A 56,951-nucleotide genomic window follows, 5' to 3' on the forward strand; every position below is an offset into this window, starting at 1 on the left:
GCGGTGTCGCGGACGTCTTGGCGGATGGTATTGGCGATCAGCTTGTCGATCGCAGTGACGCTCGATGTCATGCGGTTTCCTCGTTCAGGGGGGCGTTCTTCGCGCTCTTGCGTTTTTTACCTGCAACCGGCACCTCGGGCGCGGCCAGGCGCGCGTGGATGATGTCGCAGTAGGCGGGATTCAGTTCGAAGCCGGTGAAATGGCGCCCGGTCTGGCGCGCGGCGATCGCCGTGGTGCCGCTGCCCATGAAGGGGTCGAGCACGATGCCGCCGGGCGGGCAGGACGCTTTCACCATGCGCTCGATGATCTCGAGCGGTTTCTGGGTCGGGTGGTCGGCGCGCTCCGGGTGCTCGCGGTGCAGGCGCGACACGCTCCACACGTCCTTCGGGTTGTAGCCGACTTCCAGCCACTTGGCGCCGATGAAGATCGAGCGCGAGCGCGCCTTCTTGGTCTCGGCGTCATAGGGAATGCGCACGGCGTCCAGGTCGAAATAATAGTCCTTGCGGTTCACGAAGAAGCCGATGGTGTCGTGCACCGAGGAGAAGCTGCGCACGCTGCCGCCCATCGAGGGCACGCGGCGGTCCCAGATGATCTCGTTCATCATCGTCATGCGTTGTTTCAGCATGACGAAGATCTCGGGCGCGAAGCGCCAGGTCAGGAAGATATACAGGCTGCCGTTGGGCTTGAGCTTGGGCAGCGCGGCATCGATCCATTGCTCGGTCCAGGCCAGGTAATCCTCGACGCTCTGCTGGTCCGAGGCGTTGCCGTAGTCCTTGCCGAGGTTGTAGGGCGGGTCGGTCAGGATCAGGTCGATGGATGCGTCCGGGATGCGCGCCATGCCGGCCAGCGCATCCTCGCAGAAGACCTGGTCGACCCAGGTGCTCATGACTTGATACGAAGCTCGGCGCTGCGGGCGTGCGCCTGCAGGCCTTCGCCATAGGCCAGCTCGGCCGCGACCTTGCCCAGGGTCTGGGCGCCCTGCTCGCTCACCTGGATCACGGACGAGCGCTTCTGGAAGTCGTACACGCCCAGCGGCGAGGAGAAACGCGCGGTGCGCGAGGTCGGCAGCACGTGGTTCGGCCCGCAGCAGTAGTCGCCCAGCGACTCGGACGAGAAGCGGCCCAGGAACATGGCGCCGGCGTGGCGGATTTTATCCGCCCACTGCAGCGGCTCCTGCGCGGAGATCTCGAGGTGCTCGGCGGCGATGGCGTTGGCGATCTCGCAGGCTTCAATCATGTCGCGCACTTTCACCAGGGCGCCGCGGTCGCTGAGCGAAGTGGTGATGGTCGCGGCGCGCGGCATGGTCGGCAGCAGCTTGTGGATGCTCGCTTCCACGCGCGCGATGTAGTCCGCGTCCGGACACAGCAGGATGGCCTGGGCCAGCTCGTCGTGCTCGGCCTGCGAGAACAGGTCCATCGCCACCCAGTCCGGGTCGGTGGTGCCGTCGCACAGCACCAGGATTTCCGACGGACCGGCGATCATGTCGATGCCCACCACGCCGAACACGCGGCGCTTGGCGGCCGCCACATAGGCGTTGCCGGGGCCGACGATCTTGTCGACGGCGGGAATGGTTTCGGTGCCGTAGGCCAGCGCGCCGACGGCCTGGGCGCCGCCGATGGTGATCACGCGGGTGACGCCGGCGATCGCCGCGGCCGCCAGCACCATCTGGTTCTTCACGCCGTCGGGGGTCGGCACCACCATGACGATTTCCTGCACGCCCGCCACCTGGGCCGGAATCGCATTCATCAGGACCGAGGACGGGTACGCAGCCTTGCCGCCCGGGACGTAGATGCCGACGCGGTCCAGCGGGGTCACGCGCTGGCCCAGCACGGTGCCGTCGGGCTCGGTGAACGTGAATCCGTTCAGCTCCTGCTTCTGGCGCTCGTGGAACACGCGGATGCGCTCGGCGGCGGTACGCAATGCCGCGCGCTGCGCTTCCGGCAGCGAGGCCAGGGCCGCGTCCAGTTCGTCCTGTCCAATGTCGAAGGCAGCCATCGACGCGGCGCCGCCGTTCGGGATGCGGTCGAAACGGTTGGTGTACTCCAGCACGGCAGCGTCACCGCGATGCTTCACGTCCGCCAGGATCGTCGCGACGCTGGACTCGATGGCGTCGTCGGTGTCGGCTTCAAAGGCCAGCAGCGCATCGAGCGTCTGCTTGAAGTCGGGTGCGGTGGAGTCGAGCTTGCGGATCCGTACTGCCATGATGCTTTAGCCTTGTGTCTGGGACGCCCGTTCGAAGGCGTCGAGGATGGGTTGCAGGCGCTCGCGCTTGAGCTTGAGCGCGGCCTGGTTGACCACCAGGCGCGAGGAGATGTCCATGATCTTTTCGACTTCGACCAGGTTGTTGGCGCGCAGGGTGCCGCCGGTCGAGACCACGTCGACGATGGCGTCGGACAGGCCGACCAGCGGCGCCAGTTCCATCGAACCGTACAGCTTGATCAGGTCGACGTGCACGCCCTTGCGGGCGAAGTGCTCGCGCGCGGTGTTGACGAACTTGGTCGCCACGCGCAGGCGCGCGCCCTGGCGCACCGCGCTCTCGTAGTCGAAGCCGGCGTTGGTCGCCACCGACATGCGGCAGCTGGCGATGTGCAGGTCGATCGGCTGGTACAGGCCCTCGCCTCCGTGCTCGAGCAGCACGTCCTTGCCGGCCACGCCGAAGTCGGCGGCGCCATGCTGGACATAGGTCGGCACGTCGCTGGCGCGCACGATCAGCACGCGCACGCCCGGGTCGTTGGTCGGCAGGATCAGCTTGCGCGAGGATTCCGGATTCTCGAGGACGGTGATGCCGGCGCTCTCCAGGAGCGGCAGGGTGTCTTCGAAAATCCGGCCCTTGGAGAGGGCGAGGATCAGTCCGCCTTCCGCGGAGTTGCCGGTTTTGGTGGTGATCGTCATTCTTTGATGCGCACGATGTCGGCGCCGACGGCCGAGAGTTTGACTTCCATGCGGTCGTAGCCACGGTCGAGGTGGTAGATGCGGTCGACCAGGGTGGTGCCCTGCGCCGCCATGCCGGCGATCACCAGCGAGGCCGAGGCGCGCAGGTCGGTCGCCATCACCGGCGCGCCGACCAGGCGGTCCACGCCCTTGATGAAGGCGGTGTTGCCTTCGGTGGAGATCTGGGCGCCGAGGCGGTTCATCTCCTGCACGTGCATGAAGCGGTTTTCGAAAATCGTCTCGGTGACGCGGCTCGGGCCGTCGGCCAGGATGTTCACGGCCATGAACTGGGCCTGCATGTCGGTCGGGAAGCCCGGGTATTCGGTGGTGCGGAACGAGACCGGGCGCGGGCGGCCATCCATGCGCGCACGAATGGTGTCGCTGCCGACGTCGAGCTGCAGGCCGATCTCGCGCAGCTTGTCGAGCGCCACGTCGAAGATGTCGGTGCGGGTGTTGCGCAGCATGATGTCGCCGCCGGTGGCCGCCACCGCGCACAGGAAAGTCGCCGCTTCGATGCGGTCCGAGATCACGGCGTGGCTGGCGCCATGCAGGCTGTCCACGCCCTGGATCACCAGGCGGTCGGTGCCGATGCCCTCGATCTTCGCGCCCATGGCCACCAGGAGGTTGGCCAGGTCGGTCACTTCCGGCTCGCGCGCGGCGTTCTCCAGCACGGTTTCGCCCTCGGCCAGGGTGGCGGCCATCAGGAGGTTCTCGGTGCCGGTCACCGTGATCATGTCGGTGTGGATGCGCGCGCCCTTGAGCTTGCCGTTCGTCCTGGCATGGATGTAGCCGCCTTCGATCGTGATCTCGGCGCCCATCTGGCGCAGGCCCTTGATGTGCTGGTCGACCGGACGCGAGCCGATCGCGCAGCCACCCGGCAGCGAGACCCTGGCTTCGCCGAAGCGCGCCAGCAGGGGCCCGAGCACCAGGATCGAGGCGCGCATGGTCTTCACCAATTCGTACGGCGCCTCGAGCGACGTGATGTTCGAACCGTTCAGGGTGACGCGTTCGTCGTCCTGGGTCACCTTCAGGCCGGTCTGGGCGAGCAGCTTGAGGATGGTGCGCACGTCGTGCAGGCGCGGCACGTTCGACAGTTCGAGGTCGCCGCCCGTCAGCAGGCCGGCGCACAGGATGGGCAGCGCGGCGTTCTTGGCGCCCGAAACGGAGATGTCGCCATGCAGGCGCTTGCCGCCGACGATCTGGAGCTTGTCCATGGTTTAGCCTTGGTACTCTTCAGGGGTGAGGGTCTTCATCGACAGCGCGTGGATCTCTTCGCGCATGCGGTCGCCGAGCGCGGCGTACACCAGCTGGTGGCGCTGGATCGGGCGCTTGCCGGCAAAGGCCGGGGACACGATGACGGCCGTGAAATGCTGGCCGTCGCCTTCGACGTGCAAATGGGTGCATTCGAGGCCGGCGCTGATGTAGCTGTGGATCAGTTCGGGTGTGGTCGCCACGGATAACTCCAGGTGAATTCTGTTAGTGGCGCAGCCGGTAGCCGCGCTTGAGAAGGTTGACCGCAATGGCCGCCAGCACCACGAAGAACACCGACACGATGGCCAGGCTGGTCCAGGGCGAGACGTCGGACTTGCCGAAGAATCCATAACGGAACCCGTCAATCATATAAAAGAACGGGTTGAAATGCGAGACTGCGAGCCAGAACGGCGGCAGTTTTTGGATGGAATAAAACACCCCGGCCAGGAAGGTGGCCGGCATGATCAGGAAGTTCTGGAAAGCGGCCAGCTGGTCGAACTTCTCGGCCCAGATGCCGGCGATCACGCCCATGGTGCCGAGGATGGCCGCGCCCAGGAAGGCGAATACCAGGATCCACAGCGGCGCCACGAACGACAGGTGGGCGAACCAGGCGGTGATGACGAACACGCCGAAGCCCACCACGACGCCGCGCAGCACGGCAGCAAGGACGTAGGCCGACAGGATCTCGGCATGCGACAGCGGCGGCAGCAGGATGAACACCAGGTTGCCGGTGATCTTGGACTGGATCAGGGACGAGGACGAGTTGGCGAAGGCGTTCTGCAGCACGCTCATCATCACCAGCCCCGGGATCAGGAAGGCGGTGTAGCTGACGCCGTCCAGCATCTCGACGCGGCCGTCCAGCACGTGGCCGAAGATCAGCAGGTACAGCATGGCCGTCACGACCGGCGCGGCGATGGTCTGGGTCGCCACTTTCCAGAAGCGCAGCGACTCCTTGTAGAACAGGGTGCGAAAACCCACCGAGAACAGGTTCATTGCGGGCCTCCCGGCTGTTTGTCGCCCACCACTTGCAGGAAGATGTCTTCCAGGTCGGCCTGCTCCAGCTGCATCTCGTCGATGACGGCGCCGTTGGTGCGCAGCGCCGCCAGGATCGGCTCGACGTCGTTGACGTCGTTGACGCGCAGGGTGTAGCGGTTGCCGCTGCCGTTGTTCTGGTCATGCTCGTCGTGCGCGACCAGGTGGCGCAGGCCTTCCGGCAGCGCGCCGCTCTTCAGATGCACCACCAGCTGCGAGCCAGACACGCGGCGCAGCAGGGCCGACATGGTATCCAGCGCCACCACTTCGCCCAGTTTGAGCATCGCCACGCGCTGGCACATGGCCTGCGCTTCTTCCAGGTAGTGGGTGGTCAGGACCACGGTATGGCCTTCGCGGTTCAGGCGCGCGATGAACTTCCACAAGGTCTGGCGCAGCTCGACGTCGACGCCGGCGGTCGGCTCGTCCAGAACGATGACCGGCGGCTTGTGCACCAGCGCCTGGGCCACCAGCACGCGGCGCTTCATGCCGCCCGACAGGGCGCGCATGTTGACGTCGGCCTTGTTGGTGAGATCGAGGTTGTGCATCACCTCGTCGATCCAGGCGTCGTTGTTTTTGATCCCGAAATAACCCGACTGCAGGCGCAGCGTCTCGCGCACCGTGAAGAAGGGATCGAAGACCAGCTCCTGCGGGACCACGCCCAGGCGCTTGCGCGCTTCGCGGAAGTCGCTCACGACGTCGTGGCCGTGGATCTTGACGCTGCCCACGTCCGGGCGGATCAGGCCGGCCACGGTGGAGATCAGGGTGGTCTTGCCGGCGCCGTTGGGGCCGAGGAGGCCGAAGAACTCGCCTTCCTCGATGTTCATCGAGACGCCCTTGAGAGCCTTGAAGCCCTTGTAGCTCTTCTCGACGTTGTTAATCTGGATCGCTGTCATTCTTGTTGGGAGGCGGCGCGAGCGCGCCAGGCCGTGCGGGGAAACGACCCATTATAGGGGAAATCGACAATACAAGAGGCTGATGGGAGAATTTGCTGCGGGAGGGTATTGTAGGGTGGACGGGTCTCCCGCCCGCGCGTTCAGCCAGACGACGCTCAGTGACAATGCATGGGAGAGTTGGACGCGCGGACGGCGTAGCCGTCCACCCTACTTACGACCGCAGAACCAGCTGGTCCACGCCGTACAGCGCGGCCAGCTTCTGCACGTTCCCGGGAACGTTGATGAAGGTGAGGCGCTGGCCGGCCTTCTGGGCGCGGCGCTGCCACGCCAGCAGCAGGGCCACGCCGGAGGAATCGGCGGCATTCACGCCGCCGAGGTCGAACACGGTTTCGCCGGCGGCGATCGCCGCGCAGCCCTGCTCCAGGGCGCCGCGGGCGGTCTGGAAGGTCAGTGCGTCGAGCGAGAGCATCGGATTGGCTTCGGCCATTACTTCGGTGCCTTCAGCGGCTTGGAAGCCAGCTGCTGGTTACGCTCGGCCAGCTTCTTGATCAGGCCATCGATGCCGCCCTTGTTGATCTCGCTGGCGAAGGTGCTGGTGTAGGTCTGGACCAGCCAGGCGCCCAGCACGTTGATGTCATAGATCTTCCAGCCCTGCGGGCCATTGGCCAGGCGGTAGTTCAGGGTGATCGGCTCGCCGCGGGCGACCTTCACCTGCGAACGCACTTCCACGTCGTTGGCGCCCGCTTCGGCACGCATCGGCTGGAATTCCACGGTCTCGTTCTTGATCTGCGACAGCGCACCCGAGTAGGTGTAGACCAGCAGGTTGGTGAATTCCTTGGTCAGCGCTTGCTGCTGCGCCGGGGTGGCCTGGCGCCAGAAGCGGCCGGCCGCCTGCTGGGTCATCTTCTGGGCGTCGACGTGCGGCAGGATCTTGGAATTGACCAGGTCCATGATCTTGTTGCGGTTGCCGGCCTGGATGTCCTTGTCCGACTTGACGGTCTCGATGACGTCGGCGCTGATGCGCTTGACCAGGGCGTCCGGGGCTTCGGCGGCGATGGCCGAGGTGGCGAAGGCGATGGTGGCGCTTGCTGCTGCGATCAGTTGGATGATGGGCTTCATGTGGTTTCCTTGTCGTTGGGATACGGCGCCGGCGTCAAGCGGCGCGGCATGTCCCGGTTAACTCTTCTTGCCGGCTTACGGATGACACCGGTGTGTAAGGACTTGTTACTTCGTCGGCTCCGCGCTTGCCTTGCCGGCCGGGTCGGCCGCCGGTTCGGCATTGCTGGTCGCCTCGTCGGCATCGTCGGTGCCGTCGGCCTGGCGCGGCACGTTGCCGTCGTAGACCTGGCTCTGGCGGCGCTGCATGTAGCCGTCGCGGATGAACTCGTAGCGGTCCAGGGCGGCGTCTTCCAGCAGGTTGCCGGCGTCGAGCAGGCTGGCGCGCTTGTCAACCACGCGGATCGCCGCGCCGATGTTGCGCCAGTTTTCCGGACGCTTGTACTTCCAGATGTCGGCGCCGATATCGGCCGGCAGCGCGGCGGTGTCACGTACCGTAGATGGGCCCAACACCGGCAACATCAAGAAGGGGCCGCTTGGTACGCCCCAGACGCCCAGAGTCTGGCCGAAATCCTCGTTATGCTTCTGGATGCCGGCTTCGGAGGCGATGTCGAGCAGGCCGAAGATGCCGAAGGTCGAATTGACGGCGACACGGGTGACGTCGCCCATGCCGGCCTCGCCCTTGCCCTGCAGCAGGTTGTTCACCGCGCTCCAGGCATCGGACAGGTTGCCGAAGAAATTGCTGACGCCGGTCTGCACGAAGCTCGGGGTGACGTTCTTGTAGGCGGTGGCGGTCGGCTTCAGGACGGCACGGTCGACCGTGTCGTTGAAGCGGAATACGGCGCGGTTATAGCCTTCCAGCGGGTCCTGCGGATTCTGCGTGGTAGCGCAGCCGGTCAGCAGCAGGGCAACGGCGATTGCTGCAAGCCCATGAATACGGCCGGTGGTACGGTGTGGTGCGTGTTTCATTCACTACCTTCCTTTCCTTCAGCGGCCTTGCTATAGATGAATTGATTGATCAGGTCTTCGAGCACCGTCGCCGACTGGGTACGGTTGATGCGGTCGCCCTCGACCAGGTTCTGGGTGTCGCCACCCGGTTCGATGCCGATGTACTGCTCGCCCAGCAGGCCGGCAGTCAGGATCTTCAGCGAACTGTCTTTCGGGAATTTATATCCTGGCTCCATATCGAGGCGCACGAGCGCCTGATAGGTCTTGTCGTCGAAGCTGATTTCGCCCACGCGGCCGACCACCACGCCGGCGCTCTTGACCGGCGCCTGCGGCTTGAGGCCGCCGATATTGTCGAACTTGGCGGTCACGGCATAGGTCTTGCTGAACGAGAACGAGCTCATGTTGCCGGCCTGCAGCGCCAGGAACAGCAGCGAGGCCGCGCCCAGCAGGACAAACAGGCCAACCCAGACGTCGATAGTTTTGCGATGCATACGAATACCCTAGTAATTCGGTGTTGTTGTTGACTTGTTACTTGTTGAACATCAGTGCGGTCATGATGAAATCCAGGCCCCAGACCATCAGCGACGCGATCACGACGGTGCGCGTGGTTGCGCGCGAGACGTCTTCCGGGGTCGGCTTGGTCTGGTAACCCTGGAACAGCGCCGTGAACGTGACCGCGATACCAAAGATAAAGCTTTTGAGAACACTATTCAGTACGTCAGCGCGCACATCCACGCCGGCCTGCATCTGCGACCAGAACGCGCCCTCGTCCACGCCGATCAGCTGCACGCCGACCAGGTAGCCGCCAAACACGCCGACCGCCGAGAAGATGGCCGCGAGGATAGGCATGGCGATCACGCCGCCCCAGAAACGCGGCGCCAGCACGCGCTGGACCGGGTTAATCGCCATCATTTCCATGGCGGAGAGCTGCTCGCCGGCTTTCATGAGGCCGATCTGCGCGGTGAGCGAGGTGCCGGCGCGGCCGGCGAACAGCAGCGCGGTCACGACCGGGCCGAGCTCGCGCACCAGGGCCAGCGCCACCACCTGTCCCAGCGCCTGCTCGGCGCCGTACTGGTTCAGCGTGTAATAGCCCTGCAGGCCGAGCACCATGCCGACGAACAGGCCGGACACGATGATGATCACCAGCGAATAATTGCCGATGAAGTGGATCTGCTCCGAGATCAGGGCCGGACGCCGGAAGGCGCCGGGCGAGACGCCGAGCAGGTTGAAGAAGGCGCGCGTGGCGAAGCCGACGCTTTCGATGGCTTCGCGTACGCTACGGCCGATATGTCCCAGGAAACGCGTGATCGTCATGGGCGCACGCCTCCCAGGCCGAGGTCATCGGCCAGCGACTTGCCCGGATAATGGAAGGGCACCGGGCCATCCGGCGCGGCATTCACGAACTGCTTCACATACGGGTCTTCCGAGACGCGCAGCTCGGCCGGCGTGCCTTCGGCAACGATTTTTCCTGCCGACATGAAGTACACGTAGTCGGCAATCGCGAAGCATTCGTGCACGTCGTGCGAGACCAGGATCGAGGTCGAGCCGAGGGCGTCGTTCAGGTTGCGGATCAGGTTGGCGGTAACGCCCATGGAAATCGGGTCGAGGCCGGCGAAGGGCTCGTCGTACATGATCAGTTCGGGGTCGAGCGCGACGGCGCGGGCGACGGCCACGCGGCGCGCCATGCCGCCCGAGATCTCGGCCGGCTTCAGGCGGTGCGCGTTACGCAGGCCGACGGCGTTGAGTTTCATCAGGACCAAGTCGCGGATCACTTCTTCCGGCAGGTCGGTATGTTCGCGCAGCGGAAAGGCGACGTTGTCGAACACCGACAGGTCGGTAAACAGCGCGCCGAACTGGAACAGCATGCCCATGCGGCGGCGCAGGCGGTACAGGCCTTCGGTATTGAGCTGGTGCACGACTTCGCCGCCCACGCGCACCTCGCCGCGCTGCGGGCGGATCTGGCCGCCGATCAGGCGCAGGACCGTGGTCTTGCCACAGCCCGAACCGCCCATGACGGCCACGAGCTTGCCGCGCGGAAAGTCCATGCGCAGGTTCGACAGGATGGAACGCTCCCCGTACGCAAAGTGCAGATCGCGGATTTCAACTAGGTTGGACACAGCGTGTTTGATATTTTGGGTAATCCGTTATTGTAGTGCAGAAAGCTTATGCCCCGCTTGAGCTGGCCCAGTCCCAGCGGTTCGGTCGCGCTGACGCTGCAAGAAAAGTAACTCGCTGGTCAGATATTTCTGCGTCTAAGCTACTGTTTTTTAAGAGATATGTATCTCTAACAAGCAACCACTTGTCGAATTATATCAATGAATACGATGGGAAATCCAAACATACATTTTCGAATGTATTTTTTCGTATGCATGTCATCTGGCTGTCGTGTGATGCGCTGCAATAAGCCTTAGCGTAAGGACGCCAGCCGCCCTCTTGTCGTGCGGACGCGCACATAAGTGTGCAGGTCGAATGTAAATACCTGGAAGCTGTTGGACCTTGTCCACAGTATTGCGGAGACGACGAAAAAAAAGGCGGCCGAAGCCGCCTTTGTCCCGGTGTCGCGTCCCCGAGGAAGCTAGCGCGGCAACACCGAACTGCCCATCAGGAATTCGTCGACCGCGCGGGCGCACTGCCGTCCCTCGCGGATCGCCCACACCACCAGCGACTGGCCGCGGCGCATGTCGCCGGCGGCGAACACCTTCGGCACCGAGGTCTGGTAGGAACGCTCGCCCTCGACCGCGGCGCGGGCATTGCCGCGCGCATCCTTCTGCACGCCGAAGGCGTCCAGCACGTTCTGCACCGGCGACACGAAGCCCATCGCCAGGAACACCAGGTCGGCCTTCATCTCGAATTCCGAATCCGGCACCTCGGCCATCTTGCCGTCTTTCCACTCGACGCGGCAGGCCACCAGTTTTTCCACCTTGCCGCCCTTGCCTTCCAGGCGCTTGGTCGCCACCGCCCAGTCGCGCTGGCAGCCTTCCTCGTGCGAGGACGAGGTGCGCAGGCGGGTCGGCCAGTAGGGCCAGACCAGCGGCTTGTTTTCCTGCTCGGGCGGCATCGGCATCAGTTCGAACTGGGTGACCGAGGCCGCGCCGTGGCGGTTCGAGGTGCCGACGCAGTCGGAACCGGTGTCGCCGCCACCGATCACGACTACGTGCTTGCCCGTCGCCTTGATCTGGTCCTTCAGCTTGTCGCCGGCATTGACCCGGTTCTGCTGCGGCAGGAAGTCCATCGCGAAGTGCACGCCCTTGAGCTCGCGGCCCGGCACGGGCAGGTCGCGCGGCTGCTCGGCGCCGCCGGCCAGGACCACGGCGTCGAAGTCTTGCGCCAGGTCTTCCGGGAAGATGGTGTCGCGCGCCATGTTGCTGACCGTGGCCGGGAAGTCCTTGCCGATCAGGACGCTGGTGCGGAAGACCACGCCTTCCGCCTTCATCTGCTCTACCCGGCGGTCGATCAGGTCCTTCTCCATCTTGAAGTCGGGAATGCCGTAGCGCAGCAGGCCGCCGATGCGGTCGCTCTTCTCGAACACGGTCACGTCGTGGCCGACGCGCGCCAGCTGCTGGGCGGCGGCCAGGCCGGCCGGGCCGGAGCCGACCACGGCGACCTTCTTGCCGGTCTTGACGCTTGCGGGCTGCGGCACGATCCAGCCGTGCTCCCAGCCGCTGTCGGCGATCTTGCGCTCGATCGACTTGATGCCGACCGGGTCGTCGTTGATGCCGAGCGTGCAGGCCGACTCGCACGGGGCCGGACAGATGCGGCCGGTGAACTCGGGGAAGTTGTTGGTCGAATGCAGGTTCTCGACGGCCGCACGGTAGTTGCCGTGGTAGACCAGGTCGTTCCAGTCCGGGATCTGGTTGTTGACCGGGCAGCCCGTATTGCAGAAGGGGATGCCGCAGTCCATGCAGCGTGCGCCCTGCACCTTGGCCTGGCCATCGGTCAGGGTCAGCACGAATTCCTTGTAGTTCTTGACGCGATCGCTAGGTTCGAGGTGGCCCTCTTCCTGCCGTTCGAATTCCATGAAGCCGGTAATTTTGCCCACGTTGTTTTCCTTATCTCGCTATTTCTGATCAGGCCGCCAGCTCGATCTTGTCGTTCGCTTCTTCCATGCTCGAGTTATGCATCTCTTCGAGCGCGCGCTTGTAGTCGGTCGGGAAGACCTTCACGAACTTGCCGCGGCTGTTGGCCCAGTCGTCCAGCAGGTTGCGCGCGCGGGTCGAACCCGTGTGCTTGAAGTGGCGCTCGATCAGGCGGCGCAGGATGACCTCGTCCGACTCGCGCTCGCCGCCGCGGGTCTGGCTGTGCCAGCCGGCCTGGCCAGCCTGGCCCTGCTGCTTGGTGGTGAGCACCGGTTCCAGGTTCACCATCGTGGTATTGCACTTGCCTTCGAACTCGCCCTTCGGGTCGTACACGTAGGCGACGCCGCCCGACATGCCGGCCGCGAAGTTGCGGCCGGTCTCGCCCAGCACCACGACGGTACCGCCGGTCATGTATTCGCAGCCGTGGTCGCCGCAGCCCTCGACCACCGCTGTGGCACCCGAGTTACGCACCGCGAAGCGCTCGCCGGCCACTCCGTTGAAGAAGGCCTCGCCCGAGATCGCGCCGTACAGCACGGTGTTGCCGACGATGATGTTGTCCACCGCCCAGCCGCGGAACTCGGTGTTCGGACGCACGATGATGCGGCCGCCCGACAGGCCCTTGCCGACGTAGTCGTTGCCCTCGCCCACCAGGTCGATCGTGATGCCGGCTGCCAGGAAGGCCGCGGCCGACTGGCCAGCGGTGCCCTGCAGCTGGATGTGGATGGTGTCGTCCGGCAGGCCGGCGTGGCCGTAGCGCTTGGCCACTTCGCCCGACAGCATGGTGCCCACGGTGCGGTTCAGGTTCTTCACCGGCGAGATGAAGGACACGCGTTCGCCCTTCTCCAGCGCGGCCTTGGCCTGGGCGATCAGCTTGTGGTCCAGGGCACGGTCGAGGCCATGGTCCTGGCCGTCGGTGTGGAACAGGGCGCGCGGCGAATCGACCTTCGGCTGGTAGAAGATGTTCGAGAAGTCCAGGCCCTGCGCCTTCCAGTGCTGGACAGCGCGTGCCTTGTCGAGCAGGTCGGTTCGCCCGATCAGCTCGTCGTAGCTGCGGATGCCCAGCTGCGCCATGATCTGGCGCGCTTCCTCGGCAACGAAGAAGAAGTAGTTCACCACGTGCTCTGGTTTACCCTGGAACTTGGCGCGCAGGACCGGGTCCTGGGTCGCGACGCCGACCGGGCAGGTATTCAGGTGGCACTTGCGCATCATGATGCAGCCTTCGACCACCAGCGGCGCGGTCGCAAAGCCGATTTCGTCGGCGCCCAACATGGCGGCGACCACGACGTCGCGGCCGGTGCGCATCTGGCCGTCCGCCTGGACGCGGATGCGGCTGCGCAGGCCGTTGAGCACCAGCGTCTGCTGGGTCTCGGCCAGGCCCAGCTCCCATGGGGTGCCGGCGTGCTTGACCGAGGACAGCGGCGAAGCGCCGGTGCCGCCGTCGTGGCCGGCCACCACCACATGGTCGGCCTTGGCCTTCGAGACGCCCGCGGCGACGGTGCCGATGCCCACTTCCGAGACCAGCTTGACCGAGATCGAGGCGTTCGGGTTGACGTTCTTGAGGTCGTGGATCAGCTGCGCCAGGTCTTCGATCGAATAGATGTCGTGGTGCGGCGGCGGCGAGATCAGGCCCACGCCCGGCACCGACACGCGCAGGGACGCGATGTATTCGGACACCTTGTGGCCCGGCAGTTGGCCGCCTTCGCCCGGTTTTGCGCCTTGCGCCATCTTGATCTGGATCTGGTCGGCCGAGGCCAGGTACTCGGCGGAGACGCCGAAGCGGCCCGACGCCACCTGCTTGATCTTCGAGCGCAGCGAATCGCCCTCTTCCAGCGGGATGTCGGCCACCACGCGGTCCGCGCCCAGGATCGAGGCCAGGCTCTCGCCCTTGGCGATTCGGATGCCCTTGAACTCCCCCATGTAGCGGCGCGGATCCTCGCCGCCTTCGCCGGTGTTCGACTTGCCGCCGATGCGGTTCATGGCAATCGCCAGGGTGGCGTGCGCTTCGGTACTGATCGAGCCGAGCGACATCGCGCCGGTGGCAAAACGCTTGACGATTTCCTTGGCCGGCTCGACTTCTTCCAGCGGGATGGCTTTCGACGGATCGATCCTGAACTCGAACAGGCCGCGCAGGGTCAGGTGGCGGCGGCTCTGGTCGTTGATGATCTGCGCGTATTCCTTGTAGGTGCTGAAGTTGTTGGCGCGGGTCGAGTGCTGCAGCTTGGCGATCGCGTCCGGGGTCCACAGGTGGTCTTCGCCGCGCACGCGGAAGGCGTACTCGCCGCCGGTGTCGAGCGCGTTGGCCAGCACCGGGTCGTTGCCGAAGGCCAGCGCGTGCAGGCGCAGCGCTTCCTCCGCCACTTCGAACAGGCCGATGCCTTCCACGGTGGACGAGGTGCCGCGGAAGTACTTGTCGACCAGCGACTTGTTCAGGCCCACGGCTTCGAAGATCTGGGCGCCGCAGTAGGACATGTAGGTGGAGATGCCCATCTTGGACATCACCTTCATCAAGCCCTTGCCCACCGCCTTGGTGTAGTTATAGATCGCCTTGTCGGCATCCATCTCGTGCGGCAGGTTGTGCGCCAGGTCGGCCAGGGTTTCCAGTGCGAGATAGGGGTGCACGGCTTCCGCGCCGTAGCCGGCCAGCAGCGCGAAGTGGTGGGTCTCGCGGGCCGAGCCGGTTTCGACCACCAGGCCGGTGGAGGCGCGCAGGCCGCGGCCCACCAGGTGCTGGTGGATGGTCGAGGTGGCCAGCAGCGCGGGAATCGCGACCTGTTCGGCGGAGAGGTTGCGGTCCGAGACGATCAGGATGTTGTGGCCCGACTTGACCGCATCCACGGCTTCGGCGCACAGCGAGGCGAGACAGGCTTCGATGCCTTCCTTGCCCCAGGCGACCGGATAGCAGATGTTCAGCTCATAGGACTTGAACTTGCCTCCGGTGTGCAGGCTGATGGCGCGCAGGCGCGCCATGTCGTCGAAGCCGAGGATCGGCTGCGCCACTTCAAGGCGCATCGGCGGGTTGACGTTGTTGGTGTCCAGCAGGTTCGGCTTCGGGCCGATGAAGGAGACCAGCGACATGACCATGCTTTCGCGGATCGGGTCGATCGGCGGATTGGTCACTTGCGCAAACAATTGTTTAAAGTAGTTATACAAAGGTTTGAGCTTGTTCGACATGACCGCCAGCGGCGAGTCGTTGCCCATCGAACCGGTGGCTTCCTCGCCCAGCACCGCCATCGGCGCCATCAGGAACTTCAGGTCTTCCTGGGTGTAGCCGAAGGCCTGCTGGCGGTCCAGCAGCGGCACCGCCGCTTTTTCACCTTGCGCATCCTTGACGCGGTGCTGGGGGAGCTGCGATTCGGACAGCTTGATCTCGTTGAGCTTGATGCGCACCGACTTGATCCAGGCTTTATACGGCTTGGCGTTCGAGTAGGTGTCCTTCAGCTCCTTGTCGTCGATGATGCGGCCGGCTTCCAGGTCGATCAGGAACATCTTGCCCGGCTGGAGGCGCCATTTCTTGACGATGCGCGATTCGGGAATCGGCAGCACGCCCGATTCCGAGGCCATGACGACCAGGTCGTCCTCGGTGATGACGTAGCGCGCCGGGCGCAGGCCGTTGCGGTCCAGGGTGCCGCCGATGTGGCGGCCGTCGGTGAAGGCCATGGCGGCGGGGCCGTCCCACGGTTCCATCATCGCGGCGTGGTATTCGTAGAAGGCGCGGCGGTTGTCGTCCATCGAGGTGTGGTTTTCCCAGGCTTCCGGGATCATCATCATCATCGCCTGGGCGACCGGATAGCCGGCCATCACCAGGAGCTCGAGCGCATTATCGAAGCAGGCGGTGTCGGACTGGCCTTCATAGATCAGCGGGAACAGCTTGCCCAGGTCGTCGCCCAGCACGGCGGATTTCAGCACGCCTTCGCGGGCACGGGTCCAGTTGAAGTTGCCCTTGACGGTGTTGATCTCGCCGTTGTGCGCGATCAGGCGGTAAGGGTGGGCCAGCGGCCATTCCGGGAAGGTGTTGGTCGAGAAGCGCTGGTGCACCAAGGCGAGGGCCGAGATGCAGCGCGGATCCTGCAGGTCCTTGTAGTACACGCCGACCTGGTCGGCCAGCAGCAGGCCCTTGTAGACGATGGTGCGCGCCGACATCGAGGGCACGAAGAACTCCTTGCCGTGCAGGAGCTTCAGGGCCTGGATCGCGTGGCCGGACGACTTGCGGATGACGTAGAGCTTGCGCTCGAGCGCGTCGGTCACCATGATGTCCGGGCCGCGGCCGATGAAGATCTGGCGGATCACCGGCTCCTTGGCTTTCACGAAGGGCGACATCGGCATGGTCTCGTCGACCGGCACGTTGCGCCAGCCGAGCACGACCTGGCCTTCGATGCGCACGGCGCGTTCGATTTCCTGTTCGCAGGCGATGCGCGAAGCGTGTTCCTTCGGCAGGAACACCATGCCGACGCCGTATTCGCCGGGCGGCGGCAGTTCCACGCCCTGCTTGGCCATCTCGTCGCGGAAGTACTGGTCCGGGATCTGGATCAGGATACCGGCGCCGTCGCCCATCAGCGGATCGGCACCGACCGCGCCGCGGTGGTCGAGGTTCTTCAGGATCTGCAGGCCCTGCTCGATGATCGAGTGGCTCTTGTTGCCCTTGATATGGGCGATGAAACCGACGCCGCAGGCATCGTGTTCATTGGCGGGATCGTACAAACCTTGGGCAATCATGAGGCAATCTCCACAGCTTTTTCAGGGGTCGAAAATCGAGAATAGTGCAACGCAGCACAAACGTAAACAAAAACAATTAGGGTCAGAGTCGAATTGTTTGATAACTTTTTGAAGTATTTATTATATGGGGACAGAGTAGATAGAAGGCATGGAAATCTTGCCTCTTTCTGATAAGCCCTTGATTTTAATGATGAGAAGCGGCGACACCCCCTATCACCGCAAGCCCGTCCGAATGTCACAAATCGCGTTCCCAGCCCTGTCTCGACCGGTGCTGAACAAAAAAAGGGCACGAATAATCGTGCCCTTGATCAGTTGCTGATTGTTTATGCTTGCGGAGGCGGCGGGATCGGCTCCCGGAACGGCCGCCCGCGCTTGGCCGGCAGGATCTGGCGCTTGGTCCGGCGCTCGAGCTCGGCCTTGAAGGCATCCGAACCCAGGGGCTGGTTCTTCAGCACCGAGGCGGTGAGGAAATCGACTTCTTCCTGGGGAATGCCCTGCATGACTAGTTCGGTGTAGGCCGCTTCGCGCTGGAAGGGCGTGTTGCCCAGGCCCCAGTAGAGCAGGTGGTCGGTGACGAGGGCGTCGCTGCGCGCGCCGGCGTGGTGGGCGTAGCTCGACCACGGATAGTCCAGCGGCGCCGCCACCAGCCCGGCCCGCAGCGGATTGAGTTCGATGTAGCGGCTGCAGACCAGGAAATAATGCTCGGTATCGACCAGCGAGGTGCGGAAGCGCCCTTCGAACAGGCCGCCCGTGCGCGCGTACTTCTGATTGAACCAGGGGACGTAGAAGCGGCCAACCTTCTGCATCATCAGCGCCAGCCCGGACTCGTTGGAAGGCGTGGCCAGCAGGTGGAGGTGGTTCGGCATCAGCACATAGGCGTGGATCGCCACCTCGTAAAAACGCGCCGCTTCCTTCAGCCAGCCGAGGAAGCGCCGATAATCCTCCTCTTCATGGAAGATCGGCTGGCGGTTGTTGCCGCGCTGGATGACGTGGTGCGGCTGGTTCGGGATGACGAGTCGGGGAAGGCGTGCCATGATGTATGCTGAGTCGAGCATGCATTATAGTCCAGAAGCGCGACTCTGTCCCCAATTGATTGCGGGCGCGCTTAAAAAACGTCTGACTCTGTCCCCAATTACTGTCCAGCTGCCGCTGTCAAGAGCGGAAGCGGGTCCACGACGGTGAATGCGCCCGACTGTTCGGCATACTGGCGCAGCGGGAAAACATGGCCCTGGCCGTAGATCACCAAGAGCCGCTCCTGCGGACCCTCCGCCAGCCGCACCAGGTTCGCGAAAATCTTGAGGTTGCGCGCATACCAGGCGCCGACCCAGTTTGCACCTGGATAATCCTTGCCGTTATTGAACATCGCGTAATCAAAATAGGCCCGGTTCATCTTCTCCAGCTTGTCCGGCTGGTTGAAGTGCACATACCAGCGGGTCACCGGTTCGCGGCGCATCATCGCGTTCTCCTCCTGCACCCAGGCCGGATTGGCCATGGCGGCAAAGCGCGCCGGGTGCGCGCCGCCCTCGTTCATGGCCCAGGTCTTGAAGTCATACTCGGCGATCGGCCCCGGCGGCGCATATTTCCAGTCCACCGCATACAGGCGCGGATGACCGAGTCTGGCAGCGATGCGCATGCCGAGCTGGTCCGTCTCTCCGCGGGCCAGCTGGTAGCTGCCCTGGCGGTAGCCGGCGTAGCGTTCGTCCAGCGCGGCCTGCTCGGCCAGCTGCACCTCCACCGCCACCTTGGTTGGCCTGAAACGCGCCAGCGCCTCGGCCAGGGCGGCGATCTCGTTCTGGCGCTGCGGCTCCAGCACGTCCGGCACGCTGGTGTTGACCAGGTCCCTGCCATGGTTGGCCAGATGGGTGCTGGCGACGAACATGATCTGCGGACGCTGCGCCGGCGCGCGCTCGCGCAGCAGTTCGGTGGACTGGGCATGCGCGACGGCAGGACCGCCGGCCAGCAGGCAGAGCGACAATGCGGACATGGCGGAAAGGCGATAGCGCGACATGGGGCTCCTTTGCTTCGGTCGTTTCGGTACACGGGACAGGCGGAGTGTAGCGAGCGGCAGAGGCGTCGAAGGAGCGCCATGCGACAGACGGCAGGAATGCCGTCCTGGAATGAAAAATCGCGGGGAAAACGCCGCCGTCAGGCCAGCGTGAAACCGGCCGAGAGGCTGTAGCCTTCGCCGTAGGCGCTGCGCAGGGGCAGGTCTTGGCCGAGGCCGGAACGGGCTTTCTTGCGCAGGCGGTAGACCAGCATGTCGACCCGGCGGCTGGCGTCCGGGTCTTCGCCGCCCATGCCGGCGACGATCACCTGGCGCGGCACCGGACGGGTGTTGATGGTCAGGAGGTGCAGGAAATTGCACTCCTTTTCGGTCAGGTCGATCATCTTGCCGCCCAGCTCGAGCTGGCGCGCGCTCACGCGCAGGGTCCACTTGCTCGGCGCCGGCGCCGGATCGGCCGGACGCACGCGGCGGTCCAGCGCTTCGATGTGCGCCGCCAGTTCGGGGAACTTGATCGGCTTGGTCAGGTAGTGGTCGGCGCCCAGGCGCAGCCCGAGGATGCGGTGGTCGAACGCGACCCGGCCGGTCAGCACCAGCAGGCCGATCTCCGGGTACAGCTGGCGCATCCGTGGAATGACGTTGAAACCATCCTCGTCCGGCAGGCCGAGATCGAGCACGACGACCGCTGCCGGGGTGCGCGTCAGCGCCGCCCACATCTCGCTTGCGGTCTTGGCGATCGTGACGTCGTGGTCCAGCTCCCGCAGGAACTCGGCCATGTCGTCGGCGTATTCGCCATTGTCTTCAACAATCAGTATCTGCGTCATGGATTGGTCAGGTTAATGATCGGTCCGATTATCACTGTTGGGAGAGGATGAGGCAAGTTGTTGTTGGCCGTTAATATCCAGGGCGGGTAACCAAAGCCGGAATTCCTTGCCGTCTTCTCCCAGGCGCAGCATGCCGCCATGGACGTCGACGATCGAGCGCGCCATGTAGAGCCCCAGTCCACTGCCCGGCAGGCCGGCGGCATTGCTGCCGCGGTAGCCTTTGTCGAAAATGCAGGCTGCATCTTCCGGCGGCACGCCCGTGCCTTCGTCGCGCACCGTGAACTCGACCCCGTTGCCGCTGCGGCGTGCGCCCAGCGTCACCTTGCTGCCGGCCGGCGAGTACAGCAAGGCATTGTCGACCAGGACCTTGAGCGCCAGGCCCAATCCCTCCGGCTCGCCGCGCAGGCCTTGCGTCAGTGTTTCCGCGTCGAGCACCGCTTCGCGGCCCGCCTCGCGCAACTGCTTGACGCCGGCATCCAGCAGGTCGCGCGCGGCGATCGTGTTCGGCTGGCGCACCTTGCCGATCGCGGCCATGCGGTCGGGCGATAAATATTCATCCAGCATGGCAATCAGGCGGTCCGTCGCGACCGCGATCTTGCGGTAGCGCTGGCGCACCGCGTCGTCGACACCCTGGGTGGTCGCTTCCAGGCGCTGGATCGCGCCATCGATGGTCGCCAGCGGCGTGCGGAATTCGTGGTTCAGCATGCTCGCGAAACGGCGCTGGTCGGCCTGGTGGGCGCGCTGCGCCGACAGGTCGCGCAGCAGTCCCACCAGCGAGCGGCTGGCGTCCTCGTTGCGGACCACCGTGGCGATCACCTGCAGCCCGACCGGATGGCCATCCGCGTTGCGCACGTCGACTTCCTGCACGCGGCGCTCGCCCGGAACGAGGCCGTCGTGCGCGGCGAGCTGCAGGCCGAGCGCGCCCAGCGCTTCGTCCGTGCCGTCGCCCAGGAGCGCGGCCTGCAGGGCGCCGGCCGCGTGGCCCAGCAAGGCGGAGAATGCCGGGCTCAGGTAGCGCAGCGTGTGCGCGGGCAAGTCGATGCTGAAGGCGATGTCGCCCGCGAGTTCGGCGATGGTGCGGAAATGGGCATCGATACCGGCAGAGCGTTCCGGACTGGCCGGAGCATGGGGATCGGCAGCCGTGCTACGGGTCATGGGCATTTCCTGTTATCGATGGGACAATGAATGTTGTCACCCAGTATATCGTTGCTGCCGGGTCTTTGTATAGAAGCGAGCCCAGCCTTGTCCTGCGCAGGCCGGCGAGCGGCGCATGACCATGATGAAAAATGCGCCACACTGCGCGCAGTTGGTGGATAATTCGCGTCTATGAACGATACCGCTACCCTCCCCCCACTCCCGGACCGGCTCTCGATCGACCCGAGCAGCCCTTTTCATAACCGCGACGTTTTCCAGCGCGAGATCGGCATTCGCTTCAACGACAAGGATCGCCACGACGTCGAAGAGTATTGCATGAGCGAAGGCTGGATCAAGGTCGCCGCCGGCCGCACGCTCGACCGCAAGGGCAAGCCGATGCTGATCAAGCTGAAGGGCAAGGTCGAGGCTTATTACAAATAATCCGCATTGATGCAAAAAAGGGCGGCTGGTGCAAACCAGCCGCCCTTTTTATTCGCGCCTTTGGAGCGCTCTTAGTCTTCCAGCGGTGCGAAGATCGCCTGCAGATCTTCCTGCGTCAGCGCCATCTTCTGCGATTCGCCTTCGGACAGGATCGACTGCGCCAGTTCCGACTTCTTCAGCTGCAGCTGCTGGATCTTTTCTTCCAGCGTGCCCTTGGCGATCAGCTTGTACACGAACACGGGCTTGTCCTGCCCGATGCGCCAGGCGCGGTCGGTGGCCTGGTTCTCGGCGGCCGGGTTCCACCACGGGTCGTAGTGGATCACGGTGTCGGCCGCGGTGAGGTTCAGGCCCACGCCGCCGGCCTTCAGGCTGATCAGGAAGATCGGCACCGCACCCTGCTGGAAAGCGGCCACCTGGGCCGAGCGGTCGCGCGTCTCGCCGGTGAGCAGCGCGTAGTGGATGCCGCGCGCGGCGAGTTCTTCCTCGATCAGGAACAGCATGCTGGTGAACTGCGAGAACACCAGGATCTTGCGGCCTTCCTGCAGCAGGTCTTCGACCATCTGCATCAGGTCGGTCAGCTTGGCCGACACCGCGGCGGTGTTCTTCTTGCCCGGCATGGCCTTGACCAGACGCGGGTCGCAGCAGACCTGGCGCAGCTTGAGCAGCGCTTCGAGGATGACGATCTGGCTGCGCGCCACGCCCTTGCGGTCGATCTCGTCGCGCACCTTCTTGTCCATCGCCAGGCGCACGGTTTCGTACAGGTCGCGCTGTGCACCTGAGAGCTCGATGCGGCGCACCATCTCGGTCTTCTCCGGCAGTTCCTTGGCCACGTGGTCCTTGGTACGGCGCAGCAGGAAGGGCTTGATGCGGCGGCTCAGCAGGGTGCGGCGCACCGAGTCGTCCTGGCGTTCGATCGGGTGGCGGAACTGGTTGTTGAAGCTCTTCTCGTCGCCCAGCAGCCCAGGCAGCAGGAAGTGGAACTGCGACCACAGCTCGCCCAGGTGGTTCTCGAGCGGGGTGCCGGACAGGCACAGGCGGTGGCGGGCATTGAGCGAGCCGGCCGTCTGCGCCGCCTTGGAGCGGGTGTTCTTGATGTAGTGCGATTCGTCCAGGATCACCAGGTGATAGTGGTGCTCGCGCAGCTTTTCCTCGTCGCGCGGCAGCAGCGCATAGGTGGTCAGCACGATGTCGGCGTCGTCGATCTGGTCGAACAGGTCCATGCGCTCCTTGCCCTGCAGGAGCAGCACCTTCAGGCTCGGCGCGAAGCGCGCGGCTTCGTCGAACCAGTTGGTCATCAGGCTGGTCGGCGCGATCACCAGGGCCGGGCTGGTCAGGCGCCCCGCTTCCTTCTCGGTGAGGATGTGGGCCAGGGTCTGCACGGTCTTGCCGAGACCCATGTCGTCGGCCAGGATGCCGCCGAGGTCGTACTCGCGCAGGAACTGCATCCACGACAGGCCGTCGAGCTGGTAGTCGCGCAAGGTAGCTTGCAGGCCTTTCGGGGCCTCGACCTTCTTGACCGAGCCGAACTGGCTCAGCTTGCGGCCGGTCTCGCGCAGGCGCTCGCCGCCGGTCCAGCGCAGCTCGAGGCCGCGCGCCAGGTCTTCCAGGCGCGCCGCGTCCAGCGTGGACATGCGCATGCGGCCCTTGATCTTGTCGTTGAAGTACAGCTCGCCGAGGGTGGCGAGGATGGGCTTCAGGCGGCCCCAAGGCAGCGCCACGCGCGCGCCGTCCGGCAGCGTGGCCAGCATCTGGTCGGCCTCGGCATGGGCGGCCAGCACGGCCGGGTCGAAGTCGGCAGGTGCGCTGCGGATCAGCTGCACCAGCACCGGCAGCAGCGGCACGCGCTTGCGCGCCACCACGATGCCCAGTTCCAGTTCGAACCAGGCGTTGCCCGCCTCCTCGGGTTCGTCGATGTCGGCATACCAGTCTTCGACCGCCACCACGTCGTAGCGGTACTTGGCCGATTTTTGCAGGTGCCAGCCGGTGTCGGACAGCGCGTCGAGATCGTTCTCGGCGAAGCGCAGCCAGTGCGCCTGGCTGTCCAGCACCAAAGCCCCGGCCATGGCGTTGAAGGGCGCGGTGACCGGCTTGCGGAAGCCGATCTCGTTCAACTTGTTGAGGGCCGCGGCTTCGGCCTTCGGGTCGCGTTCGATGACTTCGGTGACGTCGCCGATCTGGCGCACCACGCGCTGGGCCGGATCGAAGGACACGCGCTGGCCGTCGTAGTCGAAGGCGAGCACGGCGAAGTCGTGCCAGCGCGGCGTGCCGCCGTCGGACAGCTGCACTGAATCGAGCAGCAGGTGCGGAATCGGCTTGACGTCGTTGCGCAAGCGCTGGGTGAGCGGCTGCGGCAGCGGCATCAGCTGCTGCAGGCCGTGCGCCAGCAACAGTTGCGAGACGCGCTTCTTGTCGGTGCCGGAAAGGGCCGGGGCCTGGGCCACCAGGGCCTGCAGTTCGGCCAGCGAGATGTCGATGCCGCCGCGATTCAGTTCGAGCGGGCCGATCGACAGGTTGTCGATGTACCACGGCGGGTCGGTCGGCAGCATGTAGTCGATCAGGTCGGCCCCGCTGTGGGTGGCGCCGTTGGCCGGTTCCACCGACCATCCGAGCTTGGCCACGCGGCCCTCGTCGCGCCAGGCCAGGCTGGCCAGGCGGGTCGGGCCGGCCTGCAGCGGGTAGACCAGGCCACCGGCCATGTCGGACCACGAGTTCGCCCACAGCAGCTTGCCTTGTTCAAGAAGCATCTGCAGCAGGATGGCGCCCACCTTGCCTTTCGGTTCGGTGGCGCTGGTGCCCTGGGCCGAACCGCTGCGCATGGCGATGAAGAAGCGCACCAGGTCGACGTCGTCGCCTTCGAGGTAGGCGGGTGGCGCCGACAACAGCGAGAAGATCTCGCTCACCGGGCTGGCGGCGGCAACGTCGCCGTTCGGGCGCAGGCGCGCCTTGCACAGGCAGATGGCAACGTGGCGACCGCCGCTGGTCGGGGCCATCACGTAGACGAACTTGTACTGCACGGCCTTCGGATCTACGACCTCGTCGGTCAGCTTGGGCTGCGGGTGCGCCGCCGCCTCGACCCTTTGCAGCCAGCTCACCACCGGCGCGGGCAGGGCGGGAGCGCGTGCGGGAGCGCGGGCGACGGCGGGTGCTGCTGCGGGTGCGTCGTTGGCGTTCTCGCGATGATCATCGACTGTGTGCATGGGTCTCGTGTGTCTGTATTAAAAACGACAATAAAGAGCATTATCCTTCATACGGACGCTTCCGTTTTGTTCGGAATCGCACGTAGCGGACAAAACTTGTCCGCACCATCTGCGTGCACGCTGCTCGTGCATGCGAATCACGCGTACAGCCGACTGTTCTCGCATGTTCAAGTGGCGCTGTCAAGACTGGTGTATCCCCCGCGTTTGCGTATCATTGTTTGCTTGACCTTTTAGAGACACGCGCGCATCGACGCGTGCACCAATTGGTGGCCCAGACAACAACCAGCTGCGACTTTTGAAGAGCGTCTGCACTGCCTGCGCGAGCTCGAAAAGTGACGCAGCAGTCATCGCGTCAACCACGGCGCAGAACAAGATGAGGCCGGATTTTGCTAGATATTGTTAGCCATGTCGAAGACAAGTTCTGCTCGACCACCTGTGTCTGCTTTATAAGCAGAAGCACCGCACTGGAGCACAGATCGCGATCTTAGCAAGCTTGCGCTCCGCTGCTGGCCGTCCCCACGCTCAATCGGACGAGGTGGCCGCGGGCTACCGCGCAAGGCCTTTAACAACGTGGACGCTGGGGCCAACCCGGGCATACTCAATGCGACGACAACCCTCGACGGCGTGCCGATCCTGAGTGAACGATTCGTCGAAGACGCGAACCAGCTACAATTGCTGCGCGAATTGAAGGTTGTCGCGCGCAAGGAGAGCGAGGCAAACTTCGTCGACTAGTTTGACTATGCTGAGTCTGTGCCGATCATCCGTTTGCACCACGCGGTGGCGTGGCGCTGGTGCTTTGCTGCGGCCAAGGCGCGCAGGGCATCATCCTGCACCTCGATTCGAACCGGAAAACCGAGTGGGACGCGCCTCGCGAGCTCCCTGCGAAAGCTGCATCTGCGCCGCTGTCGGCGTTAGGCGGTAGGCCATCCGGCCGACTTTTAGCCGGTCGGGTTCTATACCGGTTTTGCATATGCGTTGTGGTCCAGCCAGCATCTAAGCCGGCGCCTACCATACGCCGCGCGTCGCCGTTGCCGTTGCCGTTCCCAATTCATCTTGATTGCCTATATCATTCTGCGGCAGCAGCGGTTGTCAGCGCCGTCATTCAGTTTGCGGTTGACATTCGAGGAAAGCGACGTCTTGTTTGTCTTGAATGCCGCAGCGCTGACGATCAGGCGATTTGAGGTACGCTGATTTTTTCGGACACTCTTGTTTGGTAAAGTTCACCAACAGGAGCCTTTATGAAGACATTGAAGAAGACGTACACCCCGGAACTCAAGGAAGAAGCCGTGAAGCTGGTGCTGGCGCAGGGTTTGTCCATTGAGCAGGCAGCAGCACGAGTAAGTATCCCAAAAGGGACGCTGGCCAATTGGGTAGCAGCCGCCAAACGCGGGCCGGCCGCAACAGCAGCCCCTGGAAGCCGCTCTGTGGCCGAGCTGGAAGCGGAGAACGCGAAGCTGCGCAAGCAGCTAGCCCAGGCAGAGATGGAGCGGGACATCGTAAAAAAAGGTTCATCGCGTTTTGCCGGGAAACGCATCCTTGATTTTCAGGAAGAAGTAGGATGCATCCCGAAATCCGTAGGCCATGCGCTTGATGACTTTGATGCGGTTGTTGACGCCTTCCAGGATCGATGAGTTCATCGGATAGATGGCCGAAGCCAGAATGCCGCGCCGGTACTTGGCCAGCCGTTTGGCAAACTGGATCAGCGGTGTGATATGGCTTTCCAAGGCGAGTTTGAGCCAAGCCTTCCATCGACGAGCACCTTCCCGGACCGATGGCGCATACCAGATCTCTTTCAATTCGGTCTTGAGCAGGTAGACCGTTGCCAGCGGCTGATTGGCGGCGAGCAGTTCTTCGAGCTTGACGGCCTGTTCGGCCTTGAGGTTGTCGCGGTTGCGTAGTAACAGCCAGCGGCTACGCTTGATGACCTGGCGCGCTTTTGGTTCGGCCCGTAACGTATTGGCTTGATCGACGCGCACCCGGTCGACGACTTCGCGGCCGAAGCGGGCCACGACATGAAACAAATCGTAGACCACCTCCGCGTTTGGACATTGCTGACGCACTTCAAGGTCCATGGCCGTGTTCATATCCATGGCCACCGCCTCGATTCGCTGGCAGCCTTGCTCGCCCAGCAGCTCAAAGAATGGCCGGATCGCTTCCCGGCTGTTGCCTTCCCCAACCCACAAGACGCGCATACGCTCGGCATCCATGGCCACGGTAGCGTAGCGATGGCCCTTGTGCAGGGCAAATTCGTCCATGACCAAGCGGCGTACGCCCACCGCCGAGAAGTCGCCGTGCAGCTGCTTTAGTCGCCGATGATCAATCTCTTTGATGGTATGCCAGTGCAGCCCGGTCAACCGGGCTATATGGGCTATGGGCAGCAACTGCGCCAGCGCCTCGACCCACAGACGCACGCGGTGCGTGATGCGCGCCCGGCGGTCGAGCCAAACAATGTGCTCGGCCACTCGTGCATTGCAGTGATGGCAGTCCAGCCGCCGTACCGGCACATCGAGCCAGACGCGCTTGTCCAGAACGTCGCGATCGCGCACCTTACGCCTTCGGCGCTCATGCACCAGGGCGCAAGGCTGGTGGCACGCTCCGCACACAGCATCCCTTGCCGGGCAGGTATCGAGAACGATTAACAGTGATCCGTCTTCTTGTTCTTGGACGGTGTCGACAATATGGCCTTCCCAAAACGGGACAGACGACATAGCATTGAGCATGGCGGTGGTTTGATAGACTGATTTGTTTGGCGACTATCAATCTACCAACATCAGGCCACCGCCACCACCTCCCGATTAGATCGTCAACCCCGTCTTCCCCCATTCCCCGCGAAGAACCTAAAAAAAGCGGCGGCGTACTTTGCGCAGGAGTCGCTGCCAAGTACGCGTGGATAAAGACAATGCGACTCGATTTCCCTGGCTATCCTGTGAAGCTGATGTGCCAGGTATTGGACGTCTCGCGCAGCGGCTACTACAACTCGCTGCAGGCCAAGCCATCGACACGCGAGCAGGAAGACGCTCGGTTGAAAATCCTGATTACGGCAGTGCATCGGCAAACCCGAGAGACCTACGGGGTGCCTCGGATAAAGCACGAGCTTGCTGCACAGGGCCATGAAGTTGGTCGCGACCGTGTGCGCCGACTTCGCCAGGAGCTCAATCTGCGCTGCAAACAACGGCGCAAATTCATCGCAACGACAAACTCGAATCACAACCTTCCCATCGCTGAGAACTTGCTGGAACAGCGGTTCGCGCCGAACAGGCCTGACGAAGTGTGGGTGACCGACATCACCTATATCTCCACTGCCGAAGGCTGGCTGTATCTTGCCGGCGTAAAGGACGTTTTTACCTGCGAGATCGTCGGCTACGCGATGGGCGAGCGCATGACGCAGGAGCTGACGACGCAGGCCTTGTGGCGCGCCGTGAGCCACAAGCGGCCGGCGCCAGGGCTGATCCATCATTCGGACCGTGGAAGCCAATACTGCGCCCATGCCTACCAGGAGCTGGTGGCGCAGTTCGGCATGCGCGCGTCGATGTCGCGCCGCGGGAACTGCTATGACAACGCGCCGATGGAGAGCTTCTGGGGCACGCTGAAGAATGAGCTTGTTCATTATCGCCGCTATGCCACCCGTGCTGAGGCAAAGGCCTCGATTCAGGAATACATCGAAATTTTCTACAACCGACAGCGGCGCCATTCCCGCATCGGCTTTGTTCCGCCAGCGTTGTTCGCCGAATCCTTCAGCGAACAGCCGCAGGCGGCTTAAGACGAGCGTGTCCGTTATTGACAGTACACCTCAATTCTGGGCATCATAGGCGTAGGTGCTCATCTGGTCGGCTGCCTCCTGTAGGGGTCGATTGCCTTCGGCACCTATATGAAACTTCATCACAAAGGGTCGCCCCCTTCCGAGTCCTGCTTGATGTCGGTGGAACTATTGACCCTCCAACGGACCTTGATTCCATCGGTCGTCCAGATGAAATGCAACCAAAGCATCTTGTCGGGTAGCTGATCCGACGGCGTGGTGGCGCGCGACTTGGCGACCTCGTCTAATGCCCATGCAGGCACCTTTTCCGCCACCTTGACGCGCCCGGTCTTCATCGGCGCAGCCCGGTACACCTCTCGTACGTAGTCGCCCCAGGCCTCCTCGGTGGCGAACGACTCGCGCGGCTGCCCGGGGTATGGCAACTCCTGCCATGTGAACTCGATCCAGACTGGTAGGCCAAAAGTGCCTGGCGCGCCTCCCATCGTAGCACCGCCGTTCATAGGGTCATCAGAAGGCCCAAAGGAGCCTGCGTGAAGAAATGGCTGGCCGGCCTGGTCCACCGCGTTCCTGATCTGGATCCGGACGCCTGGCACCGTACTCGTGAAGTTCAACACGGCTCCTCCTGTTGGGGGCTCACCTCTCCACAGGCGAAAGCCCCCCAAAGCAAGGAGGAGCAGCCCGAGAATGGCGCCGACCATGAATAGCGCACGGGTGCGCGTCGAATGTTTGGTGTGGGCAGTATTCACTGGATATCTCATTCGCAGAGACGGGTTTGCGCAGGCTGCTGGAAGGCGATGCTAATACCTATTTTCTTGGTCCACTCACTGTATTTCGCCATGTCCACCATCCCGACTGCGGGAGAGCCGGGTTGACCGCACCAGCGGTTGTAGTAAAGGATGAGGGACTTTGTATCTGCAATGCTGTAGCCGCCGATTCGTGTGTTTTCCAGAGCTTGTACTTCTTTACCGTCCGTATAGACAATCTTCCGATTGTCGTAATGCGGCGCCAGCCTCGGCACTTGGATATGGTTGTTGCTGCTGTCGTGAAGGATGGGGAGTGTGACGATATCCCATCCGGAATCCTTTACAGTCTGTTCAACGAACTTAATGCCCTGCTGTCTGGCCTGGTCCAGCATCCACATCAGCGCAACATCCGACAAGTCACCCGAGGCATAACCGCCGCCAACGTCCGAATGAGCCCCAACGAAGGCCTGCTCGATCCGGTTGGCTCGCGATGGCTGCTGCGAACCCAGGATCGAGCGCAAGTGAAAGCTCACCGGGTCGCCGCGGTATTCATTCAGGGCAACGGCATGCGCTGCATGGCGCACCGCTGTAGGAATCCGGAAGTCATACTTGTCGTCGTTGCCGTGCAGGTAGCCCAGATGCGAGACGGTGTCGAACAGACCCTCGAAGCGCAGGTTGAGACAGCGGGTTTTTCGACTCTTGTTGGATGTGTACTGCCCATTACGGATTTTGCCCACCAGCTGGTTCAGCCAGACCCGTGCCTCGGCCGCGCCGCGGCTGAAGCCGACGACATCGATGTCGATCAGGTCCGATTTGGTATCGCTGTCGATAAACTCGTCGAGGAACTTGAAGCCTAGCGCGACGCGCTGGTCGAAGCCGTCGCCGTTGGCCACATTGCCTTCATAGCTCATGTTGATGTCCGTGGTACCGATGCCGGTGATGTAGAACTTTCTCCCGTTAAGCTTCTGGTCGTAGGCCTAGTATATCTTCCGCACATTCGACAACGATGCCCCCGCCCCGGGATTGGCGCTATTGCCGGTGCCGTCGAAGGCAAACAGAATGAGGCCACTCGGGTCCACGTACTTCAGCGGGTTGCCGTCCACATAGGCATAACTGTTGACGCCGCCGTGCAGCCCGATCGGATCGGGCGAGAGATAACGCCCCAGCTCGGGGTCGTAATAGCGACGATCGTTGTAGTGCAGTCCGGTTTCAGTATCGAGATACTGCCCTGGCAGACGCAGGTTAAGCTCGAAGCCGCGCTGCGCGCTCAGGCTAGAAAGCTTGCCGTAGGGATGATATGCCGCGCGCCAGAGCAGCTTTCCTTCACGGTCAGTAGCCGCCTCCACCGCACCCAGGTGATTGGTATGCAGATAGGCGGTTGCGTCCGGCCTCGAAATCCAGCCGGCGACTGCCGCCCCCAGGTCGGCCACGGCCTGGGCGAACGCCGAGCGCGGCTGCGCGACCAGGGCAGTATCATCGCAGTCGATCACCGCCACGACCTGATCGGCCAGGTACACGTACTGGCGGGCGATCGAGCCGTCGGCGGAGAGCTCCGCGCGCAGCTTGCGGTCTTCGTACAGGTAGTGGCGCAGCGTGCCGCCGCTTTCCTTGGCCACCCGCAGGCCCCGGTGGTCGTAGCGGTAACGCGCCAGGACCTTGTTCCCGGCACGCACCTCGCGTAGCTGGTACCGTGGCGCTGGCGACCAGGCGATCCTGGGCATCGTAGGCATAGCTACTGGTCCGGTCGGCGGCTTCCTGCAGGAGCAGCTTGCCTTCGGCATCCCACAGATAGCGATGATCCAGCAGGGCATCTCGATCACGCGCGTGTCCAAGCGCGCCCGGCAGTGCCGGCGCCGCCGCGAATCCATTGTTCGGGCCGGTGTGCAGACCCGCCGCGCGCGCACGCGCCGCGGCGGCCGGCCTGGCGCCCGACAGGACAGAAAGCGCCAGCGTCATGCCGGCAGCCGGCGCCACACGTGGCGGCGCGCGGTAGTCGACCCTGGCCAGCACCCCTTGCGCACTGCGCTGGTAGCGCGCACGCACCCCGTTGCCGTAGGCGGCGCTGCGCAAACCGACGATGTCGCGCTCCAGGTCCCTGACGATGACCTCGGGAGATTGCAGCCAGCGCAGCCAGGAGGTACGGATACGGTGACGCTCGAGCGACACGACCTGGCCCTGGCCGTTGCGCCGGTACTCGAGCATGCTGCCGTCGGGCAGGGACATGCCGGACAATCGACCGCTCGGGTCATAGGCATATTCGGTCAGGCTGGTGACGGCCTTGCTGCCGGGCGGCGACACCGTCACGGTCCTGGCGGTCATGTAGTCGTCAGGCCGACAATTTCATATGGGGTCTCCACCTTCGGGAGAATTGCCCCCACGCTCGCTATTGTGGATTTTCCAACGCATTTTGATTCCCTCAGTTGTCCAGATGAAATGCAGCCACAGCATCTTGTCGGGCAGCTGATCCGGCGGCGTCGTTGCGCGCGATTTGGCGACCTCTTCGAGTGCCCATGCGGGCACCTTTTCGGCCACCGTGACGCGCGCTATCTTTAGCGGCGCCGCGCAGTATCGCTCGTTGACATAGGCATTCCAAGCTTCCTCAGTGGCGAACAACTCGCGTGGTTGCGCAGGGTACAGCAACTCCTGCCATTTGAACTCGATCCAAGTTGGCAATCCAAAAGTGTCCGGCGCGCTTCCCATTGTTGCTCCACCCTTCATTGGCTTGTCAGAGTGATGAAAGGAACCTGCATGTGCGAAGGGACGTCCGGCCTGGTCTCGAGCGCTACTGATTTCGATCCTCTTAGCCGGTATTGTGCTCGTGAAGTTCAGCACGGCCCCGCCTGTGGCGGGCTCGCCCTGCCACAGGCGGACGCCCCCCAAAACAAGGAGAGCTAACCCCAGAATGGCGCCGACTTTAAAAAGCGCGCGGGTGCGCGTTGAACGTTTAACGTGGCGATTCTCCATTGGGTCCTCATTCGCAGATACGGGTTTGGACGGGTTGCTGGAAGGCGATGCTAATACCTATTTTCTTGGACCTGTCAGAAATTCTGTGTGCGGGGCCAGAATTCGTAGTTAGGTAATTGCGTTCGTGAAGCGCTCGCCGAACATAATGGCGAACTGATTGGCAGCCTGTTTCCAGGTACGCTGCGGCATCTTCCAATCTTTCTCGATATTGCGCAAGGCCAGAAACAACAATTTGGTTGCTGCTTCGTCGCTGGGGAAGTGGCCGCGGTTCTTGACGATCTTTCGCAGGCGCATATGCAAGCTCTCGATGGCATTGGTCGTGTAGATGATGGTGCGCACTTCCGGCGGATAGGCGAAGAAGGGAATTACCTGCTGCCACTGGCGGCGCCACATCGCTGCCACCGTCGGAAATCTGGTGCCCCATGGCCCGGCCGCGAACGCGTCAAGCGCCGCTTCAGCCAAGTCAGCATTGGCAGCCTGGTAGACGGGCTTCAGGGCCGCCGCCAGCTCCTTGCGGTCCTTCCACGCTGCCAGCGTTGTCGAGTTGCGAATCAGGTGTACGATGCAGGTCTGAATCTGCGCTTGCGGGTATACCGCCTCGATGGCCTCAGGGAAGCCGCGCAGGCCGTCGACGACGGCGATCAGGATGTCCTCCAGTCCTCGGTTCTTCAGTTCGTTGAAAACCTTCAGCCAAAACTTGGCTCCTTCCGTTTGCTCGATCCACAGGCCCAGCACCTCCTTGCGGCCATCGGCACGAATGCCCAAGGCCAGGTAGACGGCCTTGTTCTTGACGGTGCCTTCGTCCCGGATTTTCAGGCGCAGCGCGTCGAAATAGACGATCGGGTACATCGCTTCGAGTGGCCGCTGCTGCCATTGATTGACCTCTTCGAGAACCTCGTCGGTGATGGTCGAGATCAGGTCTGGCGAGACGTCGGTACCGTACAGCTCCAACAAATGCCCCTGGATTTCGCGCACGCTCATGCCGCGCGCGTACATGCTGATGACGTGATCGTCAAAGCCCGTCATCCGGCGCTGGTGCTTGGCCACCAGCTTGGGCTCGAAGCTCGACAGGCGATCACGTGGAATGTCCAGATGGAGTTCGCCGCCCGGTGTCAGCACCTTCTTCGGACTGCTGCCGTTACGGTGATTCTTGCTGCCTTCGCCCTCGCTGGCCAGGTGATGGCTCAGCTCGGCCGACAGCATGCGCTCGGCCAGCATCTTCTTGAGCTGTCCGGCCAGGCCAGCTTCACCGAGGATCGATTCGGCGTCCTTGTTCTCGACCTGGGCGAGCAACTGGTCGATCAGCTCGACCGGGAATGGGTATGCGGCTTTCTGTTTCTTGGGCTTTTTGGTGGTCATCACTTCGGTCATGGAACAGTCCTTTCGAGATTATTTCATGACCCCGTTCCACACAGAAATACTGACAGGCTCATTTTCTTGGTCCACTCACTGTATTTCGCCATGTCCACCAGCCCAACTGCGGGCGAGCCGGGTTGACCGCACCAGCGGTTGTAGTAACGGATGAGGGACTTTGTATCTGCAATGCTGTATCCGCCGACTCGTGTGTTCTCCAAGGCTTGCACTTCTTTACCATCCGTGTAAATAATCTTTCGATTGTCGTAATGCGGTGCCAGCCTCGGCACGTTGAGATGGTTGTTGCTGCTGTCGTGAAGGATGGGGAGGGTGACGGTCTTCCATCCCGCCTTCGTAATCAGGTCTTCATCGAACTTGATCCCCTGTTGCCGGGCTTGGTTCAGCATCCACATCAGCGCCACATCCGCCAGGTCGCCCGACTCATAGCCACCGCCAACGTCCGAATGGGCGCCAACGAAGGCTTGTTCGATCCGGTTGGCTCGCAATGGCTGCTGCGAACCCAGGATCGAGCGCAGGTGAAAGCTCACCGGGTCGCCGCGGTATTCATTCAGGGCAACGGCATGCGCTGTATGGCGCACCGCTGTAGGAATCCCGAAGTCATACTTGTCGTCGTTGCCGTGCAGGTAGCCTAGATGCGAGACGGTGTCGAACAGACCCTCGAAGCGCAGGTTGAGACAGCGGGTTTTTCGACTGTTGACGGATGTGTACTGGCCATTGCGCATTTTTCCCACCAGCTGGTTTAGCCAGACCCGTGCCTCGGCCGCGCCCCGGCTGAAAGCGACTACATCAATGTCGATCAGGTCCGATTTGGTATCGCTGTCGATAAACTCGTCGAGGAACTTGAAGCCTAGCGCGACGCGCTGGTCGAAGCCGTCGCCGTTGGCCACATTGCCTTCATAGCTCATGTTGATGTCCGTGGTACCGATGCCAGTAATGTAGAACTTACTTCCATTCAGCTTCTCATCGTAGGCCTGGTATATCTTCCGCACATTCGACAAAGACGCTCCCGACCCAGGATTAGCGCTATTGCCGGTGCCGTCGAAGGCAAACAGAATCAGCCCGCTCGGGTCCACGTACTTCAGCGGGTTGCCGTCCACGTAGGCATAACTGTTGACGCCGCCGTGCAGCCCGATCGGATCGGGCGAGAGATAACGCCCCAGCTCGGGGTCGTAATAGCGACGATCGTTGTAGTGCAGTCCGGTTTCAGTATCGAGATACTGCCCTGGCAGACGCAGGTTAAGCTCGAAGCCGCGCTGCGCGCTCAGGCTAGAAAGCTTGCCGTAGGGATGATATGCCGCGCGCCAGAGCAGCTTTCCTTCACGGTCAGTAGCCGCCTCCACCGCACCCAGGTGATTGGTATGCAGATAGGCGGTTGTGTCCGGCCTTGAAAACCAGCCGGCGACTGCCGCCCCCAGGTCGGCCACGGCTTGGGCGAACGCCGAGCGCGGCTGCGCGACCAGGGTAGTGTCATCGCAGTCGATCACCGCCACGACCTGATCGGCCAGGTACACGTATTGGCGGGCGATCGAGCCGTCGGCGGAGAGCTCCGCGCGCAGCTTGCGGTCTTCGTACAGGTAGTGGCGCAGCGTGCCGCCGCTTTCCTTGGCCACCCGCAGGCCCCGGTGGTCGTAGCGGTAACGCGCCAGGACCTTGTTCCCGGCACGCACCTCGCGTAGCTGGCCGGCGGCGTCCCAGCGGTAGGTCCTCGTCCCGGCAGTAACAGGCTGGCCGGTCGGGTCGTACACGGGTGCCGTGGTCGCGGTATCGCCGAGCCAGCGCTGGCTGCCGGGCGCGTAGCGTGCCGCACGCGTGCCGGCCGTGAGTTCATCCTGGCTGTCGATGTCCTGCTGCGACAGCACGCGATTGCCAGCGCCATCATACAGGTAGCGGCTGACACTCATAGCCGGCAGCGTCTTGCCTACCTTGAGCACCGTGGCGCTGGCGACCAGGCGATCCTGGGCATCGTAGGCATAGCTACTGGTCCGGTCGGCGGCTTCCTGCAGGAGCAGGTTACCTTCGGCGTCCCACAGATAGCGATGATCCAGCAAGGCATCCCGATCACGCGGGTGTCCAAGCGCGCCCGGCAGTGTCGGCACCGCCGCGAATCCATTGTTCGGGCCGGTGTGCAGACCCGCCGCGCGCGCACGCGCCGCGGCGGCCGGCCTGGCGCCCGACAGGACAGAAAGCGCCAGTGTCATGCCGGCAGCCGGCGCCACACGTGGCGGCGCGCGGTAGTCGACCCTGGCCAGCACCCCTTGCGCACTGCGCTGGTAGCGCGCACGCACCCCGTTGCCGTAGGCGGCGCTGCGCAAACCGACGATGTCGCGCTCCAGGTCCCTGACGATGACCTCGGGAGATTGCAGCCAGCGCAGCCAGGAGGTACGGATACGGTGACGCTCGAGCGACACGACCTGGCCCTGGCCATTGCGCCGGTACTCGAGCATGCTGCCGTCGGGCAGGGACATGCCGGACAAGCGACCATTCGGGTCATAGGCATATTCGGTCAGGCTGGTGACGGCCTTGCCACCGGGCGACGACAGCGTCACGGTCCTGGTAGTAATACGCCCGGCGGCATCGTGGGTGTACTGTTCCTGCTGACCAGGATGGTCGATCCTGGTCAACCGGGAGCCCTTGTAAGTCCAGGTCGTCACGCTTTCCCGCTGACCTTTTGGCGCGCGCGGATCAGTCAGGGTCTGCCGGACGATACGCCCGGCCACGTCATACTCGTAGTTGGCCCAGTTGCCGTTCGCATCGGCGCTCTTCACCAACCGGTCGGCTTCGTCGTAGCGCCGCATAAGCATGCCGCGGTCGGCATTACCGGTGGCGACGATGCGCCCGAAATCGTCGATAAGCTGGTGTGTCGTCAAACCACCAGGCGTGGCGATGCGCGCGATCCGGCCCAGTGGATCACGTCCCAGGCGCAGCGTCGTGTCGTACAGGCCAGCTTGCGTCGTGTTGGCGGCTTCGGTTACCTGCGACAGCTGGCCTCTTTCGTCGTAGCGGAAATGCCGTTGGCGGCCCAGGGCATCGGTGACAACGCCGGGTAAGCCCATTGCATTCCAGTCGATGCGGCGCGTCCCGCTAGCGTCATCGGTCAGCGCAGTCAGGCGTCCGGTAGCGTCGTACTGGAAGCGCCGGCCTTGACGAAAACTCGCCGACATCACGCTCTCCGCCAGCAGCTTGCCCTCGGTATCGTAATGACGAATCGCCGCGATGCCGATGTGCGAGGCCACCGATGTCTGGCGCCCGGCGTTGTCATGGTCGAAGCGCAGGACAGGTCGGTAGCCATTTCCAGCGTCTTCCCCAGTTTCGATCATGTTGCCCATTCCATCGTAGCGAAAGCCCAGCCCTATTCCGCCACGATCAATTGCAACGACTTGGTGACGGGCGTTGTACGCATAGGTGGATGCCTGGCCATTCGGTCCGACGACTCCAGCGATGCGGCCAGCCGCGTCGTAGCGCACCTGGCTGCGCATTCCACCGGGTAGGGTCATGGCCGTCACTGCGTTGCCCCGCGCATCCCATTCGAGTGCCGTGATATCGGCCGTTACGGGCGTGGCGCCTGGCCCGTTCGGAAGCGGGCCATCGATCGTGGTAAGCAGGCTGCGGCCGCTTACCAGCGTGTAGCCGTAGCGCGTGGTGCGGGAGAGGACTTGCGGCACTTTCTCCTCTCCGCTTGTCGGGGTCCATCCGGACTCGGTGATAGCAAGCGGCTGGCCGTGCGCATTGTACTGGTAGCGCGTCTGCGTCTCCAGGCCAGGAACAACGCTGGGGCGCGCAATCAAATGGGGACGCCGGGCATCGCCAATGTACTCGTAACGCTCGATCCAACTAGATTGATGGGGCTTACCGTGACGGTAATCGGTCCGGCTAACCCGGGAGATTCGCCCCCCATGGTCATACTCCGTCGATATTCCCTCTAGCGGGGTTCCGCTGGGTGATAGGCGGATTGTTTCGATCAACCTGCCGATGTCGTCATAACGGTACCGAACGTCGCTGTCGCCGCAGCTGGCGCATCCCGCACCCCGCACTTCCAGCAGCCTGTATTGCCCTGCCAAGATGATATGGCGGTAAACCGTTTTCTTTCCAAGGCTGTTGCTAACGACGGTCTGGCCGGCAGTACGGGTATCTAGGGTCACCTGTTCCACACCGGTACCCTCGACCAGGGATGCGGGTTGCAGTGGCTTACCGTCGGGACCAGTCTTCAGGCGTGCCGGCAGTCCCCGAACCGTGAGGTTGCCTTTACCCTGATCGTCGTATCCATAGGTCGCGATACGACGGACGACTGGCTTGCCCGTCGTTCCCGGCTCCTCGACACTCATGCCAGTCAGTAGGGTCGGATGACGCGGGTCTTCGTAATAGTAACGCTGATGCCATTGGCCATCTGGACCTTTAACGCTTACCAGATTGGCCAGCACGTCCTTGCTCGAACCCAAGGCAGCTTTCGGCATCACACTTCCGTATTCATATGCGATTCGGCCTACGGGTGTGTCGATGAATTGCACGCCACGGAAGCGGTCACCCGCGCGCGCCAACTCGGCCGAGAGATAGTGCAGGCGCAGACTGCGTCCCTGCGGATCGGTGACTCCAAGCAACAAGCCTCTCGAATCGTATTGTAAGCTCAGGAATTCACCTGTGGGAACGGCAATCTGGAGCAGCTTGCCAGCGGCGTTGAAACTCAGGATGCGGCCGTCAGCCCAGAGCCAGCGGTATTCGTCGCCACGCGCAGTGCGCGTGATTCGCACCGTACCTTGGGACGGTTCCGCTGTGCTGCAAAGGCTGGGGTCATTCGGATCGCGCGCGAACATCACGCGCGATCCATCTGCCTGCACGATCTGAATGGTCCGGCCTACTACATGCAGCTCTGTCTCGTAGCTCAGTTTCCAGCCACGGCCAACGATGCCATTCGTATGCGTCGGCCTGCTGTATGCGCTGTTGTAATGTCGTACCAGTTCCAGCCCGAGGACGCCAGGCAGCGGTGGCATGTCGACCTCGCGTTGGTACTTGTTGCCGCTGATAACATTGATTGGATTGCCGGCGCCAACGTCTACACCAGTGTTGCTTGCGCTAGTTGCCGGACCCGGCGCTCCACAAGTACCGCCACCGGGCTGCGGACCGCACGATCCTGGTCCACCCGGTCCAGGGGGCGGGGTAGTTCCTGGAGCGCAGCTCTGGATCGTGGGATCGCAACTGCCTGGCAGTGGGATCTGGGCCGGCGTCGATTTTGTGACAAATGCGCAGCAAAACATAACAATCATCAGGGCCGATTTGTTTTTCATGCACGTTCCCTTTGAAACAAAATGGATGGCTAAACGCTGCCCGTTTCATCAACGGGATCTGCTATTTGAATTTATGCATAGTTGCTAGGCAGACGGGCCTTCACAAACTGGACAATCGGTTCCACTACATGGCCCACCTGGGTCAACTGGAGGTGAGGGTTTCGGTTGTGAAGGATGGCAACTGAGGGTTCCGCACTCCGGTGGCGGCGTATTGGCTACTGGCGGGTCTCCCGGGTCTGCTGGCTGGCCGCCGTTACCTGCACCGGGCAGGGACACTGGGTTGTCACTCTCGATTGGATGCGACTGCATTTGCATTGTCACGTGAGTAACCACCGGGATACGCCCCGACTCCACCAGTTTGGTATGGAAAGAATCAGACTTCGGGTCCAGCCACTTCAGGTAGACCTTATAAATATTCGACACAACCGGGACCTTCGGCATGTAACCATGCGTGATCCGTAGTTTTATAAGATTCGCGTCCTGCCGGTTCTGTCCTGAATTCGCTTTAACCTCGTCCATCCCGGGGCTCAAAAACGGCAGGTTGCTGTTTCGGATAACCCGCCGGGATCCGGTCTTCAGTGCCGCCTGAAGGACAGGATCGTTCCAGTCGTCGAAGCTTTCTTTGGTCGGATTGACTAGCTCAATCCGCACGTTGCCCGCCAAATCGGCCTTGGCTTTGGCGAGGGACGCGGCAATCTCCGTCGCAGACTGCCCACCGCCATACAGTGGAACCAAAGCGTTAGCAAAGGCAGTTTCTATCTTCTCCAGGCTCGCATTGCCCACACTACCTGCCCTTGCAGCCATGAAACTCGCATGATTTATCTGATTCTTTGCGAAGAAGAGAAGACCATATTGCAAAATGGCCAAGCCCAGCAGCGTAATGAGAGGCCCGACGACGACAAACTCCGTCATCGCAGATCCGCGCTGGCCCTGGTGTTTAACTGGAGATCCCGACACCGGCCTTGATCTGCAAGGCACGTCGACCAACTGGCTTTCGCAGTCAATTGCAAACTTGTCGATACTTCCTGCGGCTAGCTCAAGCGTATGAACTTCGCCGGCTTTCAATCCGCGCCTAGGCGCCAGGACACTTGTTTTCCATGGCGCTAGCCCACGGACATATTTCAACACGCGGCCTTCGCTGTCGATATACACGACGTCGATGGGATAGCGCATGAAAAAACAGTGAACACTCGAGCATCTCGGGATCAGAAAGCCTAAGCCTTGAGGAAGCTGTGTAGAAAGCATGAGACCGCGGAATCGCTCCCATAGCCCACGGGCGGTGTGTAGTCTGATGGAGTGGCTGCCGGAGCGCGTATGCAATCTAGCCTCGTAATGGTTGGACAAATCCATGTCAGCTTGTATGGTCATCTATTGCTACAGCCCAGAGTTCATGAATTTCATGACGATCGGGAAGAAAAGGACGATGAACGTACATGGGAAAATGAAGGCAATCAGGGGGAACAGCATCTTCACTGGCGCCTCCATCGCCAGCTTTTCCGCGCGAAGAAATCGCTCGCTGCGCCGTTGGTCCGCCTGCGCCCGTAGCACCGGACCAAGGTTCATCCCCATTTTTTCTGCTTGGATGACGGCAGTGATGAAATTCGTGACATTTGGCTCCGCAAGTCGCTCAGCCATCGTGCGTAATGACTCCGCACGACTCTTCCCAGCACGAATGTCGCGCAAGACGCGCTGGAACTCATCGCGCAGCACTCCTTTCGGTCCCTTCGCAACGGCCTGGCTCATCGCCCCCTGCATGTTCAGCCCAGCCTCGACACACAAGGTGATAATGTCCAGATAAAAGGGAATAGACTTGAGCAGCTCGCTTTTCCTTCGGAGGATCAGGTCCCGTAGCCAGATGAACGGGTAGGCGTATCCGGATAAAAAGCCGACCGCACTAAACTGTAAATACCCCATCAGGGAAATACCGGTACCGTCCTCGCTTGGAATGTCGAAAGTGCTCGTTCCCCACCAAGTCAAAATGGCAATTAACAAACCAGAAGTGATGGAACCTGCTATAAATTGAGATGGAGATAACGAGTACTCAAGGCCCGCCTTGCGCAATCGCACAACCAAGGCATCATGCTGCTTCGCCGGCATATAGCCGGAAATTGCATGACTAATCCAATGGATCGGAATCCAGGCAAGGCGAAATGCAAGCGGCGGCGCGTCCTTGTACTGGCGATCCTCTGGTGGGATCTCGGCTACATTTCGACTGACAATCCATGCTGCCAAGGCGACTGACATCCCTATCCCGAGGGCGAACAGCGCCACTACCCAACCGCTATGCTGAAGAAGTAATTGATGCATCGGCAAGCCCCCTGGTTAGCTAAATAGGACGGGGTTCTCAAACGTCGATTGCGATAATTTTTCGAATTACAAAGATCCCCATGAACTCAAGGAACACGAGAGCAACCAGCGCCCCCCAGCCGATTCGAGTAGTCCACAGCAGCGCCATCGCCTCTGGTTCCATTCGCTGAAGTATCAATAGCAGCACAATGGGTAAAAAACCGACGACCCAGGCTTGCAGCTTGCCTTGCGCCGTCAATGCGCGAATCTTTCCCTCCATCTGCAGCCGACTGCGGATAGTGTTGGAGGTACGCTCCAGTGTTTCGGCCAGACTGAGGTACGCTGATTTTTTCGGACACTCTTGTTTGGTAAAGTTCACCAACAGGAGCCTTTATGAAGACATTGAAGAAGACGTACACCCCGGAACTCAAGGAAGAAGCCGTGAAGCTGGTGCTGGCGCAGGGTTTGTCCATTGAGCAGGCAGCAGCACGAGTAAGTATCCCAAAAGGGACGCTGGCCAATTGGGTAGCAGCCGCCAAACGCGGGCCGGCCGCAACAGCAGCCCCTGGAAGCCGCTCTGTGGCCGAGCTGGAAGCGGAGAACGCGAAGCTGCGCAAGCAGCTAGCCCAGGCAGAGATGGAGCGGGACATCGTAAAAAAAGCGGCGGCGTACTTTGCGCAGGAGTCGCTGCCAAGTACGCGTGGATAAAGACAATGCGACTCGATTTCCCTGGCTATCCTGTGAAGCTGATGTGCCAGGTATTGGACGTCTCGCGCAGCGGCTACTACAACTCGCTGCAGGCCAAGCCATCGACACGCGAGCAGGAAGACGCTCGGTTGAAAATCCTGATTACGGCAGTGCATCGGCAAACCCGAGAGACCTACGGGGTGCCTCGGATAAAGCACGAGCTTGCTGCACAGGGTCATGAAGTTGGTCGCGACCGTGTGCGCCGACTTCGCCAGGAGCTCAATCTGCGCTGCAAACAACGGCGCAAATTCATCGCAACGACAAACTCGAATCACAACCTTCCCATCGCTGAGAACTTGCTGGAACAGCGGTTCGCGCCGAACAGGCCTGACGAAGTGTGGGTGACCGACATCACCTATATCTCCACTGCCGAAGGCTGGCTGTATCTTGCCGGCGTAAAGGACGTTTTTACCTGCGAGATCGTCGGCTACGCGATGGGCGAGCGCATGACGCAGGAGCTGACGACGCAGGCCTTGTGGCGCGCCGTGAGCCACAAGCGGCCGGCGCCAGGGCTGATCCATCATTCGGACCGTGGAAGCCAATACTGCGCCCATGCCTACCAGGAGCTGGTGGCGCAGTTCGGCATGCGCGCGTCGATGTCGCGCCGCGGGAACTGCTATGACAACGCGCCGATGGAGAGCTTCTGGGGCACGCTGAAGAATGAGCTTGTTCATCATCGCCGCTATGCCACCCGTGCTGAGGCAAAGGCCTCGATTCAGGAATACATTGAAATTTTCTACAACCGACAGCGGCGCCATTCCCGCATCGGCTTTGTTCCGCCAGCGTTGTTCGCCGAATCCTTCAGCGAACAGCCGCAGGCGGCTTAAGACGAGCGTGTCCGTTATTGACAGTACACCTCAGGCACCCCCCTGACGTGCCCTTGGGCATAGTCTAACCAAGACGAAACGCTCACCATCTGTGCTATTAGCACCTCGTTTGCGATCAATGCACGATTTGTGTAAGCAGAAAAATTCAGTGCTCGCGCGTGCATTACACCTGCGCTGTATGCCACAGCATCTGCCGTATTGACCAACTTCGTCTTTTCGCTAGAAAGTTGCGCAGTGTTAAAAAGAAAAAATAACGCTACGAGTCCTACGGTTAAGACGAATAACCCATAGATAAGCGCCTGCCCACGTTGGCGGGCAGGCCACTGGTGATTTGTTGACTTTGGGCTGATGTGCATCTCTGGAAAGAACGAACGCGGTATGGGTTATATACGTTTCTATTGCCCCCCAGAGCCGCCACCTCCACCGCCCTGTTTACCCGCGTCGGCTTGGTTCCCATACGTTGAGAGCGAATTTTTGTTCGCATCGGCTGCAACCGTCGCTGCTTTATTGGCGGCAGTGCCAGCTTTAGCAATGGCATCTGAGCCGTTCTGGCCAGCGACTTCTTGGGCGATGCCGGCAGTCTGGTTCCGCACTGTTGCGCCGAATAACTGATAAACAGCGATAGCGGCTACGGCGATAAGAGCCACGATAATGATGTATTCGGTCATCCCTTGACCGGCACATCTCTTGTTACATATCGGTTTTTTCATCAGGTACTCCTTTAGGTGAGCAGGTGATTCCATTGTGCAACTCTTACGGTTTCGCAGCAGTGATGAAAGTCAACTGTTTCGCTTTGGAAATCTCAAATGGATGCTTGTTGTGAGAACGCACAGGTGTGCGCCAACGTCAAGACTGGCGTATCTGTCGCGTTTGCGTATCATTGCTTGTTCGCCTCAACGAACGAAAAGCCGCATGCTGCCATCCATCGAACAACGCCTCGCCCTCGAACTGTCCGCCAAACCGGCCCAGGTGGCCGCCGCCGTCGCCCTGCTCGACGAAGGCGCGACTGTCCCCTTCATCGCACGCTACCGCAAGGAAGCCACCGGCGGCCTCGACGACACCCAGCTGCGACTTCTGGAAGAGCGCCTGCGCTACCTGCGCGAGCTCGAAGACCGCCGCGCGGCGATCATCGCCTCGATCACGGAGCAGAACAAGATGACGCCGGAGCTGCTCGATGCGATCGCCCATGCCGCGGACAAGACCCGCCTCGAGGACCTCTACCTGCCCTACAAGCAGAAGCGCCGCACCAAGGCGCAGATCGCGATCGAGGCGGGCCTGGCGCCGCTGGCCGAGGCCCTGCTCGGCGACCCGTCGCTCAATCCGGAAGAAGTGGCGTCCGGCTACCTGCGCGAGGCCTTCACCAATGCCGACGGCGGCGCCAACCCGGGCGTGCCGGACGTGAAAGCGGCGCTCGACGGCGCGCGCCAGATCCTGATGGAGCGCTTCGCCGAAGACGCGGGCCTGCTGCAGTCGCTGCGCGAATACGTGCAGGAACACGGCGTGGTCGAGTCCAGGGTCATCGCCGGAAAAGAAGACGAAGGTGAAAAGTTCGCCGACTACTTCGACTATTCCGAGACCCTGTCCACCATCCCGTCGCACCGCGCGCTGGCCTTGATGCGCGGCCGCCGCGAGGGCGTGCTGGACGTGAGCCTGCGCCTCGATTCGGAACCGGAAAAACCGAAGTGGGATGCGCCGCACAACCCCTGCGAGAGCCGCATCTGCGCCGCCTTCGGCATCAAGGCGCTTGGGCGCCCGGCCGACAAGTGGCTGCTCGACACCGCGCGCTGGACCTGGCGCGTGAAGAGCTTCATGTACATCGAGACCGAGCTGATGGGCGCGCTGCGCGAGAAGGCCGAACTCGATGCGATCCAGGTCTTCGCCCGCAACCTGAAGGCGCTGCTGCTGGCCGCGCCGGCCGGCCCGCGCGCCACCATGGGCCTGGACCCGGGCCTGCGCACCGGCGTCAAGGTGGCGGTGGTCGACCCGACCGGCAAGGTGGTCGACACCGCCACGGTCTACCCGCACCAGCCGCGCAACGACTGGGACGGCGCCCTGCACACCCTCGGCCAGCTGGCGGCCAGGCACAACGTGTCCTTGATCTCGATCGGCAACGGCACCGCCTCGCGCGAGACCGACAAGCTGGCCGCGGACCTGATCAAGCGACGCCCTGAACTCAAGCTGACCAAGATCGTCGTGTCGGAAGCCGGCGCCTCGGTCTACTCGGCCTCCGAATTCGCCTCGCGCGAGCTGCCGGAACTGGACGTGTCGCTGCGCGGCGCGGTGTCGATCGCGCGCCGCCTGCAGGACCCGCTGGCGGAACTGGTCAAGATCGATCCGAAGTCGATTGGCGTCGGCCAGTACCAGCACGACGTGTCGCAGACCCAGCTCGCGCGCTCGCTCGACGCCGTGGTCGAGGATTGCGTGAACGCCGTGGGCGTGGACGTGAACACCGCCTCGGCGCCGCTGCTGGCGCGGGTCTCGGGCTTGTCCGGCAGCGTGGCGCAGAGCATCGTGAACTACCGCGACATGCAGGGCGCGTTTGCCTCGCGCGCGGCATTGAAGAAGGTGCCGCGCCTGGGCGACAAGACCTTCGAGCAGGCCGCCGGCTTCCTGCGCGTGATGAACGGCGAGAACCCGCTGGACGCTTCCGCGGTCCACCCGGAATCCTACCCGGTGGTCGAGAAGATCCTGGGCGACATCAAGCGCGACATGAAGTCGGTGATCGGCGACAGTGCGCTCATCAAGTCGCTCAATCCGGCCAAGTACGCGGATGACAAATTCGGCGTGCCGACCGTGACCGACATCCTGAAGGAACTGGAAAAGCCGGGCCGCGACCCGCGTCCGGAATTCACCACCGCGACCTTCAAGGAAGGCGTGGAAGCCATCTCGGACCTGCGTCCGGACATGATCCTGGAAGGGGTGGTGACCAACGTGGCCGCCTTCGGCGCCTTTGTCGACATCGGCGTGCACCAGGATGGCCTGGTGCACATCTCGGCGCTGTCGAACACGTTCGTGAAGGACCCGCACACCGTGGTCAAGGCCGGCCAGGTGGTCAAGGTGAAGGTGCTGGAAGTGGACGTCAAGCGCAAGCGCATCGCGCTCACCATGCGCCTGAGCGATAGCGCGCCGCAGCCGGGCGCGCGTCCGGAACAGCGCGGCGACCGCGCCGACGGCAAGCGCCTGGCCCAGCATCAGCGCCAGGAAAAACCGGCGCCCAGCGCCGGCGGCGCGATGGCCGCGGCTTTCGCCAAGCTGAAGAAGTAAGCAGGCGCGCGGCCGGCCGCTGGGCCGGTCAGCCCGCGTGCTTGAGGAACAGCCCGACCATGTAGACGCTGAGGAAGCCGAAGCCGATCAGGATCATGCGCTTTTGCGGCATGCCCGGGCGTCCGGTTTTCTTGATGTGCAGCCCTTCGCGCACCATCAGGAGGCCGTAGCCGAGGGCGGCGATGCCGCACAGGAGGCGGCCGACGCCCAGGCCCATCAGGCCCTCGACGAGGTTGATCAGGCCGGGAATGCCCAGCAGGGCGCCGATCGCGAAATTGGCGGTGGCCGAAGGTGAGCGCTTGGGTGTCTGTTGCATGATGCGTGCCGGACGAAAGGAATGCGCGCGATCATACCAGCCCCGCCCCGCCCATGGGCAAAAACCGCCGGCTGCTTCAGCCGAGGACGCGCACCGCGGTCGCGCCTGCCTTCACCAGGAAGCACAGGCAGAACAGGCCGATACAGGCGTAGCCGACCATGGTCGTGCGTGTTGATGCCAGCTCGCCGCGCCGGTCGCGCCAGGCCTGCACCGCGCAGTACAGCAGGAACAGGCCGGCCGGCAGCTGGCCGACGTAGAGCAGGACGTCTTCCAGTGGCTCCCGGTACATTCCGGTAATGATTTCGTACACGCCGGCGATGACAAAGAAGGCAGCCATGCACCACAGCAGGGGCGATGGCATGGAAGCGAAGCCGCGGTAGGCAGTCATGATGGGTCCCGTTCGGGTAGCATGAAAGACCATCATAGCCGGGATTTTGCGGTAAAAATCCGCCGATTGTCACAGCGGGCGGGAGAACGGTGCCCGGCCCGTGCCCGCCCTGCCGAATTCTTATAAAATGGCGGCATCTTATCCATTCCCACTGAAGGCACACACATGAGCGACGTTCAAACCTGGATCAAAGACACCGTGACCAACACCCCGGTCGTGCTGTTCATGAAGGGAACCGCGCAATTCCCGCAATGCGGCTTCTCGGGCCGCGCCATCCAGATCCTGAAAGCCTGCGGTGTCGACAACATCGCCACCGTCAACGTCCTGGAAGACGCCGAAGTCCGCCAGGGCATCAAGGACTACTCGAACTGGCCGACCATCCCGCAGCTCTACGTGCGCGGCGAATTCATCGGCGGCACCGACATCATGAACGAGATGTACGACTCGGGCGAGCTGCAGACCCTGCTGAAGAACGGCTGATTCCATGACCGGCCGCCCGCGCAGGATCATTGTCGCCATCACTGGCGCAACCGGCGCGGTCTATGGCGTGCAGCTGCTGCGGCGGCTGCACGCGACTCCCGGCGTCGAGACCCACCTGGTCGTTTCCGAAGCCGCCTCCCTCACCCTGCACCAGGAACTCGGCCTGCAGCGGCGCGACGCCGAGGCGCTGGCCCACGTCGTCCACCGCAACCGCGACATCGGCGCCTCGATCGCCAGCGGCTCGTACCAAGTCGACGGCATGGTGATCGCCCCCTGTTCGATGAAAACCCTGGCGGCCGTCGCCCATGGCCTGTCGGACAACCTGGTCACGCGCGCCGCGGATGTGATGCTGAAGGAAAGGCGCCGGCTGGTGCTGATGGTGCGCGAGACGCCTTTCAACCTGGCGCACCTGCGCAATATGACGGCCGTGACGGAAATGGGCGGCATCGTGTTCCCGCCCCTGCCGAGCTTTTATCATCGTCCGGCGACGATCGAAGAGATGGTCGAGCACACGGTCGACCGGGCGGTCGACCTGCTGGGGCTCGATAATGCCCATGCCCCGCGCTGGGGCGGCATGAAGGACGCGCAGGACGCCTGAACCCTGCCCCGGCCGGGGCGCCGGTTCAGCGCTTGTCGCCGTCGAACGGCTCGCCGGCCTTTTTCGCCTCGCGTGCTTCCTCGAGCATCCGCCGCCGGGCATTGCGTTGTCGCATCACCTCGGCATGGCGCGCCGCCGTCATCGGCGGTGCGGTCATCAGTTCCTTGAGCTGGGCGGTGTTGGCGTAGTTGTTTCGCATACGGCAGCTGCTCCTTGACGTGACCCGGTGACGGCGGATCCGCTCGCCACCGGACAGATTATGACCCAGCTCCGGCCGTTTGTGCGTTCCCGAAGTCACGAAAAGTGCAACTACGAAACTATTTTTGCTCTGGCTTCTGGTGGTTCATGCGCACCAGCATGCGGATGAACTCGCGTGCCAGCTGGCGATGGTGTTCGTCCAGGCGTTGCAAATCCGCAATCAACTTCACGTCGGCGGATTCGAAGCGGGCGCCGCCGCCATTGGCGTCGGTGCCGGTGGCGGCATGCTCGGCGCCGCCGAAGCGCAGCCAGTCGGCCGGCACGCCGAGCCACTGGGCGATCATGCGCAGTTTTTCCTGGGTCGGGATGGCTTCGCCTACCAGCCACTTGCGCGCGGCATGGACGGTGATCGGGCGGCCTTCGAAACGGATGTTGAATTCGCGGGCCAAGCGGGTGGGACTATCGGGCGAGTAGTGGGCGTTCTTCAGCGCCTGTTGCAGGCGCTCACTGAAGCTCTCCCGTTCATTGGTTGAATTCATTGCAATGCTTACTTTTTGTCTGCGGATGGCCAGTCGGGATGGCCGGGCGTTCTATTGCTGAGAAGCCTCAACCACAATCATACCTTTAAAAAGTAACAAAGATGTGATTATTTAATAGAATTTACAGGGTTTACGAATAGGAAATATTACCCGCAATTCCCCATTTGGGGAATTGAGAATATATCCTAAAAGAAAAATTATGACATCGCCGCACGATTGCGTGCAACAAATATGCAGATTGCCGGCACAGCCGGCGTTGCGGAAAAGATCAGGCCAGCTGGAAGCGGATGATGCCGTCGCCATCCTTGCTACGGCGCAACATCCCGTCGCGCCATAACTTGTGCAGGTGGGCCAAGGCCTCGCCCAGAGCGAAACTGAGCTGGTGGGCATCGAGCTGGCGGCGGAACATCAGGGGCACGATCTCGACGGCGGACTTCGGCTCGACACAGGCCGCCAGCACCTCGGCCAGGCGGGCCGCATGGTGATCATGCAATTGAGCAACTCGGGTGTGCAGGCCGCGGAAGGGCTTGCCATGCGAGGGCAGGACAAGAGTGTCTTCAGGCAAGTTTGTGAACTTTTTCAGCGACTGCAAATAGAGCTCGAGCGGGTTGCCTTCCGGCTCGACCGCAAATACCGAGACATTGGTCGAAATGCGCGGCAAGACCATGTCGCCGGAAATCAGGACCTTCAGTTCCTCGCAATACAGCGAGGCGTGCTCCGGCGAGTGGCCGAAGCCGGTAATCACGCGCCAACCCCTGCCGCCGATCTCGACCAGGTCGCCGTCCTGCAGGCGGGTATAGGCTTCCGGCACCGCCGGCACCAGGGATGGATAGTAATTGCGGCGGCTGCGCATCTGCTCCAGCATGCCTGGATCCACCAGGCCGTGGCGCTCGAAGTGCGGGATGGCCGAGGGACCGTCGACGCCCGGCAGCGCCGCCGCCATCATGCGGGCGAAGGCGAATTCGCCGGCCGTGGTCCAGAACGGTGCCTCGAAACGTTCGCTCAGCCAGCCCGACAGGCCGACGTGGTCCGGATGGCAATGGGTGGCGAACACGCGTAGCAGCGGCGCGCCCTGCAGGCCTTCGCCCAGCACCTGTTCCCAGGCCGCCCGGGTAGCATCGGTCGCGGCGCCGCAGTCGACCACGCTCCAACCGGCGCGGCCTTCCTGTTCGTCGCGCAGCAGCCACAGGTTGATGTGGTCGAGCGCGAAGGGCAGCGGCATGCGGATCCAGGCCAGCCCCGGGTTGGGCCCGACCTCCAGCTCATGGACCATGCCCGGTGCCGGGATGGTGTCGCCAAAGGGATAATCGAGCTGGGCTTCGAGCGGATTCATGGAAAACTTTCGTGTTCGTCGACAAGCGGGCGCGCTACAATGCGTTAACGTTAACGTAAACGGAAATGCGCAGACATCGATTGTAAGCCATTCCGTGTTTTGCTTCCTTGCCCACCATGGTTACCTACACCATCGCCGAACTGGCCCGCGAATTCGACATCACGGCCCGCGCCATCCGCTTTTATGAAGACCAGGGCCTGCTCAGTCCCAAGCGCGAAGGCGTGGGCGGGCGCAACCGTGTCTACACGCCGCGCGACCGCACCCGCCTGAAACTGACCCTGCGCGGCAAGCGCCTTGGCCTGACCCTGTCGGAAATCAAGAGCATCGTCGACATGTACGAGTCGCCGCGCGACACCGTGGCCCAGATCGAACGCTTCCTCGGCGTGCTGGCCCACCAGCGCGTGACGCTGGAACAGCAGCGCGCCGACATCGAGATGGCGCTCGAGGAAATCTCCGCGCACGAGGACGAATGCCGCCGCCTGCTGGCGGAAAGCGCGGAAAGCACGGACGCCGCCTGAAGCACGCGGAGGGAGGATGCCCTCCCTTTTTTGGCCTTTTAGTTGACGTTTACGTTAACGTAAGAGGCGAGTATCATGCACCTTATTCTGCTCAACCACCGTTCACCGTGAGGACGACAATGCTGCATCTCCCAGGCTTGACCTTTGACCATGGCGAAGACATCGCCGCGCTGCGCGAAGCCGTACAACAGTTCGCGGAAGCCGAAATCGCACCGCGCGCTGCCGAGATCGACCGCAGCGACCAGTTCCCCATGGACCTGTGGAAGAAAATGGGCGAGCTCGGCCTGCTGGGCATCACCGTCGGCGAGGAGTACGGCGGCACCAACATGGGTTACCTGGCCCACATCGTGGCCATGGAAGAAATCTCGCGCGCCTCGGCCTCGGTCGGCCTGTCCTACGGCGCCCACTCGAACCTGTGCGTCAACCAGATCAAGCGCAACGGCACCGAAGAGCAGAAGCGCAAGTACCTGCCCAAGCTGATCTCGGGCGAGCACGTGGGCGCGCTGGCCATGTCCGAGCCGAACGCCGGCTCCGACGTCGTCAGCATGAAGCTCAAGGCCGAACTGAAGGGCGACCGCTACGTCCTGAACGGCACCAAGATGTGGATCACCAATGGTCCTGACGCCGACACTCTGGTGGTGTACGCCAAGACCGACCTAGAAGCCGGCCCGCGCGGCATGACCGCCTTCCTGATCGAAAAGGGTTTCAAGGGCTTCTCGATCGCCCAGAAGCTCGACAAGCTGGGCATGCGCGGCTCGCACACCGGCGAGCTGGTGTTCCAGGATTGCGAAGTGCCGGTCGAGAACGTGCTGGGCGGCGTCGGCAAGGGCGTCAACGTCCTGATGTCGGGCCTGGATTTCGAGCGCACCGTGCTGTCGGGCGGTCCGCTGGGCATCATGTCGGCCTGCATGGACGCGGTCGTGCCCTACATCCACGAGCGCAAGCAGTTCGGCCAGGCGATCGGCGAGTTCCAGCTCATGCAGGGCAAGATCGCCGACATGTATTCGACCATGATGGCTTGCCGCGCCTACGTCTACGCCGTGGGCCAGGCCTGCGACCGCGCGACTTCGCCGGAGCAGGTGCGTGCGCTGCGCAAGGACGCCGCCGGCGCGATCCTGTACAGCGCCGAGAAGGCGACCTGGATGGCGGGCGAAGCGATCCAGACCCTGGGTGGCAACGGCTACATCAACGAGTATCCGGTCGGCCGTCTGTGGCGCGACGCCAAGCTGTACGAAATCGGCGCCGGCACCAGCGAGATCCGCCGCATGCTGATCGGCCGCGAGCTGTTCGGCGAGACGATGTAATTCCTGGGCAGCCGGACTAGCCAAGGATACGTAGGGTGGACGGCTTTGCCGTCCGCGCGTTCAACTCACGGATGCGCTGTGTCGGAACATGAGGGAGTTGAACGCGCGGTCGGGAGGACCCGACCACCCTACATTGCAATACACTGTCCGCTTATCACTGCGCGAGACGAACGATGACCCAGCAAGCGTTCCCCAAACTGCTGTCTTCCCAGATCGCCTTCGACATCGCGCGCACCATCCTGGACGGCTTCGACAAGCATTACCGCCTGTTCCGCCAGGCCAGCCAGGCCGCGCGGCGCCATTTCGAGGCCGCCGACTGGGCCACCGCGCAGGCGGCCGCGCGCGAACGCATCGATTACTACGACAAGCGCGTGCAGGAATGCGTCCACGTGCTGCAGGATGAGTATGCCCCGGAAGAACTCACGGACCCCGTCTGGCGCGAAACCAAGCTGCACTACATCGGCCTGCTCTCGGGCCACAAGCAGCCGGAACTGGCCGAAACCTTCTTCAACTCGGTCAGCTGCATCATCCTGCACCGCAGCTACTACCATAACGACTACATCTTCGTGCGCCCGGTGATCTCCACCGAGTACATCGAGACCGAGGAACCGCTGCCGACCTACCGCGTCTACTACCCGGCGGCCGACGGCCTGCGCAATGCCCTGCGCCGCGTGCTGACCAACTTCCAGTTCGACCTGCCCTTCGCCGACCTCGAGCGCGATATCGCCCGCGTCGAGGCGCGCCTCAGCGAGGCCTTCGGACTGGCGCAGGCGGAACCGAACCTGCAGCTGCAGGTGCTGTCCAGTCCCTTCTTCCGCAACAAGGCCGCCTACCTCGTCGGCCGCGTCGTCAACGGGCCGCGCAGCTACCCCTTCGTGATCCCGGTGCTGCACGACCGCCAGGGGCGCCTGGTACTGGACACGGTGCTGCTCGATGTCTATCACATCACCCTGCTGTTCAGCTTCACGCGCGCCTACTTTTTGGTGGACATGGAAGTGCCCTCGGCCTACGTGAGTTATCTGCGCAGCCTGATGCCGCGCAAGCCCAAGAGCGAGATCTACACGGTGCTGGGACTGCAGAAGCAGGGCAAGGCCCTGTTCTACCGCGACTTCCTGCAGCACCTGAAGCACAGCTCCGACCCGTTCCGTATCGCCCCCGGCATCCGCGGCCTGGTGATGCTGGTGTTCGAGCTGCCGTCCTTCCCCTACGTGTTCAAGGTGATCAAGGATTTCTATCCGCCGCCGAAAGAGACCACGCGCGCTCAGGTCAAGGAAAAATACCTCTTGGTGAAGCACCACGACCGGGTCGGGCGCATGGCCGACACCCTCGAATATTCCGACGTCGCCTTCCCGCTGGCGCGCTTCTCCGAAGAGCTGCTGAACGAGCTGAAGGAGTTCGCGCCTTCGCTGGTCGAGATCGAGGGCGAGCGCATCATCGTGCGCCACCTCTACATCGAGCGCCGCATGGTGCCGCTGAATATCTACCTGCTCGAGGCCCAGGCCGCCGGCGACGAGGAACGCATCGAGCACGGCGTGATCGAATACGGCAATGCGATCAAGGACCTGGTCGCCGCGAATATCTTCCCGGGCGACATGCTGTACAAGAATTTCGGCGTCACCCGCCACGGCCGCGTCGTATTCTATGATTACGACGAGATCGAATACCTCACCGATTGCAACTTCCGCGACATCCCGGAAGCGCGCAACGAAGAGGACGAGATGGCCTCGGAACCGTGGTACCCGATCGGCCGGCACGACGTTTTTCCGGAACAATTTGGCCGTTTCATCCTTGGAAATCCAAGCATCCGGCGCTATTTTATGAAGCACCACGCGGAGCTGTTGACCCGCGCGTACTGGCAGTCCCACAAGGACCGCATCCTGGCGGGCGTCGTCGACGACGTCTTCCCCTACCCCCAGCAGATCCGTTTCTGCGCCCAAGACGCAAGCACACCACCCCCACCCATTTTGGAGAACCTACACAATGAATGATCCAGTCGTTATCGTTGGCGCCGCCCGTACCCCGATGGGCGCCTTCCAGGGCGATTTTTCGTCGAAGTCGGCGAGCGACCTCGGCGCGGTGGCGATCAAGGCCGCGGTGGAGCGCGCCGGCGTCGACGCCAATAGCGTCGAGCACGTCTACTTCGGCAACTGCCTGATGGCCGGCCAGGGCCAGGCCCCGGCGCGCCAGGCGCTGATCAAGGCCGGCCTGCCGCTGTCGACCGGCGCCGTGACCCTCTCGAAGATGTGCGGCTCGGCGATGCAGGCCGCGATCTTCGCCCATGACCAGCTGGTGGCCGGCAGCGCCGACATCGTCGTCGCGGGCGGCATGGAATCGATGACCAACGCGCCCTACCTGATCCCGAAGGCGCGCGGCGGCTACCGCATCGGCCACGCCCCGATGTTCGACCACATGATGCTCGACGGCCTGGAAGACGCCTACTCGCGTAACGAAAAGACCGGCGAAGGCCGCTCGATGGGCACCTTCGCCGAAGAGTGTGTGGCCACTTACCAGTTCTCGCGCGAAGAGCAGGACAACTTCGCGATCGAATCGGTCAAGCGTGCCCAGGCCGCCAACAACGAAGGCTGGTTCAACTGGGAAGTGGCGCCGGTCTCGGTCGCCACCCGCACCGGCGAACTGGTGGTCGAGAAGGACGAAGGCCCGATGAAGGCCAAGGTCGACAAGATCCCGTCGCTCAAGCCCGCATTCAAGAAGGACGGCACCGTGACCGCAGCCTCGTCCTCGTCGATCAACGACGGCGCCGCCGCCCTGGTGATGATGCGCGAATCGAAGGCCAAGGAACTGGGCCTGACCCCGATCGCCCGCGTTCTCGGCCACGCCACCCACGCCCAGGAACCGAACCTGTTCACCACCGCCCCGATCGGCGCGATGCAGAAGCTGTTCAAGAAGACCGGCTGGACGGCGGGCGACGTGGACCTGTTCGAGATCAACGAAGCCTTCGCCGCGGTGCCGATGGCCGCCATGCGCGACCTCGACATCCCGCACAGCAAGGTCAACATCCACGGCGGCGCCTGCGCCCTGGGCCACCCGATCGGCGCCTCGGGCGCGCGCATCATCGTCACCCTGCTGGGCGCGCTCAAGCGCACCGGCGGCAAGCGCGGCGTGGCCTCGCTGTGCATCGGCGGCGGTGAGGCCACCGCGATGGCGATCGAGCTGGTTTAAGGTTGTTGCAGTTGTAGGGTGGGCGGGTCTCCCGCCCGCGCGTTCAAACAGTGCATCCTCTTTGGTTGTGCTTCATTTAGTTGAACGCGCGGACGGCAAAGCCGTCCACCCTACGAAACCAAAACACAAGGAGCTGCCATGCCAACAGCATTAATTATCGGTGCCTCGCGCGGCATCGGCCACGAAATGGTGCGCCAGTACCGCGCCGACGGCTGGCGCGTGATCGCCACCGCCCGCAAGCAGGAAGACTGCGACGTGCTGGCGCAGATGGGCGCGACCGCCCACCAGCTCGACGTCACCAGCGCCGATTCGATCGCCGCGCTGGGCTGGCGGCTCGACGACGAGAAGATCGACGTCGCCTGGCTGGTGGCCGGCGTCTACGGCCCATCCGGCTCGAGCTTCCCGACCGGCCCCGAATTCGACGCGGTCATGCATACCAACGTGCTGGCGGCCATGCGCCTGCTCCCGATCGTCGGCCCGCTGCTGGCCGACACGCGCGGCAAACTCGCTGTGCTGTCCTCGAAGATGGGCTCGATCGGCGCGCGCAATGCTACCTCCGGCACCCTGTACCGCGCCAGCAAGGCCGCGCTCAACTCGGTGCTGGCCGATGCCGCCATCACCTATGGCGCGCAAGGCGTCACCTGCGTGTCCTTCCATCCGGGCTGGGTCCAGACCGACATGGGCGGCAGCGGCGCCACCTTGACGGTCGAAGACAGCGTGCGCAGCCTGCGTGCCACGCTGGACAAGCTCGATGCGTCCAGCAACGGCAGCTTCCTGAACTACGACGGCTCGCCCATCCCCTGGTAAGCCGACCACACAAAACAAGATACGAGACACGATGATACTGAGCGAAGAACACCAGATGATCCGCGACGCCCTGCGCAGCTACGCGCAGGAGCGCCTGGCCCCGCACGCCGCGCGCTGGGACCGCGAGCACTACTTTCCGAAGGACGAGCTGAAGGAACTGGCCGGCCTGGGCGCCTTCGGCGTCGCGGTGCCGGAGCAGTACGGCGGCGCGGGCCTCGACTACGTGTCGCTGGCGCTGGTGCTGGAAGAAATCGCGGCCGGCGACGGCGGCACCTCGACCATCATCTCGGTCAACAACTGCCCGGTCTGCTCCATCGCCATGATGTATGCGAACGAAGAACAAAAGCAGCGCTACCTGGTGCCGCTGGCCCGCGGCGAGATGCTGGGCGCCTTTGCCCTGACCGAACCGCACACCGGCAGCGACGCCTCGGCCCTGCGCACCACGGCCGTGAAAGACGGCGACCACTACGTCCTGAACGGCACCAAGCAGTTCATCACCAGCGGCAAGTACGGCGACGTGGCCATCGTCATGGCGGTCACCGACAAAGCCGCCGGCAAGAAGGGCATCAGCGCCTTCTGGGTCGAGACCAACACTCCCGGCTACATCGTCGCCGGCCTGGAACAGAAGATGGGCCAGCACTCCTCGGACACGGCGCAGATCGTGTTCGACAATTGCCGCGTCCCGGCGCAGAACCTGATCGGCGAGGAAGGCATGGGCTACAAGATCGCCCTGTCGGGCCTCGAAGGCGGCCGCATCGGCATCGCCTCGCAGTCGGTCGGCATGGCGCGCGCCGCCTACGAGGCCGCGCTGGCCTATGCGAAGGACCGCGAGAGCTTCGGCAAGCCGATCTTCGAGCACCAGTCGGTGCAGTTCCGCCTGGCCGAGATGGCGATGCAGATCGAGGCCGCGCGCCAGCTGATCCTGCACGCGGCATCGATGAAGGATGCCGGCCTGCCCTGCCTGAAGGAAGCCGCGATGGCCAAGCTGTTCGCTTCCGAGATGGCCGAGCGCGTGGTCTCGAGCGCCATGCAGGTGTTCGGCGGCTACGGCTACGTGGCCGACTTCCCTGTCGAGCGCATCTACCGCGACGTGCGCGTGTGCCAGATCTACGAAGGCACTAGCGACATCCAGAAGATCCTGATCGCGCGGGCGCTGTGATCTCCATCCGTCCCGCCACGGCAAGCGACCTGCCGGCGCTGTTCGCCTACCTGGGCGAGCAGCTGGCGGAGAACGGCCGCGACGGCGTGCTGTTCCAGCCGATGGAGCTGACGCGCGAGGGCGTGCCGCCGGCCATGCGCGAACGCTTCAGCGCCGGCATGGCGACGCCGGTCGGCCAGCCGGGCTGGCGCCACGTGTGGATCGCACTCGACGACGACGGCGCGATTGCCGGACACATCGACCTGCGCGGCAGGCTTGATGCGGCATCGCGCCACCGCACCCTGCTCGGCATGGGCGTGCGCCACGACCTGCGCCGCGCCGGCCTCGGCACGCGCCTGGTGCAGGAAGCCCTGGCCTGGGCCCGCGCCAGCGGCTTCGCCTGGGTGGATCTC

52 protein-coding genes and 2 pseudogenes (2 of these 54 running past the window's edge) are annotated in these 56,951 nt (G+C 63.0%); 15 read left to right on the forward strand and 39 right to left on the reverse strand.

The genetic code is table 11. The annotated features are described in order from the left end of the window. The 20 genes from hisC to MasN3_RS00600 all read right to left on the reverse strand — a co-directional run. Window positions 1-71 carry the 5' portion of a histidinol-phosphate transaminase gene (gene hisC / locus MasN3_RS00505; RefSeq protein WP_281911355.1) on the reverse strand. It extends 1,030 nt beyond the left edge of the window, so only the first 71 of its 1,101 coding nucleotides appear in the window; the start codon lies at window positions 69-71; the stop codon falls past the left edge of the window. Then, a complete protein-coding gene (locus tag MasN3_RS00510) occupies window positions 68-886 on the reverse strand; it encodes a DNA-methyltransferase (protein WP_281911357.1) in 819 nt (272 codons plus the stop codon). The genes hisC and MasN3_RS00510 overlap by 4 nt, the downstream gene beginning before the upstream one ends. After that, a complete protein-coding gene (hisD, locus tag MasN3_RS00515) occupies window positions 883-2,202 on the reverse strand; it encodes a histidinol dehydrogenase (RefSeq protein ID WP_281911359.1) in 1,320 nt (439 codons plus the stop codon). Before hisD ends, MasN3_RS00510 begins: the two co-directional genes overlap by 4 nt. 6 nt (window positions 2,203-2,208) lie before the next feature. Beyond that, on the reverse strand, window positions 2,209-2,892 hold the full coding sequence (gene hisG / locus MasN3_RS00520) for an ATP phosphoribosyltransferase (protein ID WP_281911361.1): 684 nt from the start codon (window positions 2,890-2,892) through the stop codon (window positions 2,209-2,211). Further along, window positions 2,889-4,145, reverse strand: a complete 1,257-nt coding sequence (gene murA, locus MasN3_RS00525; protein WP_281911364.1) for a UDP-N-acetylglucosamine 1-carboxyvinyltransferase — start codon at window positions 4,143-4,145, stop codon at window positions 2,889-2,891. Before murA ends, hisG begins: the two co-directional genes overlap by 4 nt. Window positions 4,146-4,148: 3 nt before the next feature. Continuing rightward, window positions 4,149-4,385 (reverse strand): BolA family protein, encoded by a 237-nt coding sequence (locus MasN3_RS00530; RefSeq protein WP_281911365.1) that lies wholly within the window; start codon window positions 4,383-4,385, stop codon window positions 4,149-4,151. A gap of 22 nt (window positions 4,386-4,407) precedes the next feature. Next, the gene (locus MasN3_RS00535) at window positions 4,408-5,175 is read right to left on the reverse strand and encodes an ABC transporter permease (RefSeq protein ID WP_281911366.1); all 768 of its coding nucleotides are present in this window, start codon (window positions 5,173-5,175) and stop codon (window positions 4,408-4,410) included. Further along, window positions 5,172-6,107 (reverse strand): ABC transporter ATP-binding protein, encoded by a 936-nt coding sequence (locus MasN3_RS00540; RefSeq protein ID WP_281911368.1) that lies wholly within the window; start codon window positions 6,105-6,107, stop codon window positions 5,172-5,174. Before MasN3_RS00540 ends, MasN3_RS00535 begins: the two co-directional genes overlap by 4 nt. A 211-nt stretch (window positions 6,108-6,318) precedes the next feature. Further along, window positions 6,319-6,594 carry an STAS domain-containing protein gene (locus MasN3_RS00545; RefSeq protein WP_281911369.1) on the reverse strand — a complete coding sequence of 92 codons (276 nt, stop codon included), beginning with the start codon at window positions 6,592-6,594 and terminating at the stop codon, window positions 6,319-6,321. Further along, window positions 6,594-7,226 carry an MlaC/ttg2D family ABC transporter substrate-binding protein gene (locus MasN3_RS00550; protein WP_281911370.1) on the reverse strand — a complete coding sequence of 211 codons (633 nt, stop codon included), beginning with the start codon at window positions 7,224-7,226 and terminating at the stop codon, window positions 6,594-6,596. The genes MasN3_RS00545 and MasN3_RS00550 overlap by 1 nt, the downstream gene beginning before the upstream one ends. Window positions 7,227-7,331: 105 nt before the next feature. Then, window positions 7,332-8,132: an MlaA family lipoprotein gene (locus MasN3_RS00555; RefSeq protein WP_281911372.1), complete on the reverse strand. Its 801-nt coding sequence runs from the start codon at window positions 8,130-8,132 to the stop codon at window positions 7,332-7,334. Next, the gene (mlaD, locus tag MasN3_RS00560; protein ID WP_281911373.1) at window positions 8,129-8,602 is read right to left on the reverse strand and encodes an outer membrane lipid asymmetry maintenance protein MlaD; all 474 of its coding nucleotides are present in this window, start codon (window positions 8,600-8,602) and stop codon (window positions 8,129-8,131) included. The genes MasN3_RS00555 and mlaD overlap by 4 nt, the downstream gene beginning before the upstream one ends. Window positions 8,603-8,639: 37 nt before the next feature. Next, window positions 8,640-9,425: a lipid asymmetry maintenance ABC transporter permease subunit MlaE gene (gene mlaE / locus MasN3_RS00565; RefSeq protein WP_281911374.1), complete on the reverse strand. Its 786-nt coding sequence runs from the start codon at window positions 9,423-9,425 to the stop codon at window positions 8,640-8,642. Beyond that, window positions 9,422-10,228 carry an ABC transporter ATP-binding protein gene (locus MasN3_RS00570; RefSeq protein ID WP_281911376.1) on the reverse strand — a complete coding sequence of 269 codons (807 nt, stop codon included), beginning with the start codon at window positions 10,226-10,228 and terminating at the stop codon, window positions 9,422-9,424. Before MasN3_RS00570 ends, mlaE begins: the two co-directional genes overlap by 4 nt. Window positions 10,229-10,686: 458 nt before the next feature. Beyond that, entirely contained in the window at window positions 10,687-12,150 is a 1,464-nt protein-coding gene (locus MasN3_RS00575) for a glutamate synthase subunit beta (protein WP_281911377.1), read from the reverse strand. A 28-nt stretch (window positions 12,151-12,178) separates the two neighbouring features. Continuing rightward, window positions 12,179-16,900 (reverse strand): glutamate synthase-related protein, encoded by a 4,722-nt coding sequence (locus tag MasN3_RS00580; RefSeq protein ID WP_281911378.1) that lies wholly within the window; start codon window positions 16,898-16,900, stop codon window positions 12,179-12,181. 323 nt (window positions 16,901-17,223) lie between these two features. Beyond that, the gene (locus MasN3_RS00585) at window positions 17,224-17,934 is read right to left on the reverse strand and encodes a transposase (protein WP_281911379.1); all 711 of its coding nucleotides are present in this window, start codon (window positions 17,932-17,934) and stop codon (window positions 17,224-17,226) included. A 98-nt stretch (window positions 17,935-18,032) separates the two neighbouring features. Next, window positions 18,033-18,908, reverse strand: coding sequence for a DUF5694 domain-containing protein (locus tag MasN3_RS00590; RefSeq protein ID WP_281911381.1), 876 nt, complete (start codon window positions 18,906-18,908; stop codon window positions 18,033-18,035). A gap of 137 nt (window positions 18,909-19,045) precedes the next feature. Further along, window positions 19,046-19,726 carry a response regulator transcription factor gene (locus MasN3_RS00595; protein WP_281911383.1) on the reverse strand — a complete coding sequence of 227 codons (681 nt, stop codon included), beginning with the start codon at window positions 19,724-19,726 and terminating at the stop codon, window positions 19,046-19,048. Between the two features lie 12 nt (window positions 19,727-19,738). Then, window positions 19,739-20,881, reverse strand: coding sequence for a PAS domain-containing sensor histidine kinase (locus MasN3_RS00600; protein ID WP_281911384.1), 1,143 nt, complete (start codon window positions 20,879-20,881; stop codon window positions 19,739-19,741). A gap of 171 nt (window positions 20,882-21,052) precedes the next feature. On the opposite strand from MasN3_RS00600, the gene MasN3_RS00605 reads away from it, so the two are divergent. After that, window positions 21,053-21,301, forward strand: a complete 249-nt coding sequence (locus MasN3_RS00605) for a DUF3297 family protein (RefSeq protein ID WP_281911386.1) — start codon at window positions 21,053-21,055, stop codon at window positions 21,299-21,301. A gap of 71 nt (window positions 21,302-21,372) precedes the next feature. Here MasN3_RS00605 and MasN3_RS00610 read toward each other — a convergent pair whose 3' ends face one another. Further along, window positions 21,373-24,498, reverse strand: coding sequence for a DEAD/DEAH box helicase (locus tag MasN3_RS00610; protein WP_281911387.1), 3,126 nt, complete (start codon window positions 24,496-24,498; stop codon window positions 21,373-21,375). A 570-nt stretch (window positions 24,499-25,068) separates the two neighbouring features. On the opposite strand from MasN3_RS00610, the gene MasN3_RS00615 reads away from it, so the two are divergent. Both MasN3_RS00615 and MasN3_RS00620 read left to right on the forward strand, forming a co-directional pair. Continuing rightward, a complete protein-coding gene (locus tag MasN3_RS00615; protein ID WP_281911388.1) occupies window positions 25,069-25,230 on the forward strand; it encodes a hypothetical protein in 162 nt (53 codons plus the stop codon). Between the two features lie 506 nt (window positions 25,231-25,736). Next, a pseudogene (locus tag MasN3_RS00620) lies at window positions 25,737-26,006 on the forward strand (transposase); the annotation flags it as partial. Here MasN3_RS00620 and MasN3_RS00625 read toward each other — a convergent pair. After that, window positions 26,007-27,206, reverse strand: coding sequence for an ISL3 family transposase (locus MasN3_RS00625; RefSeq protein ID WP_370662345.1), 1,200 nt, complete (start codon window positions 27,204-27,206; stop codon window positions 26,007-26,009). Between the two features lie 86 nt (window positions 27,207-27,292). On the opposite strand from MasN3_RS00625, the pseudogene MasN3_RS00630 reads away from it, so the two are divergent. After that, a pseudogene (locus MasN3_RS00630) lies at window positions 27,293-28,258 on the forward strand (IS3 family transposase); the annotation flags it as partial. A gap of 119 nt (window positions 28,259-28,377) precedes the next feature. Here MasN3_RS00630 and MasN3_RS00635 read toward each other — a convergent pair. From MasN3_RS00635 to MasN3_RS00680, 10 genes are all read right to left on the reverse strand, one after another. Next, window positions 28,378-28,869, reverse strand: a complete 492-nt coding sequence (locus tag MasN3_RS00635) for a hypothetical protein (RefSeq protein ID WP_281911391.1) — start codon at window positions 28,867-28,869, stop codon at window positions 28,378-28,380. Between the two features lie 140 nt (window positions 28,870-29,009). Continuing rightward, window positions 29,010-29,909: a phospholipase effector Tle1 domain-containing protein gene (locus MasN3_RS00640; protein ID WP_307730394.1), complete on the reverse strand. Its 900-nt coding sequence runs from the start codon at window positions 29,907-29,909 to the stop codon at window positions 29,010-29,012. 66 nt (window positions 29,910-29,975) lie between these two features. Beyond that, on the reverse strand, window positions 29,976-30,494 hold the full coding sequence (locus tag MasN3_RS00645; protein ID WP_281911393.1) for an RHS repeat-associated core domain-containing protein: 519 nt from the start codon (window positions 30,492-30,494) through the stop codon (window positions 29,976-29,978). Beyond that, complete coding sequence (locus MasN3_RS00650; protein ID WP_281911395.1) at window positions 30,472-31,317, reverse strand: hypothetical protein; 846 nt, start codon at window positions 31,315-31,317, stop codon at window positions 30,472-30,474. The genes MasN3_RS00645 and MasN3_RS00650 overlap by 23 nt, the downstream gene beginning before the upstream one ends. A 21-nt stretch (window positions 31,318-31,338) precedes the next feature. After that, window positions 31,339-31,962 carry a hypothetical protein gene (locus MasN3_RS00655; protein WP_281911396.1) on the reverse strand — a complete coding sequence of 208 codons (624 nt, stop codon included), beginning with the start codon at window positions 31,960-31,962 and terminating at the stop codon, window positions 31,339-31,341. A 108-nt stretch (window positions 31,963-32,070) separates the two neighbouring features. Next, entirely contained in the window at window positions 32,071-33,321 is a 1,251-nt protein-coding gene (locus MasN3_RS00660) for an IS256 family transposase (protein ID WP_281913402.1), read from the reverse strand. A gap of 35 nt (window positions 33,322-33,356) precedes the next feature. After that, the gene (locus MasN3_RS00665) at window positions 33,357-38,615 is read right to left on the reverse strand and encodes an RHS repeat-associated core domain-containing protein (RefSeq protein WP_307730395.1); all 5,259 of its coding nucleotides are present in this window, start codon (window positions 38,613-38,615) and stop codon (window positions 33,357-33,359) included. An 84-nt stretch (window positions 38,616-38,699) separates the two neighbouring features. After that, a complete protein-coding gene (locus MasN3_RS00670; protein ID WP_307730396.1) occupies window positions 38,700-39,983 on the reverse strand; it encodes a DUF192 domain-containing protein in 1,284 nt (427 codons plus the stop codon). Window positions 39,984-39,989: 6 nt separating this feature from the next. After that, the gene (locus tag MasN3_RS00675; RefSeq protein WP_281911400.1) at window positions 39,990-40,922 is read right to left on the reverse strand and encodes a type II secretion system F family protein; all 933 of its coding nucleotides are present in this window, start codon (window positions 40,920-40,922) and stop codon (window positions 39,990-39,992) included. 37 nt (window positions 40,923-40,959) lie between these two features. After that, window positions 40,960-41,280, reverse strand: a complete 321-nt coding sequence (locus MasN3_RS00680) for a type II secretion system F family protein (RefSeq protein ID WP_281911401.1) — start codon at window positions 41,278-41,280, stop codon at window positions 40,960-40,962. Between the two features lie 14 nt (window positions 41,281-41,294). On the opposite strand from MasN3_RS00680, the gene MasN3_RS00685 reads away from it, so the two are divergent. Beyond that, a protein-coding gene (locus MasN3_RS00685; protein WP_281907664.1) for an IS3 family transposase occupies window positions 41,295-42,475 on the forward strand; the annotation gives its coding sequence in 2 pieces (ribosomal slippage) (window positions 41,295-41,562 and window positions 41,562-42,475; 1,182 coding nt in all). A gap of 14 nt (window positions 42,476-42,489) precedes the next feature. Here the strand turns inward: MasN3_RS00685 and MasN3_RS00690 are convergent. Next, window positions 42,490-42,831: a pilus assembly protein TadG-related protein gene (locus MasN3_RS00690; RefSeq protein ID WP_281911403.1), complete on the reverse strand. Its 342-nt coding sequence runs from the start codon at window positions 42,829-42,831 to the stop codon at window positions 42,490-42,492. A gap of 39 nt (window positions 42,832-42,870) precedes the next feature. Further along, complete coding sequence (locus tag MasN3_RS00695) at window positions 42,871-43,185, reverse strand: hypothetical protein (RefSeq protein ID WP_281911406.1); 315 nt, start codon at window positions 43,183-43,185, stop codon at window positions 42,871-42,873. A 202-nt stretch (window positions 43,186-43,387) separates the two neighbouring features. On the opposite strand from MasN3_RS00695, the gene MasN3_RS00700 reads away from it, so the two are divergent. Then, entirely contained in the window at window positions 43,388-45,739 is a 2,352-nt protein-coding gene (locus MasN3_RS00700) for a Tex family protein (RefSeq protein ID WP_281911408.1), read from the forward strand. 28 nt (window positions 45,740-45,767) lie between these two features. On the opposite strand, the gene MasN3_RS00705 is transcribed toward MasN3_RS00700, so the two are convergent. Continuing rightward, the gene (locus MasN3_RS00705) at window positions 45,768-46,055 is read right to left on the reverse strand and encodes a hypothetical protein (protein WP_281911410.1); all 288 of its coding nucleotides are present in this window, start codon (window positions 46,053-46,055) and stop codon (window positions 45,768-45,770) included. Between the two features lie 76 nt (window positions 46,056-46,131). Continuing rightward, entirely contained in the window at window positions 46,132-46,443 is a 312-nt protein-coding gene (locus MasN3_RS00710; RefSeq protein WP_281911413.1) for a hypothetical protein, read from the reverse strand. Window positions 46,444-46,608: 165 nt separating this feature from the next. Between MasN3_RS00710 and grxD the strand changes: the two genes are divergently transcribed. Together grxD and MasN3_RS00720 are read left to right on the forward strand one after the other, a co-directional pair. Then, a complete protein-coding gene (gene grxD / locus MasN3_RS00715; RefSeq protein WP_281911416.1) occupies window positions 46,609-46,923 on the forward strand; it encodes a Grx4 family monothiol glutaredoxin in 315 nt (104 codons plus the stop codon). Between the two features lie 4 nt (window positions 46,924-46,927). Further along, complete coding sequence (locus MasN3_RS00720) at window positions 46,928-47,521, forward strand: UbiX family flavin prenyltransferase (RefSeq protein ID WP_281911419.1); 594 nt, start codon at window positions 46,928-46,930, stop codon at window positions 47,519-47,521. Between the two features lie 25 nt (window positions 47,522-47,546). On the opposite strand, the gene MasN3_RS00725 is transcribed toward MasN3_RS00720, so the two are convergent. From MasN3_RS00725 to MasN3_RS00735, 3 genes are all read right to left on the reverse strand, one after another. Further along, window positions 47,547-47,720 (reverse strand): hypothetical protein, encoded by a 174-nt coding sequence (locus MasN3_RS00725; RefSeq protein ID WP_281911422.1) that lies wholly within the window; start codon window positions 47,718-47,720, stop codon window positions 47,547-47,549. Window positions 47,721-47,838: 118 nt separating this feature from the next. Further along, the gene (locus MasN3_RS00730) at window positions 47,839-48,258 is read right to left on the reverse strand and encodes a hypothetical protein (RefSeq protein ID WP_281911424.1); all 420 of its coding nucleotides are present in this window, start codon (window positions 48,256-48,258) and stop codon (window positions 47,839-47,841) included. Window positions 48,259-48,526: 268 nt separating this feature from the next. Beyond that, window positions 48,527-49,591, reverse strand: a complete 1,065-nt coding sequence (locus MasN3_RS00735; protein ID WP_281911427.1) for an MBL fold metallo-hydrolase — start codon at window positions 49,589-49,591, stop codon at window positions 48,527-48,529. 116 nt (window positions 49,592-49,707) lie between these two features. Here MasN3_RS00735 and MasN3_RS00740 point away from each other — a divergent pair, with 116 nt between their 5' ends. From MasN3_RS00740 to MasN3_RS00770, 7 genes are all read left to right on the forward strand, one after another. Beyond that, on the forward strand, window positions 49,708-50,109 hold the full coding sequence (locus MasN3_RS00740; protein ID WP_281911429.1) for a MerR family transcriptional regulator: 402 nt from the start codon (window positions 49,708-49,710) through the stop codon (window positions 50,107-50,109). A gap of 119 nt (window positions 50,110-50,228) precedes the next feature. Further along, entirely contained in the window at window positions 50,229-51,413 is a 1,185-nt protein-coding gene (locus MasN3_RS00745; RefSeq protein ID WP_281911431.1) for an isovaleryl-CoA dehydrogenase, read from the forward strand. A gap of 173 nt (window positions 51,414-51,586) precedes the next feature. Next, window positions 51,587-53,401, forward strand: a complete 1,815-nt coding sequence (aceK, locus tag MasN3_RS00750; RefSeq protein ID WP_281911432.1) for a bifunctional isocitrate dehydrogenase kinase/phosphatase — start codon at window positions 51,587-51,589, stop codon at window positions 53,399-53,401. Continuing rightward, a complete protein-coding gene (locus tag MasN3_RS00755; RefSeq protein WP_159699691.1) occupies window positions 53,394-54,593 on the forward strand; it encodes an acetyl-CoA C-acyltransferase in 1,200 nt (399 codons plus the stop codon). Before aceK ends, MasN3_RS00755 begins: the two co-directional genes overlap by 8 nt. Before the next feature lie 138 nt (window positions 54,594-54,731). Then, complete coding sequence (locus MasN3_RS00760) at window positions 54,732-55,400, forward strand: SDR family oxidoreductase (protein WP_281911437.1); 669 nt, start codon at window positions 54,732-54,734, stop codon at window positions 55,398-55,400. 31 nt (window positions 55,401-55,431) lie between these two features. Continuing rightward, the gene (locus MasN3_RS00765) at window positions 55,432-56,559 is read left to right on the forward strand and encodes an acyl-CoA dehydrogenase family protein (protein ID WP_281911438.1); all 1,128 of its coding nucleotides are present in this window, start codon (window positions 55,432-55,434) and stop codon (window positions 56,557-56,559) included. Beyond that, on the forward strand, window positions 56,556-56,951 hold the 5' portion of the coding sequence (locus MasN3_RS00770; protein ID WP_281911440.1) for a GNAT family N-acetyltransferase. Its footprint extends 162 nt past the window's final position; 396 of the gene's 558 nt are visible here — the first part of the coding sequence; it begins with the start codon at window positions 56,556-56,558; its stop codon lies beyond the right edge, outside the window. Before MasN3_RS00765 ends, MasN3_RS00770 begins: the two co-directional genes overlap by 4 nt.

This window comes from Massilia varians (assembly GCF_027923905.1).
Taxonomy (GTDB): domain Bacteria; phylum Pseudomonadota; class Gammaproteobacteria; order Burkholderiales; family Burkholderiaceae_D; genus Telluria; species Telluria varians_B.

Bases quoted from the DNA above. Each gene is read 5' to 3' on its own strand.
- MasN3_RS00510 (WP_281911357.1), bottom strand. From the start codon at position 886: ATGAGCACCTGGGTCGACCAGGTCTTCTGCGAGGATGCGCTGGCCGGC.
- hisD (WP_281911359.1), bottom strand. From the start codon at position 2,202: ATGGCAGTACGGATCCGCAAGCTCGACTCCACCGCACCCGACTTCAAG.
- hisG (WP_281911361.1), bottom strand. From the start codon at position 2,892: ATGACGATCACCACCAAAACCGGCAACTCCGCGGAAGGCGGACTGATC.
- murA (WP_281911364.1), bottom strand. From the start codon at position 4,145: ATGGACAAGCTCCAGATCGTCGGCGGCAAGCGCCTGCATGGCGACATC.
- MasN3_RS00535 (WP_281911366.1), bottom strand. From the start codon at position 5,175: ATGAACCTGTTCTCGGTGGGTTTTCGCACCCTGTTCTACAAGGAGTCG.
- MasN3_RS00540 (WP_281911368.1), bottom strand. From the start codon at position 6,107: ATGACAGCGATCCAGATTAACAACGTCGAGAAGAGCTACAAGGGCTTC.
- MasN3_RS00545 (WP_281911369.1), bottom strand. From the start codon at position 6,594: ATGGCCGAAGCCAATCCGATGCTCTCGCTCGACGCACTGACCTTCCAG.
- MasN3_RS00550 (WP_281911370.1), bottom strand. From the start codon at position 7,226: ATGAAGCCCATCATCCAACTGATCGCAGCAGCAAGCGCCACCATCGCC.
- MasN3_RS00555 (WP_281911372.1), bottom strand. From the start codon at position 8,132: ATGAAACACGCACCACACCGTACCACCGGCCGTATTCATGGGCTTGCA.
- mlaD (WP_281911373.1), bottom strand. From the start codon at position 8,602: ATGCATCGCAAAACTATCGACGTCTGGGTTGGCCTGTTTGTCCTGCTG.
- mlaE (WP_281911374.1), bottom strand. From the start codon at position 9,425: ATGACGATCACGCGTTTCCTGGGACATATCGGCCGTAGCGTACGCGAA.
- MasN3_RS00580 (WP_281911378.1), bottom strand. From the start codon at position 16,900: ATGATTGCCCAAGGTTTGTACGATCCCGCCAATGAACACGATGCCTGC.
- MasN3_RS00585 (WP_281911379.1), bottom strand. From the start codon at position 17,934: ATGGCACGCCTTCCCCGACTCGTCATCCCGAACCAGCCGCACCACGTC.
- MasN3_RS00590 (WP_281911381.1), bottom strand. From the start codon at position 18,908: ATGTCGCGCTATCGCCTTTCCGCCATGTCCGCATTGTCGCTCTGCCTG.
- MasN3_RS00595 (WP_281911383.1), bottom strand. From the start codon at position 19,726: ATGACGCAGATACTGATTGTTGAAGACAATGGCGAATACGCCGACGAC.
- MasN3_RS00600 (WP_281911384.1), bottom strand. From the start codon at position 20,881: ATGACCCGTAGCACGGCTGCCGATCCCCATGCTCCGGCCAGTCCGGAA.
- MasN3_RS00605 (WP_281911386.1), top strand. From the start codon at position 21,053: ATGAACGATACCGCTACCCTCCCCCCACTCCCGGACCGGCTCTCGATC.
- MasN3_RS00610 (WP_281911387.1), bottom strand. From the start codon at position 24,498: ATGCACACAGTCGATGATCATCGCGAGAACGCCAACGACGCACCCGCA.
- MasN3_RS00625 (WP_370662345.1), bottom strand. From the start codon at position 27,206: ATGTCGTCTGTCCCGTTTTGGGAAGGCCATATTGTCGACACCGTCCAA.
- MasN3_RS00640 (WP_307730394.1), bottom strand. From the start codon at position 29,909: ATGAGCTATGAAGGCAATGTGGCCAACGGCGACGGCTTCGACCAGCGC.
- MasN3_RS00650 (WP_281911395.1), bottom strand. From the start codon at position 31,317: ATGACCGCCAGGACCGTGACGGTGTCGCCGCCCGGCAGCAAGGCCGTC.
- MasN3_RS00655 (WP_281911396.1), bottom strand. From the start codon at position 31,962: ATGGAGAATCGCCACGTTAAACGTTCAACGCGCACCCGCGCGCTTTTT.
- MasN3_RS00660 (WP_281913402.1), bottom strand. From the start codon at position 33,321: ATGACCACCAAAAAGCCCAAGAAACAGAAAGCCGCATACCCATTCCCG.
- MasN3_RS00665 (WP_307730395.1), bottom strand. From the start codon at position 38,615: ATGAAAAACAAATCGGCCCTGATGATTGTTATGTTTTGCTGCGCATTT.
- MasN3_RS00670 (WP_307730396.1), bottom strand. From the start codon at position 39,983: ATGACCATACAAGCTGACATGGATTTGTCCAACCATTACGAGGCTAGA.
- MasN3_RS00675 (WP_281911400.1), bottom strand. From the start codon at position 40,922: ATGCATCAATTACTTCTTCAGCATAGCGGTTGGGTAGTGGCGCTGTTC.
- MasN3_RS00690 (WP_281911403.1), bottom strand. From the start codon at position 42,831: ATGCACATCAGCCCAAAGTCAACAAATCACCAGTGGCCTGCCCGCCAA.
- MasN3_RS00695 (WP_281911406.1), bottom strand. From the start codon at position 43,185: ATGAAAAAACCGATATGTAACAAGAGATGTGCCGGTCAAGGGATGACC.
- MasN3_RS00700 (WP_281911408.1), top strand. From the start codon at position 43,388: ATGCTGCCATCCATCGAACAACGCCTCGCCCTCGAACTGTCCGCCAAA.
- MasN3_RS00705 (WP_281911410.1), bottom strand. From the start codon at position 46,055: ATGCAACAGACACCCAAGCGCTCACCTTCGGCCACCGCCAATTTCGCG.
- MasN3_RS00710 (WP_281911413.1), bottom strand. From the start codon at position 46,443: ATGACTGCCTACCGCGGCTTCGCTTCCATGCCATCGCCCCTGCTGTGG.
- grxD (WP_281911416.1), top strand. From the start codon at position 46,609: ATGAGCGACGTTCAAACCTGGATCAAAGACACCGTGACCAACACCCCG.
- MasN3_RS00720 (WP_281911419.1), top strand. From the start codon at position 46,928: ATGACCGGCCGCCCGCGCAGGATCATTGTCGCCATCACTGGCGCAACC.
- MasN3_RS00725 (WP_281911422.1), bottom strand. From the start codon at position 47,720: ATGCGAAACAACTACGCCAACACCGCCCAGCTCAAGGAACTGATGACC.
- MasN3_RS00730 (WP_281911424.1), bottom strand. From the start codon at position 48,258: ATGAATTCAACCAATGAACGGGAGAGCTTCAGTGAGCGCCTGCAACAG.
- MasN3_RS00735 (WP_281911427.1), bottom strand. From the start codon at position 49,591: ATGAATCCGCTCGAAGCCCAGCTCGATTATCCCTTTGGCGACACCATC.
- MasN3_RS00740 (WP_281911429.1), top strand. From the start codon at position 49,708: ATGGTTACCTACACCATCGCCGAACTGGCCCGCGAATTCGACATCACG.
- MasN3_RS00745 (WP_281911431.1), top strand. From the start codon at position 50,229: ATGCTGCATCTCCCAGGCTTGACCTTTGACCATGGCGAAGACATCGCC.
- aceK (WP_281911432.1), top strand. From the start codon at position 51,587: ATGACCCAGCAAGCGTTCCCCAAACTGCTGTCTTCCCAGATCGCCTTC.
- MasN3_RS00755 (WP_159699691.1), top strand. From the start codon at position 53,394: ATGAATGATCCAGTCGTTATCGTTGGCGCCGCCCGTACCCCGATGGGC.
- MasN3_RS00760 (WP_281911437.1), top strand. From the start codon at position 54,732: ATGCCAACAGCATTAATTATCGGTGCCTCGCGCGGCATCGGCCACGAA.
- MasN3_RS00765 (WP_281911438.1), top strand. From the start codon at position 55,432: ATGATACTGAGCGAAGAACACCAGATGATCCGCGACGCCCTGCGCAGC.